The sequence below is a fragment of the Cryobacterium arcticum genome, from assembly GCF_003185895.1.
Lineage (GTDB): Bacteria > Actinomycetota > Actinomycetes > Actinomycetales > Microbacteriaceae > Cryobacterium > Cryobacterium arcticum.
The window spans coordinates 1-57203 of the sequence record NZ_QHLY01000003.1 but is presented as its reverse complement, the minus strand read 5'-3'; the positions used below and the strand labels follow the sequence as shown (position 1 = coordinate 57203).

Annotated in this window: 50 protein-coding genes (1 of these 50 running past the window's edge); 27 read left to right on the top strand and 23 right to left on the bottom strand. The window is 67.9% G+C overall.

The window, feature by feature from the left end:
- The 4 genes from nusG to CTB96_RS00310 all read left to right on the top strand — a co-directional run.
- Positions 1-172 carry the 3' end of a transcription termination/antitermination protein NusG gene (gene nusG / locus CTB96_RS00325; RefSeq protein ID WP_110124921.1) on the top strand. It extends 836 nt beyond the left edge of the window, so 172 of the gene's 1008 nt are visible here — the last part of the coding sequence; the start codon falls outside the window, past its left edge; it ends in the stop codon at positions 170-172.
- Between the two features lie 107 nt (positions 173-279).
- Entirely contained in the window at positions 280-711 is a 432-nt protein-coding gene (rplK, locus tag CTB96_RS00320) for a 50S ribosomal protein L11 (RefSeq protein WP_066592266.1), read from the top strand.
- 136 nt (positions 712-847) lie between these two features.
- Positions 848-1537: a 50S ribosomal protein L1 gene (gene rplA / locus CTB96_RS00315; RefSeq protein ID WP_066592268.1), complete on the top strand. Its 690-nt coding sequence runs from the start codon at positions 848-850 to the stop codon at positions 1535-1537.
- 209 nt (positions 1538-1746) lie between these two features.
- Positions 1747-2385 (top strand): GntR family transcriptional regulator, encoded by a 639-nt coding sequence (locus tag CTB96_RS00310; RefSeq protein WP_110124920.1) that lies wholly within the window; start codon positions 1747-1749, stop codon positions 2383-2385.
- 11 nt (positions 2386-2396) lie between these two features.
- Here the strand turns inward: CTB96_RS00310 and CTB96_RS00305 are convergent, their stop codons facing one another.
- Entirely contained in the window at positions 2397-4061 is a 1665-nt protein-coding gene (locus tag CTB96_RS00305) for an ATP-binding cassette domain-containing protein (RefSeq protein ID WP_110124919.1), read from the bottom strand.
- A gap of 246 nt (positions 4062-4307) precedes the next feature.
- Here CTB96_RS00305 and CTB96_RS00300 point away from each other — a divergent pair, with 246 nt between their 5' ends.
- From CTB96_RS00300 to CTB96_RS00285, 4 genes are all read left to right on the top strand, one after another.
- Positions 4308-5987 (top strand): circularly permuted type 2 ATP-grasp protein, encoded by a 1680-nt coding sequence (locus CTB96_RS00300; RefSeq protein ID WP_110124918.1) that lies wholly within the window; start codon positions 4308-4310, stop codon positions 5985-5987.
- Positions 5981-6910 carry an alpha-E domain-containing protein gene (locus CTB96_RS00295; protein WP_110124917.1) on the top strand — a complete coding sequence of 310 codons (930 nt, stop codon included), beginning with the start codon at positions 5981-5983 and terminating at the stop codon, positions 6908-6910. Before CTB96_RS00300 ends, CTB96_RS00295 begins: the two co-directional genes overlap by 7 nt.
- Complete coding sequence (locus CTB96_RS00290) at positions 6907-7749, top strand: transglutaminase family protein (RefSeq protein WP_110124916.1); 843 nt, start codon at positions 6907-6909, stop codon at positions 7747-7749. The genes CTB96_RS00295 and CTB96_RS00290 overlap by 4 nt, the downstream gene beginning before the upstream one ends.
- A gap of 88 nt (positions 7750-7837) precedes the next feature.
- A complete protein-coding gene (locus CTB96_RS00285) occupies positions 7838-8299 on the top strand; it encodes a MarR family winged helix-turn-helix transcriptional regulator (RefSeq protein WP_110124915.1) in 462 nt (153 codons plus the stop codon).
- Positions 8300-8312: 13 nt separating this feature from the next.
- Here the strand turns inward: CTB96_RS00285 and CTB96_RS00280 are convergent, their stop codons facing one another.
- The 8 genes from CTB96_RS00280 to CTB96_RS00245 all read right to left on the bottom strand — a co-directional run bounded on the left by CTB96_RS00280 (position 8313) and on the right by CTB96_RS00245 (position 16548).
- Positions 8313-9719, bottom strand: coding sequence for an MFS transporter (locus tag CTB96_RS00280; RefSeq protein ID WP_110124914.1), 1407 nt, complete (start codon positions 9717-9719; stop codon positions 8313-8315).
- Entirely contained in the window at positions 9706-10629 is a 924-nt protein-coding gene (locus CTB96_RS00275; protein WP_110124913.1) for an NAD(P)-dependent oxidoreductase, read from the bottom strand. Before CTB96_RS00275 ends, CTB96_RS00280 begins: the two co-directional genes overlap by 14 nt.
- Positions 10626-11771 (bottom strand): succinyldiaminopimelate transaminase, encoded by a 1146-nt coding sequence (dapC, locus tag CTB96_RS00270; RefSeq protein ID WP_110124912.1) that lies wholly within the window; start codon positions 11769-11771, stop codon positions 10626-10628. The genes CTB96_RS00275 and dapC overlap by 4 nt, the downstream gene beginning before the upstream one ends.
- Before the next feature lie 46 nt (positions 11772-11817).
- The gene (locus tag CTB96_RS00265) at positions 11818-12492 is read right to left on the bottom strand and encodes an SDR family NAD(P)-dependent oxidoreductase (protein WP_110124911.1); all 675 of its coding nucleotides are present in this window, start codon (positions 12490-12492) and stop codon (positions 11818-11820) included.
- Between the two features lie 81 nt (positions 12493-12573).
- Positions 12574-13584 (bottom strand): ABC transporter substrate-binding protein, encoded by a 1011-nt coding sequence (locus tag CTB96_RS00260; RefSeq protein ID WP_110124910.1) that lies wholly within the window; start codon positions 13582-13584, stop codon positions 12574-12576.
- An 18-nt stretch (positions 13585-13602) separates the two neighbouring features.
- Positions 13603-14340 carry an ABC transporter ATP-binding protein gene (locus CTB96_RS00255; protein WP_110124909.1) on the bottom strand — a complete coding sequence of 246 codons (738 nt, stop codon included), beginning with the start codon at positions 14338-14340 and terminating at the stop codon, positions 13603-13605.
- A 1-nt stretch (position 14341) separates the two neighbouring features.
- Entirely contained in the window at positions 14342-15208 is an 867-nt protein-coding gene (locus CTB96_RS00250) for an ABC transporter permease (protein ID WP_110124908.1), read from the bottom strand.
- Positions 15208-16548 carry an NtaA/DmoA family FMN-dependent monooxygenase gene (locus CTB96_RS00245; protein ID WP_110124907.1) on the bottom strand — a complete coding sequence of 447 codons (1341 nt, stop codon included), beginning with the start codon at positions 16546-16548 and terminating at the stop codon, positions 15208-15210. Before CTB96_RS00245 ends, CTB96_RS00250 begins: the two co-directional genes overlap by 1 nt.
- A gap of 203 nt (positions 16549-16751) precedes the next feature.
- Here CTB96_RS00245 and CTB96_RS00240 point away from each other — a divergent pair, with 203 nt between their 5' ends.
- From CTB96_RS00240 to CTB96_RS00230, 3 genes are all read left to right on the top strand, one after another.
- Positions 16752-17645, top strand: a complete 894-nt coding sequence (locus tag CTB96_RS00240; protein WP_110124906.1) for a LysR family transcriptional regulator — start codon at positions 16752-16754, stop codon at positions 17643-17645.
- 71 nt (positions 17646-17716) lie between these two features.
- Positions 17717-20044, top strand: coding sequence for a molybdopterin-dependent oxidoreductase (locus CTB96_RS00235; RefSeq protein ID WP_110124905.1), 2328 nt, complete (start codon positions 17717-17719; stop codon positions 20042-20044).
- Positions 20045-20109: 65 nt separating this feature from the next.
- Positions 20110-20706, top strand: coding sequence for a gamma carbonic anhydrase family protein (locus CTB96_RS00230; protein ID WP_110124904.1), 597 nt, complete (start codon positions 20110-20112; stop codon positions 20704-20706).
- Between the two features lie 22 nt (positions 20707-20728).
- Here the strand turns inward: CTB96_RS00230 and CTB96_RS00225 are convergent, their stop codons facing one another.
- On the bottom strand, positions 20729-22231 hold the full coding sequence (locus CTB96_RS00225; protein ID WP_110124903.1) for a helix-turn-helix transcriptional regulator: 1503 nt from the start codon (positions 22229-22231) through the stop codon (positions 20729-20731).
- Between the two features lie 188 nt (positions 22232-22419).
- Here CTB96_RS00225 and aceA point away from each other — a divergent pair, with 188 nt between their 5' ends.
- The 3 genes from aceA to CTB96_RS00210 all read left to right on the top strand — a co-directional run bounded on the left by aceA (position 22420) and on the right by CTB96_RS00210 (position 26238).
- Positions 22420-23778, top strand: coding sequence for an isocitrate lyase (aceA, locus tag CTB96_RS00220; protein WP_110124999.1), 1359 nt, complete (start codon positions 22420-22422; stop codon positions 23776-23778).
- A 47-nt stretch (positions 23779-23825) separates the two neighbouring features.
- The gene (gene aceB, locus CTB96_RS00215; protein ID WP_110124902.1) at positions 23826-25598 is read left to right on the top strand and encodes a malate synthase A; all 1773 of its coding nucleotides are present in this window, start codon (positions 23826-23828) and stop codon (positions 25596-25598) included.
- A gap of 79 nt (positions 25599-25677) precedes the next feature.
- Positions 25678-26238, top strand: a complete 561-nt coding sequence (locus CTB96_RS00210; RefSeq protein ID WP_110124901.1) for a GNAT family N-acetyltransferase — start codon at positions 25678-25680, stop codon at positions 26236-26238.
- 51 nt (positions 26239-26289) lie between these two features.
- On the opposite strand, the gene CTB96_RS00205 is transcribed toward CTB96_RS00210, so the two are convergent.
- From CTB96_RS00205 to CTB96_RS00190, 4 genes are all read right to left on the bottom strand, one after another.
- On the bottom strand, positions 26290-27726 hold the full coding sequence (locus CTB96_RS00205; protein WP_110124900.1) for a cryptochrome/photolyase family protein: 1437 nt from the start codon (positions 27724-27726) through the stop codon (positions 26290-26292).
- A complete protein-coding gene (locus CTB96_RS00200) occupies positions 27723-28772 on the bottom strand; it encodes an NADP-dependent oxidoreductase (protein ID WP_427846457.1) in 1050 nt (349 codons plus the stop codon). The genes CTB96_RS00205 and CTB96_RS00200 overlap by 4 nt, the downstream gene beginning before the upstream one ends.
- Before the next feature lie 85 nt (positions 28773-28857).
- Entirely contained in the window at positions 28858-29904 is a 1047-nt protein-coding gene (locus CTB96_RS00195) for an ABC transporter permease (protein ID WP_110124899.1), read from the bottom strand.
- Positions 29901-31421: a sugar ABC transporter ATP-binding protein gene (locus CTB96_RS00190; protein WP_110124898.1), complete on the bottom strand. Its 1521-nt coding sequence runs from the start codon at positions 31419-31421 to the stop codon at positions 29901-29903. Before CTB96_RS00190 ends, CTB96_RS00195 begins: the two co-directional genes overlap by 4 nt.
- A 176-nt stretch (positions 31422-31597) precedes the next feature.
- On the opposite strand from CTB96_RS00190, the gene CTB96_RS00185 reads away from it, so the two are divergent.
- The 3 genes from CTB96_RS00185 (at position 31598) to CTB96_RS00175 (ending at position 35007) form a co-directional block, all read left to right on the top strand.
- Positions 31598-32647 carry a substrate-binding domain-containing protein gene (locus tag CTB96_RS00185; protein WP_110124897.1) on the top strand — a complete coding sequence of 350 codons (1050 nt, stop codon included), beginning with the start codon at positions 31598-31600 and terminating at the stop codon, positions 32645-32647.
- 130 nt (positions 32648-32777) lie between these two features.
- Positions 32778-33944: a Gfo/Idh/MocA family protein gene (locus CTB96_RS00180; protein WP_110124997.1), complete on the top strand. Its 1167-nt coding sequence runs from the start codon at positions 32778-32780 to the stop codon at positions 33942-33944.
- A gap of 61 nt (positions 33945-34005) precedes the next feature.
- Positions 34006-35007: a sugar phosphate isomerase/epimerase family protein gene (locus tag CTB96_RS00175; RefSeq protein ID WP_110124896.1), complete on the top strand. Its 1002-nt coding sequence runs from the start codon at positions 34006-34008 to the stop codon at positions 35005-35007.
- A 15-nt stretch (positions 35008-35022) separates the two neighbouring features.
- Here the strand turns inward: CTB96_RS00175 and CTB96_RS00170 are convergent, their stop codons facing one another.
- The 4 genes from CTB96_RS00170 to CTB96_RS00155 form a co-directional block, all read right to left on the bottom strand.
- On the bottom strand, positions 35023-36237 hold the full coding sequence (locus tag CTB96_RS00170) for an ROK family transcriptional regulator (RefSeq protein ID WP_110124895.1): 1215 nt from the start codon (positions 36235-36237) through the stop codon (positions 35023-35025).
- Positions 36238-36301: 64 nt separating this feature from the next.
- Positions 36302-36955, bottom strand: a complete 654-nt coding sequence (locus CTB96_RS00165; protein ID WP_248283143.1) for a YqaJ viral recombinase family protein — start codon at positions 36953-36955, stop codon at positions 36302-36304.
- A 145-nt stretch (positions 36956-37100) separates the two neighbouring features.
- Positions 37101-37772: an ABC transporter ATP-binding protein gene (locus CTB96_RS00160; RefSeq protein WP_110124893.1), complete on the bottom strand. Its 672-nt coding sequence runs from the start codon at positions 37770-37772 to the stop codon at positions 37101-37103.
- A gap of 36 nt (positions 37773-37808) precedes the next feature.
- A complete protein-coding gene (locus CTB96_RS00155) occupies positions 37809-39290 on the bottom strand; it encodes an ABC transporter permease (protein ID WP_110124892.1) in 1482 nt (493 codons plus the stop codon).
- 183 nt (positions 39291-39473) lie between these two features.
- Here CTB96_RS00155 and CTB96_RS00150 point away from each other — a divergent pair, with 183 nt between their 5' ends.
- Complete coding sequence (locus CTB96_RS00150) at positions 39474-40220, top strand: response regulator transcription factor (RefSeq protein WP_110124891.1); 747 nt, start codon at positions 39474-39476, stop codon at positions 40218-40220.
- Positions 40220-41770, top strand: a complete 1551-nt coding sequence (locus tag CTB96_RS00145; RefSeq protein WP_110124890.1) for a sensor histidine kinase — start codon at positions 40220-40222, stop codon at positions 41768-41770. The genes CTB96_RS00150 and CTB96_RS00145 overlap by 1 nt, the downstream gene beginning before the upstream one ends.
- On the opposite strand, the gene CTB96_RS00140 is transcribed toward CTB96_RS00145, so the two are convergent.
- Genes CTB96_RS00140 through CTB96_RS00130 form a run of 3 tightly spaced genes read right to left on the bottom strand, consistent with a single transcriptional unit; the run spans position 41748 to position 45931 of the window.
- Complete coding sequence (locus CTB96_RS00140; RefSeq protein WP_110124889.1) at positions 41748-43592, bottom strand: glycoside hydrolase family 2 protein; 1845 nt, start codon at positions 43590-43592, stop codon at positions 41748-41750. The two genes, CTB96_RS00145 and CTB96_RS00140, sit on opposite strands and share 23 nt — an antisense overlap.
- Before the next feature lie 46 nt (positions 43593-43638).
- Complete coding sequence (locus CTB96_RS00135) at positions 43639-44148, bottom strand: MarR family winged helix-turn-helix transcriptional regulator (protein WP_181397078.1); 510 nt, start codon at positions 44146-44148, stop codon at positions 43639-43641.
- Positions 44149-44158: 10 nt separating this feature from the next.
- Positions 44159-45931 carry an MFS transporter gene (locus CTB96_RS00130; protein ID WP_427846456.1) on the bottom strand — a complete coding sequence of 591 codons (1773 nt, stop codon included), beginning with the start codon at positions 45929-45931 and terminating at the stop codon, positions 44159-44161.
- Positions 45932-46248: 317 nt separating this feature from the next.
- On the opposite strand from CTB96_RS00130, the gene rplJ reads away from it, so the two are divergent.
- The 4 genes from rplJ (at position 46249) to CTB96_RS00110 (ending at position 49188) form a co-directional block, all read left to right on the top strand.
- On the top strand, positions 46249-46764 hold the full coding sequence (rplJ, locus tag CTB96_RS00125) for a 50S ribosomal protein L10 (protein WP_110124887.1): 516 nt from the start codon (positions 46249-46251) through the stop codon (positions 46762-46764).
- 51 nt (positions 46765-46815) lie between these two features.
- Positions 46816-47199, top strand: a complete 384-nt coding sequence (gene rplL, locus CTB96_RS00120; RefSeq protein ID WP_066592329.1) for a 50S ribosomal protein L7/L12 — start codon at positions 46816-46818, stop codon at positions 47197-47199.
- 211 nt (positions 47200-47410) lie between these two features.
- Entirely contained in the window at positions 47411-47905 is a 495-nt protein-coding gene (locus CTB96_RS00115) for a MarR family winged helix-turn-helix transcriptional regulator (RefSeq protein ID WP_110124886.1), read from the top strand.
- Positions 47902-49188 (top strand): MFS transporter, encoded by a 1287-nt coding sequence (locus tag CTB96_RS00110; protein WP_110124885.1) that lies wholly within the window; start codon positions 47902-47904, stop codon positions 49186-49188. The genes CTB96_RS00115 and CTB96_RS00110 overlap by 4 nt, the downstream gene beginning before the upstream one ends.
- Positions 49189-49324: 136 nt before the next feature.
- Here the strand turns inward: CTB96_RS00110 and CTB96_RS00105 are convergent, their stop codons facing one another.
- Together CTB96_RS00105 and CTB96_RS00100 are read right to left on the bottom strand one after the other, a co-directional pair.
- Entirely contained in the window at positions 49325-50242 is a 918-nt protein-coding gene (locus CTB96_RS00105) for a DNA-3-methyladenine glycosylase family protein (protein ID WP_110124884.1), read from the bottom strand.
- A 124-nt stretch (positions 50243-50366) separates the two neighbouring features.
- Complete coding sequence (locus CTB96_RS00100) at positions 50367-51377, bottom strand: LacI family DNA-binding transcriptional regulator (RefSeq protein WP_110124883.1); 1011 nt, start codon at positions 51375-51377, stop codon at positions 50367-50369.
- A gap of 307 nt (positions 51378-51684) precedes the next feature.
- Between CTB96_RS00100 and CTB96_RS00095 the strand changes: the two genes are divergently transcribed.
- The 4 genes from CTB96_RS00095 to CTB96_RS00080 all read left to right on the top strand — a co-directional run bounded on the left by CTB96_RS00095 (position 51685) and on the right by CTB96_RS00080 (position 57083).
- The gene (locus tag CTB96_RS00095; RefSeq protein ID WP_110124882.1) at positions 51685-53046 is read left to right on the top strand and encodes an ABC transporter substrate-binding protein; all 1362 of its coding nucleotides are present in this window, start codon (positions 51685-51687) and stop codon (positions 53044-53046) included.
- Positions 53047-53146: 100 nt separating this feature from the next.
- Positions 53147-54118 carry a carbohydrate ABC transporter permease gene (locus CTB96_RS00090; RefSeq protein WP_110124881.1) on the top strand — a complete coding sequence of 324 codons (972 nt, stop codon included), beginning with the start codon at positions 53147-53149 and terminating at the stop codon, positions 54116-54118.
- Entirely contained in the window at positions 54115-55098 is a 984-nt protein-coding gene (locus CTB96_RS00085; RefSeq protein ID WP_248283133.1) for a carbohydrate ABC transporter permease, read from the top strand. The genes CTB96_RS00090 and CTB96_RS00085 overlap by 4 nt, the downstream gene beginning before the upstream one ends.
- Positions 55099-55190: 92 nt before the next feature.
- On the top strand, positions 55191-57083 hold the full coding sequence (locus CTB96_RS00080) for an ABC transporter ATP-binding protein (RefSeq protein ID WP_427846455.1): 1893 nt from the start codon (positions 55191-55193) through the stop codon (positions 57081-57083).
- Positions 57084-57203: the final 120 nt, after the last annotated feature.

Here is a 57203-nt window from a genome sequence, read left to right as displayed (position 1 = left end):
GATCGACTACGAAATCGGCGAGACCATCACGATCAAGGAAGGCTCGTTCGCGGGCCTGCCCGGTTCGATCAGCGAGATCAAGCCCGAGAGCGGCAAGCTCATCGTGCTCGTGTCGCTCTTCGAGCGCGAGACCCCGGTCGAGCTCAGCTTCGACCAGGTCACCAAGCTTTAGGTTCTGCCCGGCTTCGGCCAGCAGGACTTTGAACCACCGGGGCCCATCCGGGCCACCGGGAGAGCGACCTTCGCGGCCGCTCGAACATCAATAACGAAGGAAGAACAATGGCACCGAAGAAGAAGGTTACTGGTCTGATCAAGCTTCAGATCAAGGCCGGCGCCGCCAACCCCGCACCCCCCATCGGGCCGGCGCTGGGTCAGCACGGCGTGAACATCATGGAATTCTGCAAGGCCTACAACGCCCAGACCGAATCCCAGCGCGGCAACGTCATCCCGGTTGAGATCACCGTGTACGACGACCGTTCGTTCACGTTCATCCTGAAGACCCCGCCCGCAGCGGAGCTCATCAAGAAGGCCGCTGGAGTCGCCAAGGGCAGCGGAACCCCGCACACCGTCAAGGTTGCCAAGCTCACCAAGGCGCAGGTTCGCGAAATCGCCGAGGCCAAGATGGTTGACCTCAACGCCAATGACCTCGACGCCGCGTCGAAGATCATCGCCGGAACCGCTCGCTCCATGGGCATCACGGTCGAGGGCTAATACCCTCTCGTTCGATTCGTCGAACACTTAGCCGACAGGCATGGTCTTTCTGACCTGCCGACAGGCACCAAGTGGAAGAGCCAGCCAGGCTCACGAAAACCACGCTCTCAGCACATGCATCTACAGGAGATTCAAAATGGCACCCAAGTCAAAGGCCTACCGCGCTGCGGTCGAGAAGATCGAAGCCGATAAGTTCTACACCCCCACCGAAGCCGTCACCCTCGCTCGCGAGACCGGTTCCGTCAAGTTCAACTCCACCGTCGAGGTCGCGCTCAAGCTCGGCGTCGACCCGCGCAAGGCAGACCAGATGGTCCGCGGCACCGTGATTCTTCCTCACGGTACCGGCAAGACCGCCCGCGTCATCGTCTTCGCAACGGGCCCCGCGGCTGAGGCAGCAATCGCTGCCGGCGCCGACGAGGTCGGTGGCGACGAGCTCATCGAGAAGGTAGCCGCTGGCTACACCTCGTTCGACTCCGCCGTCTCGACCCCCGAGCTCATGGGCAAGGTCGGTCGTCTCGGTAAGGTCCTCGGCCCGCGCGGTCTCATGCCCAACCCGAAGACCGGAACCGTGACGCCTGACGTCGCCAAGGCCGTGTCCGACATCAAGGGCGGAAAGATCGAATTCCGCGTCGACAAGCACTCCAACGTGCACTTCGTCGTTGGCAAGGCTTCGTTCTCGGCCGACCAGCTCAACGAGAACATCGGTGCAGCACTCGAGGAGATCGTTCGCCTCAAGCCGAGCTCCTCCAAGGGCCGCTACATCACCAAGGGCGCCGTCTCGACCACGTTCGGTCCTGGCATCCCGCTGGACGTCAACAGCATCTAAGTAGACCGCTGTTCGCAGCACGAAACAGTCAAGGGGCCCGTCACACGACGGGCCCCTTTTCGTGTGCCCACCGTGACGAGCAGCCCCAGGACGCGACCCCCAGTCCACGGGGCCGCGGCGCCCGATTGGGCCCGAGTGGGCCCGTTCGGCTCGGTAGTGTGTAAAGCTCGAGCAACGGGTGGGGTGCCCGTGGGGGAGGGAGAGGCACTGTGGCGTCTACCGGTGGTGAAACCGTCTACCTGACCCTGCGCGCGCGCATCCTCTCTGGAGAGCTGGGCGCCAACGCGGTTCTCCGCGAACAGGCCCTAGCCGAAGAGCTCGGCGTGAGCCGCACGCCGGTGCGGGAAGCTCTGCGACGCCTCGATGAGGCCGGGCTGGTGTCGTTCGTGCCCAACCGCGGAGCGACCGTCGTGGAGTGGTCGCTCGAGCAGGTGCGGGAAACCTATATTGTGCGGGCCGCCCTGGAAAGCCGGGCCGCGGGCCTGGCCGCGACCCGTATCACCGTCGCCGAACTCGACCAGCTCAGCGACCTCATCGACGCCATGGAGCCGGTGGTGGCGGCGACCGACCCTGACGGCGTCACTGAGCTGGGCCGGCTCAACGCCGAGTTCCACCGGATCGTGGTGTCGGCGTCCCGGAGCGCGCAGCTGATCACGTTGACCTCTTCCGTGGCCCGGGTGCCGTTGATGGCTGAGGCCTTCCGCCGGGACGGCGTGCAGTTCCGGGCTCGGAGCAACCACCAACACCGTGACATCCTCACGGCACTTCGCTCCGGCGACAGCCTCTGGGCCGAGGTGGCGATGCGCTCGCATGTCCTCGCCGCCCGCAACGCGGTCGCCGAGGGCTGACCCCGTCGCGCTCAGTCGTCGAACGAGACCGGAAGGGTCATCGGGCCCGTCAGCAGATACTGCGAGTGCGGATGCTGCGGATTGGTGAGCAGGTCGGTGGCCGAGGCGTGTTCAACGATGGTGCCGGCGCGCATCACCGCCACCCGCTCGCACCGCGCGACCACCTCCATCCGGGTCGAGATCACGATGAGGGTGAAGCCGCGCTCATGGTGCAGATCGTGCAGCAGGTCGAGCACCTGGGTCTCGGCCGCAGCGTCGAACCCCAGGGTGGGCTCGAACGCGATGAGCAGCTCCGGTTCCGCGCCGATCGCGCCGGCCAGCAACACCCGCCCAGCAGTCTCGGCCGACAGCTGATGCGGATACGCGGTGAAGACATCCTCGACGGTGTCGATGCCGACCCGCCTGAGCAACTGGAGCGCCGCCTCACGGGCACCGGATCTGCTCGCGCCTGACCGCGCGGCCAGGATGCCGGTGAGCGTCTTGCCCACGCGCACCCGCGGGTCGAGGCGATGGCTGGACGGTGAGTCGAGAATGCCGATCTTCGCCCCGCGCAGGCGCCGGAACTCGCGTTCGGGCAGCCCGACGAGCTCGCGACCGTCGAAGAGGATCGACCCGCTCCGCACCGGGGTGCGGGCGGGGAGGAGGCCCACGATGGCCCGGCAGAGCTGGCCGGCTCCGGAGGAGTGGTCGCCGATGATGGCCACGGCCTCACCCCGGGCGACCGTGAGGTTGATGGCATCGCCGGGCCCGGCCGGGTGCGGTTCCTCTGCCCAGGGCTGCTCCGGCGCCTGGTGGATGCGCAGGTCACGAATGTCGAGCAGATCCGCCGACCGGAAGCCGGTGGACGGCAGGCTCATCGCCGGCACCGGGTGCTCACCGCGGCCACCCGGACCGGTCCGCCAGCCATCGACCGGCGCGAGGCCCCGCCCCGTCGCGGTAGCGAGTGCGACCACGAGGATCCCGATCGCGGCGGCAACCGCGCAACCGAGCACGACGGGCAGGCTCCCGGCGGGAAGCAACGGCAGGTCGTCCGGGAGGGATGCCCGGGTGTACACCGCCTGCACGATCAGGGCCTCGCAGTAGATCACGATGAGCTCCGCCGCGAGCACGGTGAGTATGGCAGGCAGGGTGCGACGCAGCACGCGGCGCATGACCATTCCGGTGGTCGGCAGTCCGCGGAGTCTGGCGGTGCGTACGAACCCCTCGAGCGACACGGCACGGGCGGCGCTCCGCACGTGCACGGAGATGGCCAGCGCCGCCCCGAGGAGCACGGCGGTCACGGGCAGCAGAAGCGTGCTGAGTAGAGCGATGCGGGCCACGGCGGTGCGTTCGTCAGCGAGCATCGACATCAGCTCGGAGTGCAGGGCGACCCAGAACCCGCCCAGCAGAACCGCCCAGCCCAGGCACAGGCCGAGGCCGGTGATCACCAGGGCGCGCATGGTCTGGTCGACCCATCCGCCGCGGTGGGCCGTCACCAGCCCGAGGCCGACGCCGAGTACGGCGGACAGTACCGGGGTGGCCGCAGCGGCGGTGGCCGTGATCGGAAGCTGGGTGAGGAGCAGGTGGAGCAGCGCGTCGTCTGGGTCGGAAAGCCTGCTGATGAGGATCACGCCGCTACCTGCCAGCGACAGGAGGATCACCACTCCGAGCCAGCGGGTTCCTGCAACAGCGCGCATGCATGCTCGGATCTGATCGTGACGAATGTGTTCGATTGAAAACTGGGAGTCAGCCAGCGGTGATACGCCGACTGTATGCAAGATCAGCAGATCTAGTCGGTGTTGTCAGGATATCGCCCGGATCGTGCGTGGTAAATCCCCGATTTTGTATGCATAAACCTCAGCGCGTGCGAACGAGAGGCGCGATGCCGCGGCACGCCGGGGGCCGGAAACAAACCGGCAACACCGGGCGACTAGCATCCAGACATGGTTGACCTCTTCAGCGGCTATGGCGCTACCTCCGCACCGCCCTGCGAGCGGGGGCAGGCTTCGGCCTGGGACGAGATGTTCCCGGATCCGTCGTCGTTGTCTCCGTCCGAGGCGCGCGCAGCGTACAAGGACGTCTATAGCGCTCTTGCCAAGATGACCCAGGAAGAACTCCGCGGCCGCACCGACGCCCTGGCCAGCTCGTACTTGGCGCAGGGGGTGACGTTCGACTTTGCCGGCGAGGAACGGCCGTTCCCGCTCGACGCCGTGCCCCGCGTGATCGAGCAACCCGAGTGGGTCAGCGTGGAGGCCGGGATCAAGCAGCGCGTGCTCGCGCTGGAGGCGTTCCTGGCCGACATCTACGGCCCACAGGCCGCCGTGCGCGACGGCGTCATTCCGGCCGGCCTGATCACCTCCTCCAAGCACTTCCACCGCCAGGCGGCCGGCATCGTTTCAGCCAACAATGTGCGCATCCAGGTGTCCGGCATCGACCTGATCCGCGACGAGGTGGGCGCCTGGCGGGTGCTCGAAGACAATGTGCGGGTGCCCAGCGGGGTCAGCTACGTCATCTCCAACCGCCGAGTGATGGCCCAGACGTTGCCGGAACTGTTCGTCTCCATGCGGGTACGGCCGGTCGGCGACTACCCGAACAAGCTGCTGCAGGCCCTGCGAGCCTCCGCCCCGGCCGGTGTCGACGACCCGAACATCGTCGTGCTCACCCCCGGGGTGTTCAACTCGGCCTACTTCGAACACACCCTCCTTGCCCGCCTGATGGGCGTCGAGCTGGTCGAAGGCCGTGACCTGTTCTGCTCCGGCGGGCGGGTCTGGATGCGCACCACGGCCGGTCCCACCCGGGTCGACGTGATCTACCGCCGGGTCGACGACGAGTTCCTCGACCCACTGCAGTTCCGCGCCGATTCGCAGCTCGGCTCGCCGGGCATCCTGATGGCCGCGCGCCTGGGCAACGTGACCATCGCCAACGCGGTGGGCAACGGCGTCGCCGACGACAAGCTCGTCTACACCTACCTGCCCGAACTGATCAAGTACTACCTGGGCGAGGATCCGATCATCCCCAACGTCGACACTTGGCGGCTCGAAGACCCGCTCGCTCTGGAGGAGGTGCTCGACCGGCTTGACGAGCTCGTCGTCAAACCCGTCGACGGCTCCGGCGGCAAGGGCCTCGTGGTGGGGCCCGCGGCGTCGAAGGACGAGCTGGAAACCTTGCGTCAGCAGCTGCTCAAGGACCCGCGCGGCTGGATCGCGCAACCCGTGGTGCAACTGTCGACCATCCCGACCCTGGTCGAAGACGGCATGCGCCCGCGGCACGCTGACCTCCGCCCGTTTGCCGTGAACGACGGCTCGGATGTCTGGGTGCTGCCCGGCGGCCTCACCCGGGTGGCGCTGCCCGAGGGCGAGCTGGTGGTCAACTCCAGCCAGGGCGGCGGCTCCAAGGACACCTGGGTGATCGGGCTCGAACCCGACTTCCACTCCCGCTCCTCGTCGCACAACATCCAGGGGCTGGTGGCCGACCAGGCCGCGAATACCCAGTCGATCTCGATCATCACGGCCCGCAGCGTGGACCATTCCCCGCAGGACATCCCGCCGGGCGGCGATCAGGATCAGGAACAGCAGCAGCAACAGCAGAACGCCACACCGACCGAAGGGGCCCTCGCATGCTGAGCCGCATCGCCGAGAGCCTGTTCTGGATCGGCCGTTACATCGAACGCAGCGACGGCACCGCGCGCATCCTGGATGTGCACCTGCAGCTGCTGCTCGAAGACCCGTGGATCGAGGAGAACCTCGCCTGCCGGTCGCTGCTGCACCTGATGGGCAGCCCGGTGCCGCCGAACCGCGACCTCACCCGCAAGGACGTGCTCGCGACCCTCGCCGCCGACCGCACCCACCCGGCCTCGATCGCGTACTCGCTCGGCGCCGCCCGGGAGAACGCCCGCCGGGCCCGGGAGATCGTCTCCACCGAGCTGTGGGAGTGCCTGAACACGACCTACACGAAAATGCCGAAGAACATCGCCAGCGCCAAGACCCACGATTTCTTCGGCTGGGTGCGGGAACGTGCCGCGCTCGCCGTCGGCATCGTGGAGTCCAGTGCCAGCCGTGACGACGCCTGGCACTTCTTCACCCTCGGTCGCAGCCTCGAACAGGCGGACATGACCGCCCGGCTGCTCGCCACCCGGTCGCTGACCGAGAACAGCGGGCCGTCGTGGACAACGATCCTGCGCTCCTGCGGGGCCTACGAGTCGTACCTGCGCACCTACCGGGGTGTGCCGTCGGCCCGGAACGCCGCCGAATTCCTGTTGCTCGACCGCCTGTTCCCCCGCTCGATCGTCTTCTCGATCTCCCGCGCCGAGCAGTGCCTGCAAGAACTCGAGCCGCGCACCGACCGGGTCGGAGTGTCCGATTCGTCGCAGCGGATCCTCGGCCAGATTCGCAGCCAACTCGAGTACCGGCCGATCATGGAAATCCTGAACGACCTGCCGAAACACATGGACATGGTGCAGGACGCCACCAGCACCGCCTCTGAATCGATCGGGCAACGGTACTTCCCGACCAGCGCGGTCCCGACCTGGACGGGGGAGGCCTCGTGAAGCGCCTGCGGATTCGACACACCACCGGCTACCGCTACAACGGCGAGGTGGCCACGTCCTACAACGAGGCCCGGATGCTGCCGGTCACCTCGCCCGACCAGTTCGTGTTGTATTCCAACCTCGACATCAGCCCGGTGTCGAGCAACCACAACTACCTGGACTACTGGGGCACCCGGGTGTCGTCGTTCGAGGTGCTCACCCCGCACGCCGAGCTCACCCTCACCGCCAACAGCCTCGTGGAGGTGTCGCCGCGCGACCACCCGCTGCATCCGATGCCGTGGGAAGACCTCGCCGCGACGGTGGCCCGGTCGACGTCTTCGGTGGAGCAGTCCTGGCAGACGCCCCTCACCGAACCCCCGGCGGATGTGGTCGCCAGCGCCGCTGAGATCGCGGCCAGACTCGACCCGTGTGAAGCGGCCCTGGCGATCTGCCGGTTCGTCGGCGAGAACATGGCCTACGTGCAGGGCGTCACCGGGGTGAAGACCAACGCGATGGAGGCCTGGGCCGACAAGCGCGGGGTCTGCCAGGACATCACCCACGTTGCCCTGGGTGCGCTGCGCTCGGTGGGCATCCCGGCCCGCTACGTGTCCGGCTACCTGCACCCCAAGCCCCAAGCGGCGATCGGTGAGACCGTCACCGGCGAATCGCACGCCTGGGTGGAGTGGTTCTGCGGTGAGTGGCGCGGCTACGACCCCACCAACCTGATCGACATCGGCGACCGGCACGTCGGCGTGGGGCGCGGCCGGGACTACAACGACATCGCACCCCTGCGCGGGGTCTACGCCGGCTCCGGCGGATCGCAACTGTTCGTGAAGGTGGAGATTACCCGGGAGTCCTGAGCCGCCCTGTACTTGCAGGTGCGCCCTGTCTACGCTGGTAGTTGCAAGCGCGGTATACTTGCACCATCTTTCGAGGGAGCGACACGGGATGAGCATCGAGGACGACGCTGTTGAGGTTCGGGCACAGGGCTGGCGCACGCTGGCCGCCCTGCACGGACGGATCGAAACCGTGCTCGAACGCGCCCTGCAGTCCGGTGTCGACCTCTCGGTGGTGGAGTTCACCGTACTCGACGCGTTGAGCCGCCAACACGGCTGGCACATGCGGATGCAGCAGCTCGCGCGGGCCGCCGCCCTGTCGAGCAGCGCAACGACCCGCCTGGTGAACCGGCTGGAAGACCGGGCGCTGCTCACCCGCATCCTCTGTGCCGACGACCGCCGCGGCATCTACACCGAGCTCACCGAAGCCGGCAAGGCCCTGCTCGCGCATGCCCGTCCGATCTACGACAAGGCCCTCGCCGGCGCCCTGGCATCGGCAGAGGAAGAGCCAGAACTCGGCCCCCTCGTCGACGCCCTGCACCGCCTACCCGACCTGGCGCACGCCGCCGTCTGACCCGCGCCCTGCGTCAGCGCGAGCCCGTCGTGCGGCGCCGGTGCCAGCCGCCGGCGACGGGCACGAGGCAGAGCAACAGAACGACGACGCCGACGACGAACAGGTACGCCGGCACATAGGCGGCCGATCCGTGTGCGCTGGCGCTGCCGCCGGCGCCATCGAAGACCAGCGACGTGAGCGCGACGCCCAGGCTCTGGGCGACTTGGCGTGCCACAGACAGGAAGGCCGCCGCCCGGCCCATGATGTCGGGTGCAACACCCTCCAAGCCGAATATTGAGGTCGAGGTGTTGGCCATCGAGAAGGCGGCTCCGGCCCCGAACAAGCCAACGGTGACGAATACCAGGGCGAGGATGACCTCCCCAGAGCCGCTGGCGATGAGCATCATTCCGATTCCGACCGTCGCCAGGATTCCGGTGAGCGCATAGAAGAAGCCGGCAGGCCTGCGGCTGGCCAGTTGTCCGATGAACCGCGAGGAGAGGATCGACCCCAGCGACCACGCGGTCATCGCGAGTCCGGCGACGAGCGCGGAGACACCGAGAGTGGTTTGCAGGAAGAACGAGGAGAGGAAGAACACGCCGCCGAGCAGGAAGAAGCCCGACATGATCGCGACGAGCGCACCGGTGAACGGGCCACGCCGGAAGAGCCGGGCATCGAGCAGTGGCGTGCGGTTCCTCCGCTCGGTGAACACCAGCGCGGCGACGGCTCCGACGAGTACCGCGATGGCGAGGACCGTGACCCCGTCGAAGCCCGAGGAGCCCGCGTGGACCGTGACCACCAGCAGACTGCACAGCGCCGTGGCGAGCAGCGCCTGGGTACCCAGATTGAGTGCGGGGCGGGTGCTGCCGGTGACGTTGCGGATCGCCAGGAGCCCGAGCACGAGAGCGAGCACCGCGAACGGCGTTGTCGCCCAGTAGATCGAGCGCCAGCCGAACGCGGTGACGAGCAGTCCGCCGGCGACCGGACCGAATCCGGCACCGAGCCCGCCGGCGATGGCCCACGTCCCGATCGCGCGAGCACGTTCGGCCCGATCGGTGAATTCGTCATTCAGGATCGCGATCGCCATCGGCGCGAGCATGGCCGCGCCGACGGCCTGAATGACCCGGAATGCCACCAGGATCGGAAAGCTCCAGGCCGCGGCGCATAATACAGACCCGATGGCGAACAGCCCGAGGCCGCTCAGCAGCACGGTGCGCCGACCAAATCGGTCACCGACGGTTCCGCTGAGCAGATAGAAGCTGGCCAGGGCCATGGTGTACGCGCTGACGAGGAACTGCAGGCTGGTCAGCGGCACCGCGAAGTCCGCCTGCAGTGCGGGCAGGGCGACGTTGACGGTGTTCGTGTCCGTCGAGACGATGAAGACGCTGAGCGAGCAGGCGGCGACGACGAGCCGGCGCCGCCGTGCGTCATCAGCGGGAGACATCGGCCGGCATCAAGACGACATTGGTCAAGTCACCCCCGGTCAGCCAGGCGCGAAGATTGTCGATCACGAGCGCGATGCGGTTGGGCACGACCTGGGGTCCTGACCAGGCGACGTGCGGCGAGAGGCGGGCGTCGCCGACGTCGCGCAACGGATGCTCGAGGGGCAGCGGCTCAGGGGCGGTGACGTCGAGGGTGAGCGAGATGCGCCCCTCGCGAGCCGCACCGAGCAGTGCGTCCTGGTCCACCAGGCCGGCGCGGCCGACGTTGACGACATGGGCGCCAGGTGCCAGGCGCCCGATCCGGGCGTGATCGAGCACGACCCGGGTGTCATCGGTGAGCTCGAGGGCCAGGATGACGTGTGCGGCACCCGCCAGGACGTCTCCGACGACGTCCGAGAACACGACGCCGTCCACCGGGGCGTCGTCGGGCCGACGGCGGAAAACAGCGATCTGGTCGGTGAACGGGCGCAGCATCTCCACGATCCGGCGTCCGACGGTGCCGTACCCGAGCACCGCGACCTTGGCGCCCTGCAGGGTGCCGAGGGGCTGCGTGAACACGCGATAGTCCGGCTCCCACACCTGGGGGATGTTCTTGACCCGGGCGAGTACGCAGGCGACCGCGAACTCGGCGACCGGCACTGAGTTCGTGCCCTTCGCCGTCGTGAGCGTGCGGCCCTCGAGCCACTCCGGCAGCAGTTCGTCGTAGCCGGTGGAGGTGAAGTGCACGTACTCCGCGAACTTCGCGAGCTGCATCCAGGATGCGTCCTGCGGCATCGGCCGGCCGATGATCAGGCCCACCCTCTCGTCTTCGACGGGCTCGGTCAGCGCATCGAGACGAATGAAGTCGACATCGGGGAACTCCCCCGACAGCGCCTCGAGGTAGGCCGTGTCCTGAACGATGACGCTGGTCACAGCTGCACCCCGGCGGGCTCGCGCTGGGCCTGGGCCTCGTGACTGGCGGGAACCAGGCGCGCGATCGCCTCGTCCACGCGTGTGCTGGTTAGCGCGATCCGCACGTACTTCTCGCCGGCAGGGCCGAAGCTCGCACCCTCGGTCACCGCGATGCCGCGTTGCGCGAACCACCGTGCCGAATCGTAGGAACTCTTGCCCTCCGTCGCCCAGAGGAACAGGCCGGCCCGGGCCAGATCGACCTGGAATCCCGCGTACTCGAGCGCCGCGGTCATGCGAGCGGCACGGTCGGCGTAGATCAGACGCTGGGCTTCGACGTGATCGTCGTCGCGGAGGGCGGCGGCGGCGGCGCCGAGGATCGGCGTCGGAACCATGAGCCCCAGGTAGTCCCGGAGGCGCTTGAGGTTCGGCAGCGTACTCGGGTCGCCGGTCATGAACCCGACCCGGTAACCGGCGAGATTCGACCGCTTCGACATGCTGTAGATCGCGAGAATGTTGTCGAGCGATCCGCCGTTGACGGCTTCGGAGAGCACTGAGACGCACTTGTCGGATTCGTCCCAGTGGAACTCGATGTAGCACTCGTCGGCGGCGATGAGTGCGTCGTTGGCGCGCGCCCACGTGATGAGAGCGGTGAGATAGTCGGCGCCGACGATCTCGCCCGTGGGGTTCGAGGGGGAGTTCACCCAGATGAGCTTCGTGCCGGGCTGCGGCAGCTCGCCGGCCGGCAGGTAATACGGTGTGGCGCCGGAGAGGATCGCCCCGACCGGGAAGGACGGATACGACGGGTCGGGTACCGCGATGGTGTCACCCTCGCCGATGCCGAGCAGCGTCGGAAGCAGGGTGAGGAGCTCCTTTGTTCCCACCAGCGGGATGACATCGTCGGCCGAGATGAGCTCGGCCGGGGCGCCGAGCCGGCGGATCATCCAGTCCCTGGCAGCGGTACGGAAACCGACGGTTCCCGAGGCCGGCGTGTAGCCGTGCGCATCGGAGAGCTCCGTGAGAGCTTCGCGGATGAAGGCGGGAACCGGGTCCTCCGGGCTGCCGCCGGCCATGCTGATGGCTCCGCCCGGGTAGGTGCGGGCGAGCGCCATGTTCTCGGTGACCTGACCGATGTAGAGACCGGGCAGTTCGGCGTGGATCTTCATATGCAGTTTCTCTTTTTCTTCTCGTTGGACAAGCGTGAAGCGCGGCTCACCAGGGTTCGCGCAGAGGTCGCGCGACCACCTCGGTGAGCTGCACGGAAGTTCGGAACTCGACGATCCGGGCGATGAGTTGGGCCAGGTCGTGCGGCTGGATGTACGTATCGGGTTGCCACTCACGCCCCATCGATCGGACGTTGCGTTCGAGCATGGACGTGGCCACCTGGCCCGGGTACACCGTGGTGACGGAGACGCCACGAGCATTCATCTCTGGGCGAATCGAGTCGGCCAGGCTCTTGAGCGCCGCCTTGGAACTCGAGTACGGAACGCTCGAGGGCGATGCGTTCAAGCCGAGTCCCGAGTTCACGAAGATGACGCACGCCCTGGCTGCGAACTGCACGGCCAGGTGCTTGGTGAGTGCGGCGGCGCCGAAGACATTGACGGTGAAGAACCTCTCCCAGTCGGCCTCACCCGCCGCGTCGAACGACATGTTGTCGCCGGCTGCGGCGCAGTGGATGAGGGCATCCACCGGGCCATCGAGCGTCAGCGATCTGATTGCCGCCGGGTCGGTGAGATCCACCTCGTGGAGCACGAGACCGTCCGGTGCCGCGCCGCTCGGTTGGACTGATCGCACCAGACCGTGTACCTCCGCCCCAGGCTGAGCGAGGAAGGACTGGGCGACCTCCCGGCCGAGGCCTCCAGCTGCTCCTGAAATCACCACACGCATGGCTCTGTGCCTTTCCTCAGAGCACGCCGAGGTGGACCGTCAGCCGACGGACCACCCGGGCGTGGTGTACCTGATGGTTGGTTAGCCGAGTGCTTCTTCGTAGAGCGTCGGGTCGAGCAGCGCCTCGAGGTCGGGAGAATCCGTGATGGTTCCCACCGCTACGGCACGGTCGCCGAAGTCAAGCATCCAGTCGAGCGTCTCGCCCTCGACCGGTGAGATCTCGTAGTTACGGTGATCCAGCGACCGCTGGGCGACCTCCACGGTCATTCCCGTGGCATCCGCCATGATCTCGGCGACCGGGCCGTCGTCCTTGTTCTCGACGATCCAGTCTGTGGCGCTGTCGAATGCGCGCACCAGGGCCACGACGGAATCCCGGTTCGACTCCGCATAGGCCTTGGTCGTGTAAAGCACGATCGGGTTGAGGTGACCGAAGTCGTCTCCCGTCGACACGGCCCGGGCAATCCCCGCCAGTTCAGCGGTCGCGGCAGCGGGGTCGAATGTCATCCAGCCGTCGATGGCTCCGCTGGCGAGCGTGGAGGCCGCGACATCGTTCTCGACGGGGATGTACTCGATGTCGTCGGTGGTGAGCCCGGCTTCGGTGAGTGCACCGACGAGGATCGCGTTCGGGGTCGAGTTGTACGAACCGATGATCTTGCCCTCGAGGTCGGCCATCGTCTCGATGTCGGAATCGTCAGCCACAAGGATCCGGGTGGTCTCGGGACTCGCTTCGACGACCGAGACCATCAGGATGTCGTCGATGCCGACCAGGCCGGCCGGGTCGTATCCGGTGACGACCATGTCGACGCTGCCGGTGCGGAGCGCCGAAATGCCGTCGTTCGCACTGACAACGGGCGACACCTCGATCGATGCGCCATCCTGGTTGAACTCCTCATCGAGGTAGCCCTCTGAGGTGGCGACCGGAATCTGGGGGTAGCCGTTGATGGTGCCGACGCGGGGCAGCTCGACGGTGGCGTCGCTCGCGTCGGTGCCGGTGTCGGCAGCGGGGGCTTCTGACGAGGAACAGCCCGCCATGACAAGCGCGGAGATGGCAAGGGCCGCAAGGGTCAGCGGCCGTCGGGTGGTGGTGTCCATTAGGGCTACTTTCGTGTTCTAGGAGTGGTGGCTGTCGAGAAACTGCTCGAGCAGGAGCGTGCGCAGTTCGCTGAAACGCTCAGACGTGCGGTTGCGGGGGTATTCCATGTCGATGTCGATGACGGTCTTGATGGTGCCGGGGTGAGCGGACATGACGACGACACGATTCGCGAGGACGATCGCCTCATCGATGTCGTGCGTCACGAGGACGGCGGTCGTGCGTTGCTTCTGCCAGACGTCGATCAGCGCATCCTGCATCTCGATGCGGGTGAATGCATCGAGAGCGCCGAAGGGCTCGTCCATCAGGAGCACATCGGGCAGCGGAGCCAAGGCGCGAGCAATTGCCGTGCGCTGAGCCATTCCGCCCGAAAGCTGGTGGGGGTATGAGTCCACGAACTTCTCGAGATGCATCAGCGAGAGCATCTCCGTCAGTCGTGCCTTGCGTTCGGCCTGGCTGCCGTCGAAGCCGAACATCATGTTCTTCGCGACGTTGTACCAGGGCAGCAGGCGGTGTTCTTGGAAGACGACGCCGCGCTCGCGGGAGGGGCCGGTGATCGCCTGGCCGCCTGCCGTGATGCGGCCGTCGAACTCGGTGTCGAGCCCGGCCAAGCCGCGGAGGATGGTGGATTTTCCGCAGCCGGACGGACCGATCAGCACGACGAATTCACCGGGCTGGATGTCGAGGCTGACGTCCTGGACCGCGATGGTCGTGCCGAAGGTGCGTCCGACGTCGTAAAGCGAGAGTCCGATGGTCATGTCACATCTCCTTTGCGAGGTTGTCGCGCCAGCCGAGCAGGCGCTGTTCGAGCATTCGCACGAACATGTCGACGAGCTTTCCGACCACCGCGAATACCAGGAGGGCCGCGATCACGATGTCGACGCGAACGAATTCCCGGCCCTGTTGCATCCAGTAACCGATGCCGCTGTTGGCGCCGTTGAGTTCGGCGATGACCAGGGCGAGCCAGGCGACGCCGAGCGCCAGCCGAATTCCCTGCAGAATGCTGGGCAGGGCGCCCGGCATCACGATGTCCTTCACCGTGCGGAAGGTGCTGAGTTCGTAGACCCGCCCGACTTCGATGAGCTTGCGGTCGATGTCGCGGATGCCGGCGTACGTCGCCAGGTAGACCGGGAAGAACGCGGCGAAGGAGATGAGGATGATCTTGGGCATTTCGCCGAGCCCGAACCAGATCACGAAGAGCGGTACGAGTCCCATGAACGGGACGGTGCGCAGCATCTGGAACGTCGTGTCGAGCAGTCGTTCCGAGAGGCGGGACAGGCCGGTGATCGACCCGAGAACGAGGCCGAGGGAGGCTCCGATCAGGAAGCCGACGATCCACCGCGTGGCGCTGGCGAGGAAGTTCTCCCAGAAGGCGCCGGTGAGCATGGATTCGATCAGCGCTTCGATCACCTGGACGGGTGAGGAGAACAGCGTCGGGTTGATTACGCCCGTCTCATAGAGGATGTACCAGATGACGATGATCGCCACGGGCAGGATCCAGCCGAGCGGGGCGTTTCGTCTGAACGACCGGCGGGAGCGGTCGGGTGTCGTCGGGGCGGAGGTGGACGCGCCATCGGCCCGGCGTTCGGCCCTGCGTCGGGCAGCGGTCAGCGTGCTGGTCATCATCAGAACTCCTGCAGGTGGCCTTTGAGGGTGCTGCTGGTGTACTCGCGACGGGCGAGCCCGCGGCGTTGCAGCTCGGGAACCAGACCCTCGGCGACCTCGACCATGTAACGCGTCGTGTGGTTGCCGTTGCCCTGGCTGAAGAGGAATCCGTCGCCGCCGACTTCGGCCATGATCTCTTCCATGCGGTCGGCGACAGTCTCGACGGTGCCGTACAGGTCGATTTCCGACCAGTTCATGCGGATGTAGGACTCGACGGCCATCTCGCGGAGGGTGCGGCCACCCGCCGACTTGACGAACTTCGCGAGGTACGAGATGTGACCGGTGGTGTGGAGCCCGGCCAGGAGCTCCTCGGTGAGGGGCGTATCCATGGGCAACACGCTCAGATCGATGTCCATGCGCTTTCCGATGTCGGCGAGTTCGATCTCGACCCGCTCCTCCGCCTGACGGTGCACGTTGGCGCGCTTGAGTTCCGCCTCTTCCTGCGTGTCGGCGAGCATCGGGGTGATCAGGAACAACACCTTGCAGTCGTCGGGGTCGCGGCCGAGCTCGATCATGGTGTTGCGCACGTCTTCGCGATACTGCTTCATCCCAGCCACCGACTGCGCCACACCGACGATCACGTCGCTGTGCGCGGCGGCCAGGCGGCGACCGGGTGCGGAGGCGCCGGCCTGGGCGATCGCCGGGATTCCCTGCGGTGACCGGCCGGACACGAGTGGTGAGCCGTCGAATGAGTAGTGCTTTCCCTCGAACTTCAGCTTGTGCACCTTGGCCGGGTCGGCGAACCGTCCGGTGGATTCGTCCGCGATGATCGCATCTTCTTCCCAGGTGTTCCAGATCGCCTTCATGAGGTCGACGTATTCGCCGGCCTTCTCGTACCGGTCCTCGGTCTCGCCCAGACCCTCATGGCCGAAGTTGCGGAGCGCCTGGTTAGTGGTTCCGGTGACGACGTTCCATCCGGCGCGTCCACCCGAGAGCGAATCGATCGAGCTGAAGAGGCGCGCGAGTGCATAGGGGTGGTAGGCGAAGTTGGGGACCGTCGCGATCAGGCCGATTTTGCTGGTCTGCGCGGCAACAAAAGTCGTCATCGTCAGCGTGTCGAGACGTGGTGTGGAGATGGCGTTCTCGACGTAGATGTCGGTCTTGCCCTGCCAGTGATGGGGAATGTAGTAAAGGTCTTCCCACAGGATGAAGTCGAGTTTGGCGCGTTCGAGCAGCTGAGCCGCCCGCACATGAAACGCGCCGCTTCCCCAGGTGCTCGCGATGTCGCCCGACCACGGGCTCGCCCAGCCCTGGGCCGTGCTGCCACTCATGAACCAACCGAGATGAAACGGGTTAACCATGATCCTCCTTCGTCGACGTGCGCTGGGTTGTGGAAGCGACGCTACGTGCCGCAGATTTCAACAGTGTTACTTACGATGAGCAGTTGGATTTCTATCGTATTAACTCAGCTACTCGACCGGCGCATACCCGCTGATTCAGCGAAAATGCGAGCAAAAAGGGTCATCATTGCGATTAATGCGCCCGATTCGCTTACTATTCACCTATGGATCCGTATCGCATTCTCCTGTTACGTGAGTTGGAAGAGCACGGCAGTGTCGCCGCAGTCGCACGAACCCTCGGCTTGTCGCCGTCGGCGGTCTCCCAACAACTCGCCAGCCTGCAGGCATCCGTGGACGTGCCTCTCACCCGGCGTGATGGCCGTCGACTCGTGCTCACCCAAGCCGGACGCACCCTGGCCCAGGCCGGCCGGGAGATCGCGGCTGCCCTGGCGAACGCCAAAGACTCGCTGCGACGATACGAGCAGGACTCACACGGCATTGTGCGAGTCTCGGCGTTCCACAGCGCGGCCCTGTCGTTCTTCCGCCCGCTCATCTCGCGCCTCGACGGCGACGGACCGAAGCTCTACCTCGTCGACGCGGACGTCGCCGAAGCCGAGTTCCCCCGGATGACCGGTGACCACGACATCGTCATCGCGCACCGGCTTCCGACGGGCGACCCGTGGCCGGAGGAGATGACGGTTGTGCCGCTGCTGCGCGAAGAGGTGGATGTGGCGGTGGCCGCCAATCACCCCCTCGCGCAGGAAGACGCCATCGATCCGGCCGCGCTTCGGGACACCCCCTGGCTGACCTTCCGCACCGGCTACCCGATGACACCGCTCACGGCCGTGGTGGCACACGCCGTCGGATCCTCGCTGCCGCAGGCCCACCACATCAACGACTTGACGGTTGCCGCCACCATCGTGGCCAGCGGCACCGCGGTCGCCCTCATGCCCCGCCGCACGATGGGAGCCGCAGCACTCGACGGCGTTGTGCTGCGCCCGCTCAAGGGCATCGTCCTAGAGCGACAGATTGACGCCCTGATGCGGCCGGAGGCCATCCGGCGCACGGCCGTGCAGCGCGTACTCGCCGAATTGCAGGCCATTGCGGCGGGCCTGTGACCCGGCATCCGTCACCGACGCGCTGCCACTGAACCCGCTGACGAACCCAGTTCCCCACTGAAAGGCGATCCATGAGCGAGACCGACACGCACTTCGTACCTCATTCCTCCCACTGGGGGTCATTCCGGGTGCGGGCCGTGGACGAAGACACCATCGAGGTGCGCCCGCATGAGCTGGATACGGAACCATCGCCGATCATCCAGAACGCGGTGGACTCCGTCCGGCATCGTGCCCGCATCGACCGGCCCTACGTGCGCCGCGGGTGGCTCGAGGGCACGCCGCGGGAGGGCGATGCCCGACGGGGCGTCGACGAGTACGTTCCCCTCGAGTGGACCGAGGCTGAGCGGTTGCTGTCGGCCGAGGTGCGTCGCGTGTACGACGAGCACGGCCCGACCGGTGTCTTCGGTGGCTCGTACGGCTGGTCGAGCGCCGGGCGTTTCCACCACGCACAATCACAGGTGCACCGCTTCCTCAACTCGGTCGGCGGGTATGTGCGAAGCGTCACCACCTACAGCCTCGGCGCGGGCATGGTCATCGTTCCCCGGGTGGCCGGTGACAAGTACAACGTGATCTATGGCGGATCCACCTGGACCGACCTCATCACCTCGGGTGAACTCATGCTGTGCTTCGGCGGTATCTCCACCAAGAACGCGGCGGTCAACCCGGGCGGTCCGACAAGCCACATCGCCCGGCAGAGCGTACGCGACCTCGGTGCGGCGGGGGTGGACCTGGTCAATGTGAGCCCGATTCGGAGTGACCTGGACGACGCCCCGTCGCAGTGGGTACCCGTGCGGCCCGGCACCGATGTGGCACTGATGCTCGGCCTCGCTTTCGAGCTGATCCGGGTGGGCCGCGTCGACCGCGAATTCCTCGCGTCGCACACGACCGGATACGAGAAATTCGAACCCTATGTGCTGGGCACGACGGACGGCGTCGCTAAGACCGCGGAGTGGGCGGCCGAGATCTGCGATATCCCCGCCGAAACGATCGTCGCGCTCGCCGGGGAGATCGCGCAGAAGAAGACCTTCATCTGCGTGGCTCCCTCGCTGCAACGTGCCGAGCATGGCGAACAGCCCATCTGGATGGGCATCACGCTCGCCGCGATGCTGGGTGGGATCGGCCTCCCCGGTGAAGGATTCGGGATCGGCCTCGGCTCGATGGGATACTTCGGCAACCAGCCGAACCTGTACAAGTCGCCGTCGCTGCCCCAGGGCGTGAACGCGTGTGACGATTTCATCCCCGTTGCTCGCATCGCGGACATGTTGTTGAATCCCGGCACTGAGTATGACTTCAACGGCGAGCGGAAGACGTATCCGGACATCAAGCTCGTGTACTGGGCGGGCGGCAACCCGTTCCACCACCACCAGGATCTGTTCCGCCTGCACGACGCGTTCCAGCGACCAGACACGGTCGTGGTGCACGATGCGTTCTGGACCTCGACGGCGAAGCACGCTGATTTCGTGTTCCCTGCGACGATGACTCTCGAACGCGTCGACATCGCGTCTGCGGCGAACGAACCGAACATGATCGCGATGAAGCCCGCTCTCGCCCCGTTCGCAGAGGCGAAGGACGACTACGACATCTTCGCCGCGTTGGCCGGGCATCTCGGGGTGGAGGACGTCTTCACCGAAGGCCGGACCTCAGCGGAATGGGTCGAGCACCTGTACGGCCTCTGGCGGGAGCGCCTGCACGCCGCCGGCCAGGACTGCCCATCGTTCGACGAGTTCTGGGAGCACGGCTCGGCGGAGGTGCCGCTGGAGCGGGAACCCCTGTCCTGGCTGCACGAGTTCCGCGCCGATCCGGTGGCGAACCCGCTGGACACCCCCAGCGGCCGCCTCGAGATCTTCTCCGACACGATCGCGTCGTTCGGCTACGACGACTGTGCCGGTCACTCCACCTGGATGGAACCCGAGGAATGGCTCGGCGGCGAGTTGGCGGATTCATACCCGCTCGCGCTCATATCCAACCAGCCGGCCGGCCGGCTGCACAGCCAGCTCGACATGGGCTCCGCCAGTCAGGTCACGAAGTCGAAGGGCCGCGAGCTGCTCACCATCCACCCGGATGACGCGGCCCGGCGGATCCTCGTGGACGGCGACACCGTGCGGGTGAGCTCCCCGCGCGAGTCGTCCTTCCTGGCCACCGTGCGGGTGTCGGATGTCGTGCGCGACGGGGTCGTGCAGGTCGCCACCGGCGCCTGGTTCGATCCCGACTTCGCTGAGCGCACCTGTCGGCACGGCAACCCGAACGCGGTGACTATGGACCGGGGAACATCCAAGCTCGGCCAGGGCTGCATCGGCCAGCTCTGTCTGGTGGAGGTCGAGCGCATCGATGGGCCGGTACCCGATTCGCATCCGCACGTTCCGCCGCGCGGAGCAAGCAGAGAGGCTGCACGGAAATAGGAACCAGGTGGGCGGGCCTCCGGGGTGACGGCGCTGCATCTGGCGAGCCTGGTTAGGCTGTCTGGATGTTGATCGAACACCGGGGCCGCCGGCCCGCCATCGCCACCTCCGCGTACATCGCCTCCACCGCCGTGATCAGCGGTGACGTGAGCATTGGTGAGGGCGCGCGCATCCTGCACGGAGCGGTTCTCAGCGCCGAAGACGGTGCGATTGAGATCGGTGCGAACACCATCGTGATGGAGCACGCGGTTGTGCGGGGTCGTGCGGGCCGGAACGTGCTGGTCGGCGCCGCCGTCATGGTGGGGCCGCACACTCATATCAACGGTGCGACTGTCGCAGACGGCGCCTTCATCGCGACCGGGGCCGCGCTGTTTCCCGGTTCGGTGGTGGGGGCGGGTGCCGAGGTGCGGATCAACGCCGTCGTCCAGGTGAATTCCGTGGTCGCCGCCGCCGAGGTCGTTCCGATCGGCTGGGTGGCGGTGGGTAACCCGGCGCAGCTGTTCTCGCCGGATCGGCATGAGGAGATCTGGGCGATCCAGCGCACCCTCGACTTCGTGGGGACCGTCTACGGGGTTGACGGATCCACGTCGATGACCGAGTTGATGAGTGGACAGTCCGATTTTTATGGCGCCCACCACGACGATCGGGAGCTGCCGCACTGACCCAGTCCGAGGCCGGACGTGGTCAGGCCGGGGCGTGCGCCTCGAGGAATTGGTAGACCTCGGTGGGGTCGACGCCGGGGAAGGTGCCGGTGGGCAGTGCCGCGATCAGGCTGGTGGGGGTGCGGGCGACCGGCCACGCCTGGCCGGCCCAACGGCCCGAGAGGTCATCGGGTGCGCGTCGGCAGCAGGATTCGTCGGGGCAGTGCGACACGGCCCGGTTGGGGGTCTCCCGGCCGCGGAACCAATTGACGTGTGCGAACGGCACGCCGACGCTCACCGAGTAGTCGCCTTCCTTGGCCTTCTCGATGCGGGAGGTGCACCAGAATGTGCCGGCTGGCGTATCCGTGTATTGATACCAGGGGCTGAACCGGTCCGGCACGTCGAACACGGTGCGCGCCGTCCAGCTGCGGCACACCGTTGAACCCTCCACCGCGCCGAGCGCGTCGCTGGGAAACTGCACATCGTCGTTCTCGTAGGCCTTGATGATGGTGCCGGACTCGTGCACCTTCATGAAGTGCACCGGGATGCCCAGCCTCGCGGTGGCGAGGTTGGTGAACCGGTGCGCCGCCGTCTCGTAGGAGACCGAGAACGCGTCCCGCAGGTCTTCGAGGGAGATGCGGCGGGCGGCCTTGGCATCGTTCAGCAGCCGCAGGGTGTCGGTCTCCGGCAACAGGATGGCCGCGGTCAGATAATTCGTCTCCACCCGCTGGCGCAGAAAATCGGCGTAATTTCCCGGTTCGGCGTGCCCGCAGAGGTGGCTGGCGAAGGCCTGGAGGATCGGCGAGCGGCTGTCCCGGGACGCCGCCTGCTCGGTGGGCAGATAAATTCTGCCATTGCGCTTGTCGGTGACCGACCGGGTGGAGTGTGGCAGGTCACCCACATAGTGCAGGGTGAAGCCGAGGTGTGCGGCCATGTCGGCGACCACCTGGTGCGAGACCGGGCCGCCGGCGTGGCCCACTGCGGTGAGCAGTTCGAGCGCCTGCGCCTCGAGTTCGGGAAAGTAGTTGTCGCGCGCCCGCATCTCGGCGCGGAGCTGGGCGTTGGCGCGCCTGGCCTCCTCCGGGGTGGCCGCGCGTTCCCGGTGCAGCCGCTCGATCTCGTTGTGCAGGGTGAGGATCGTCTGCAGGGTCTCATCGGGCTGGCCGGGGCCGACCCGGATCCGCGCCAGGCCGAGTGCCGGGAACACCGGGCCACGCTGGGCCCGTTCCACCGCGATCTCCAACGCCGCCCGCGCACTCGGCGCGTCTGTGCGCAGGAGCTCCTCCACTGTGGTGTCCAGCGCGGCGGCGATCAGCCGCAACATCGACAGCCGGGGCTCGCGCTTTCCGTTCTCGATCATCGAGATCTGCGACGGTGCCCGGTCGACGGCCGTGGCGAGGGTGTCAAGGGTCAGGCCGAGCCGGCGCCGATGAGCCCGGATGCGCCGGCCCAGGGTGATCGCGTCCAGCGCCTCCCCGGGTTCTGCGGCACCGTCGGGCGCGGCGGCTGGAGGGGCGGAGGTGGCGGGACGATCGACGGTGACCATGCCCTGATGCTTGCACGCGGCCATTGTTGACACAACCGGAAGAACTCGATTTCTTCTTCGGAACGGGGCCGGGGTCGACGCCGAACCGGGTCGCAGAGTGGGTGCAGGCAGCAACGGGGAAGGCAGTTCGCCCCCACAACCGCCGCCACCGATCCAGATCCGCAATGCCGCAGACCGAGGAGAACACCATGACGAACCCCACCACATCCGGCCCCGCATCCGGCCGATCCGCCGCCCGCCCCGGCGACCAGACCCAGACGGCGGCCGAGCTCGCCCTGGAGTGGGCCGCCGACCCTCGCTGGGAGGGTGTGCGCCGCGACTACACCGCCGACGACGTGATCGCCCTGCGCGGTGCCGTGCGGGAGGAACGCACCCTGGCCCGTCGCGGCGCCGAGAAGCTCTGGCAACTCATCCACGAGAACGGCACCCCGGAGAACCCGGAATGGGTCGCCGCGCTCGGTGCCCTCACCGGCAACCAGGCCGTGCAGCAGGTGCGCGCCGGGCTCAAGGCCATCTACCTCTCCGGGTGGCAGGTCGCCGCCGACGCGAACCTGTCGGGCCAGACCTACCCCGACCAGTCGCTCTACCCGGCGAACTCGGTGCCGGCCGTCGTGCGGCGCATCAACAACGCGCTGCTGCGGGCCGGTCAGATCGAGGGCGCGGAGGCGGCCGCATCCGGCGCAGAGCCGGGCATCGACTGGCTCGCGCCGATCGTCGCCGACGCCGAGGCCGGTTTCGGCGGCCCGCTGAACGCCTATGAGCTGATGGCCTCGATGATCGAGGCCGGCGCGGCCGGCGTGCACTGGGAAGACCAGCTCGCCAGCGAGAAGAAGTGCGGCCACATGGGCGGCAAGGTGCTCGTGCCCACCGGGCAGCACATCCGCACCCTGAACGCGGCCCGGCTGGCGGCGGATGTCGCCGGCGTGTCCACGATCATCATCGCCCGCACCGACTCGCTCGCCGCGACCCTCATCACCAGCGACATCGACGAACGCGACGGCGAGTTCCTCACCGGCGGGCGCACCGCCGAAGGGTTCTACGACACCCAGAACGGACCCGACGTGGTGATCATGCGCGGCCTGGCCTACGCGCCGTACGCCGACCTGCTCTGGGTGGAGAGCAGCGAGCCAGACCTCGACCTCGCCCAGCGCTTCGCCCGGGAGATCCACGCCCAGTTCCCCGGCAAGAAACTCGCCTACAACTGCTCACCGTCGTTCAACTGGAAATCCCACCTCAACGACGAGCAGATCGCGGCGTTCCAACGGGAACTCGCGGCCTGCGGTTACGCCTTCCAGTTCATCACCCTGGCCGGCTTCCACGCGCTCAACCACTCCATGTTCACGCTGGCCAAGGACTACTCCGAGCGTCAGATGAGCGCCTACGTCGACCTGCAGGAGGCCGAATTCGCCTCAGAGGCCGACGGATACACCGCCACCCGCCACCAGCGGGAGGTGGGCACCGGCTACTTCGACCGGATCGCCACCGCGCTCAACCCGACCAGCGCCACCCTCGCCCTGGCCGGATCCACCGAAGCCGAGCAGTTCTAGCCGGCCTCGCCCCGACATTCGCATTTGCTGACAAGGAGAAACCGATCATGAACACACCACCACTGTCCACCGCTCCCGGCACTGCTCACCGGGTCTCGACAAGCTCGACCGCCGTGCCTGGCTCGACCGCCGTGCCTGGCTCGACCGCCGGGCGGGCGTTCGGGGAGACGAGCACCGGCAGCTTCGCCACCATCCGCCCCCACTTCGAGATCACCGGGGCGCTCGGCGACCGCTACGACGAGATCCTCACCCCGGCGGCGCTCGAGTTCCTCGCCGAACTGCACGACCGGTTCGCCGGCACGCGGCACGACCTGCTGGCCGCCCGGCTGCAGACCCGGGTGGACGCGGCGAACGGCCGCGACCCCCGGTTCCTGCCCGAAACCGCGCACATCCGCGACGACCCGTCCTGGCGGGTGACCGGCCCGGGCCCCGGGCTCACCGACCGGCGGGTGGAGATCACCGGGCCGACCGACCGCAAGATGGCCATCAACGCGCTCAACTCCGGCGCGGCAGTGTGGCTGGCCGATCAGGAAGACGCCACCAGCCCCACCTGGGCGAACGTGATCGAGGGCCAGCTCACCCTGCACGATGCCGTGCGCGGCACCCTGTCGTACGACGGGCCGGACGGCAAGGCCTACCGGGTCACCGGGGCGCCCTCCGACCGGTTGGGCGGTGCGGCGCCGGGTTCCACCCCGACCATCGTCATGCGCCCGCGCGGCTGGCACCTGGTGGAGAAGAACCTCACCTTCGTCGACCGGGCCAACCGGCGGATGCCCGCCTCGGGCAGCCTGGTCGACTTCGGCCTCTACGCCTTCCACAACGCCCACATGCTGGTGCAGAACGGCAGCGGCCCGTACTTCTACCTGCCCAAGCTCGAGACCCACCTCGAGGCCCGGCTGTGGAACGACATCTTCAGCCACACCGAGGACCACCTCGACCTCGGGCACGGCACCATCCGCGCCACCGTGCTGATCGAAACCATCCAGGCCGCGTTCGAAATGGAGGAGATCCTCTATGAGCTGCGCGACCACTGCGCCGGCCTGAACGCCGGCCGGTGGGACTACATCTTCAGCATCATTAAGACCTTCCGGGCCCGGGGCGCCCGGTTCGTGTTGCCGGACCGCCGGGAGATCACCATGACCGTGCCGTTCATGCGCTCATACACCGAGCTGCTCGTGGCCACCTGCCACCGTCGCGGCGCATATGCCATCGGCGGCATGAGCGCCTTCATCCCCAACCGGCGCGACCCGGGGGTCACCGGACGAGCCCTCGAGCAGGTCGCCGCCGACAAGCGCCGCGAGGCCGGCGATGGCTTCGACGGCACCTGGGTGGCGCATCCGGACCTCATCCCCACGGCGCGGGCCGAGTTCGACGCCGTGCTCGGCCACCGGCCCAACCAGCTGGAGCGCACCCGCGACGACGTCAGCGTCGCCGCCGCCGACCTGCTCGACGTGGCCTCGGCCGGCGGCCAGGTCACCGAGGCCGGTGTGCGCGACAACGTGCGCATCGCCCTGCGGTACATCGAGTCCTGGCTGCGCGGGGTGGGAGCGGCCGCGATCGACAACCTGATGGAGGACGCCGCCACCGCGGAGATCTCCCGCTCGCAGGTGTGGCAGTGGATCCACCAGGGCACCGTCACCGCCGAGGGCCGCACGATCGACGCCGACTGGGTGGCCGGTGTGGTCGCCGAGGAGCTGGCCGCGCTGCCGCGCACTCCCGGCGACAGGTTCGCCGACGCGCGGGAGGTGTTCCAGGCCGCGGCGCTCGAACCCGAGTTCCCCACCTTCCTCACCGTCGCCGCCTACGCCCGCTACCTATAGCCGCCTGCACCCCAGATCGGCCCCGTCGATTCCCGACGGGGCCGATTGCGTGCCCGCCGCCGAAATGTGAAGCTGGAACGTGACCGAAACGCTCTCCGCCCAGCCCGCCACGGTGCGGGTACGCCCCGCCCGGACCGATGAGGCCGCGGCCCTGGCCGAGCTGGCCGCCGCGACCTTCGCGTTGGCCTGCCCGCCGCACACCACCGCTGACGCGATCGCCGCGTTCTTGCGCGACGTGCTGGCCGAGGCGAACTTCGAGGCCTTCCTCGCCGACCCGAACAAGCTCCTGCTCGTGGCCGAAGGCGACGCCGGCACGCTCACCGGCTACACCATGCTGGTGTTCGGCGAACCCCACGACGCGGATGCCGCCGCCGCGATCCGCATCCGCCCCACCGCGGAACTGAGCAAGTGCTACGTGCGCGCCGAAGCGCACGGCACCGGCACCGCCGCGGCGCTCATGGCCGCCACGCTCCACGCCGCCAGGTCGCGGGGCGCGGCCGGCTCCTGGCTCGGCGTCAACGAAGAGAACGAACGCGCCCTGCGGTTCTACGGCAAGGCGGGCTTCACCCGGGTCGGGGTGAAGCACTTCCAGGTGGGCGACCGCCTCGAAGACGACTACGTGCTCGAGCGCCCCCTCTAGCCCGCGAGCTGAGAGAAAAGCCCCAGAAATCTCGAGTTTTGGGGGCTTAGGTCACGGTTCGCGGGGTGGGCGGGCGGCCTTGACCTGGTCGAAGGCGGCCAGGGCGGCACGGCGGGTTTCGCCGAGGTCGACGAGCGGCGCCGGGTAATCCGCGGTGCCCCACTCCGGCACGTTCTGCCGCACGTACTCGTCGTGCGGGTCGAACTTGGCCGCCTGCAGATCGGGGTTGAACACCCGGAAATACGGTGCGGCATCCGCGCCGGAACCGGCCACCCACTGCCAGCCGAACGGGTTGCTGGCCGGGTCGGCGTCGACGAGGGTGTCCCAGAACCATTGCTCGCCCTGGCGCCAGTCGATGAGCAGGTTCTTGATCAGGAACGACGCCGTGACCATGCGCACCCGGTTGTGCATGCTGCCGGTGCGCCACAGTTCTCGCATGCCGGCGTCCACCAGCCGGAAGCCGGTGCGGCCCTGCTGCCAGGCCTGGAGCGCCCGGGTGTCCAGCGGCGGCCAGGGGAAGGCGTCGAAATCGCGGCGCAGGTTCGCCGTGGCCAGATCCGGTGCGTGGAAGAGCACGTGATAGGCGAACTCCCGCCAGCCCACCTCGGTGAGGAACCGGGTGGCGCTGGTGGCCGCCGCGCCGGTGAGACCTCGGCGGGCGACGTCGGTGGCGTGCCACACCTGGTGCGGGCTGATCTCGCCCCAGCGCAGGTGCGGAGACAACCGGGAGGTGACCTGCTGGGCGGGTTGGTCGCGCTCGGTGCCGTAGACCGGCAGCGACTCGTCGAGGAAGGCGGCAAGGCTCTGCTGCGCGGCCGCCTCGCCGACGGTCCAGGCCGCCCGCAGGCCGTCGGCCCAATCCGGATGCCGGGGCTCCAGCTGCCAGGACTCCAACTCGTCGCTCGGCAGGTCGTCGCCGGCACCGTCGAGGGCGTCCGGGGCCGAGTACGGTGCCCGAGGCGGCGGACCGCTGGTGCAGGCCCGCCAGAACGGGGTGAACACGGTGTATGGGGTGCCGCCGCCGGTCTTGATTGTCCACGGTTCGAACAGGAGCGATCCCGCGAAGCTGTGCGCGACGATGCCGGCATCGGTGAGCCGGGTCTTCACCGCGGTGTCGACTTCGCGCTCGGCGACGCCGTAGCGCCGGTTCCAGAACACTGCGTCGGCGCCGAGTTCGTCGACCAGGCCGGGGATCACGTCGCCGGCCGCGCCGCGCCGCAGCAGTAGCCGGCCGCCGAGGCCGGCGGTGTCGGTCGCGAGCGAGGCCAGGCTCTGGTGCAGCCACCAGCGGGCGGCGCCACCGAGTGGACGGATGCCGGGGGAGACCTCGTCGAGCAGGTAGACCAGGAGCACCGGGCGGCCGCGTTCGACCGCGGCGGTGAGTGCCGGATTGTCGCCCAGCCGCAGGTCGTCGCGCAGCCAGACCAGCGACGGGCCGTCCGGGCGGGCCGGGGCGGCCGGGGTGGATGGATCGGGGCTGGTGCTCACGCGGCGCTCTCGGCCTGGCCGGCGGCGGCGGCCTCCGGGTCGCTCGTGCCGGCGGCATCCTGCTCGGCGTCGGAGACGCGCAGCACGATCTTGCCCCTGGTGTGGCCGCCCTCGAGGGCTCGGTGCGCGGCGGCGCCGTCGGCGAGGTCGAAGACCTGGTCGATGTTCACCCGCACAGTGCCGTTGTCGATCAGGGCGGTAATCGCGTCGAGCACCCGCGCGTCGGCGGGCACCTTGTAGCCGGTGGCGCGCACACCGGCGGCGGCGGCCTCCTGCTGCATGCTGGGCCAGCTGCCGGTGGGGGCGTTCACGAGCAGGCCGCCGGGACGCAGCACGGTGAGCGACCGGGTGCCGGTCTGATCGTGCACATTGCCGATCAGGTCGATGACGCTGTCGATGTCTCGCAGTTCTGCGTCGAACCGGGTGGTGCTGTAGTCGATCACCTCGTGTGCGCCGAGCCGGTGCAGGAACTCGACGGATGCGGTGGACCCGGTGGCGATCACGTGCGCGCCGAAGTGCCGGGCGAACTGCACCGCGAAGTGGCCGACGCCGCCGCTGCCGGCGTGCACGAGCATCCGCTGCCCGGGCGCGGCCTGCGCCAGCGTCACCATGCCCCACGCTGTCATCGCGGCCAGCGGGATGCCGGCGGCTTCGGTGTGGCTCACCGCGGCGGGCTTCTTGGCCACCGACAGGCTCGACACCGTGACGTACTCGGCGTACGTGCCCGCGATGCGCGGCGTCCGGGCCATGCCGTAGACGGCGTCGCCGGGCTGCAGCGGGAAGGTGTCGTAGGGGGCGCGCACCACGATGCCGCTGAAGTCGTTGCCGAGCACCACCGGGTAGCCGCCGATCGCGGCGGCGGCGCCGGAGCCGGCCCTGGTCTTGGCGTCGATGGGGTTGATGCCGGCGGCGACGACCCGCACCAGCAGTTCGTCGCTGACGGCGACGGGCAGCGGCAGGTCGGTGAGGTGCAGTTCCTCCGGGCCGCCGGTGCGGTCGATCACGAGGGCGCGCATGCTGGGAGGCAGAACCGGAGAAAGTGGCATGTGCTTATTCTGCGGCACGATGCCGACAGTCGCCCGAAACGGTGGCGCCTGTCGACGGACTCCGCTCGCCGGCCCGCCGCACCGGTCAGTTCCCCGAGGAACCGCGGGTGGCGAAGCGCTGCTGCAGCAGCACCGCGATCACGATGATCAGGCCCTTGGTGATGGCCTGCACCGAGGTGTCCAGATTGTTCTGGGTGAACACGTTGGTGAGAGTGCTGAAGATCAGCACGCCCAGCACGGTGCCCACGATGGTGCCGCGCCCGCCGATCAGCAGGGTGCCGCCCACCACGACGGCGGCGATGGCGTCGAGCTCGTAGAGGGTGCCGTGGGTAGAGGTTCCCGCGGTGGTGCGGCCGAGCATCATGATGCCCGCGATGCCGGCGGTCAACCCGCTGAGCACGTAGACGTAGACCAGGTGGCGTTTCACCCGGATGCCGGCCAGCCGGGAGGCTTCCCGGTTGCCGCCGATGGCGACGGTGCGCCGGCCGAAGGTGGTGCGGTTGAGCAGGAACCAGGCCACGATCGCCACGACCAGGAAGATCCAGATCAGCAGGGGAACCCCGATGATGCTCGAGCGGGTGAACTGCAGGAACCCGGTCTCGATCACGATCTGGGTGCGGCGGCCGGAGATGAGCTCGGCCAGCCCGCGCGCGGCCACGAGCATGGCCAGGGTGGCCATGAAGGCCACGACGTTGCCGTACGCGATCACGATCCCGTTGATCAACCCGGCCGCGACGCCCACCCCGATCGGGATCAACACCATCAGCAGCCAGGAGCTCTGGGTCGCGGCGGCCTGCACGGCGGCGAGGCTGGCGACCACTGTCGCCAACCCCATCACCGACCCGACCGAGAGGTCGATACCGCCGGCGGTGATCACGAAGGTGAGGCCGATACTGATCACGCCGATGATCGAGGCGAGGCGGAGGATGGTGAGGAAGTTGTCGTAGCTGGCGAAACGGTCGCCGGCGGTGATCGTGCCCACGATCACCAGCAGCACCAGCGCGATCACCAGGCCGAGGTTGCGGCCGGCCGATCCGCTGAGGATTCTGCGGACCACGCCGGGGCGTTCCTCCGCTGCGGCCGGGGGGTTGGTGCTGGCCGGTCCGGCCGGCACTGTCTGCTGTTCGCTCACGCTGCAGCTCCTTTCATGACCAGGTCGAGCACGCCGCGCTCGTCGATGTCGTGCGCGTAGGTGGTGCTGAGGACTTCGCCGTCGCCGATGACCAGCACCCGGTCGGCCAGGCCGATGACTTCCTCGATCTCGCTGGAGACCAGGATGATGGCGGTGCCGGCGGCAGCGAGTTGGCGGATGAGGGCGTAGATCTCAGCCCGTGCGCCCACGTCGACACCCCGGGTCGGTTCGTCCAGCAGCAGTACCTTGGTGCCGTGCACGAGCCAGCGGGCCAGGAGTACCTTCTGCTGGTTGCCGCCGGACAGGGTGCGGGTTGTCCGCTCCGGCACGGCCGGCCGTAATTCCAGGGCCTGCATCTGCTCCAGCGAGACCTGCCGTTCGCGGCGCTCGTCGAGGAACCCGCCGCGGGCGAACCGGGCGAAGGTGGACAGGGTGACGTTGCGGTAGACCGGCTCGTCGAGGATGAGCCCCTGGCTCTTGCGTTCCTCCGGCGCCAGCCCAATACCGGCGTGCACGGCCGATCGCACGGAGCCGGGCTTCAGCCGGGTGCCACCGACGCTCACCTGCCCGCCGGACGCCTTGCGGGCGCCGTAGATGGTCTCGAGAATCTCGGAGCGGCCAGACCCCACCAGTCCGGCCAGGCCGACGATCTCACCGGCGCGCACGCTCAGGCTCACGTTGGTGAACTGGCCGCGCAGGGTGAGGTCGCTCACGTCGATCAGCACCGGCGCATCCGCGGGCACCGGTACCCGGGCGGGAAAGACGTTCGCGACCGCCCGACCGGTCATCAGGGTGATGAGGTCGGGTGTCGGCGTCTCCCTGGCACTCAGGCCGACGGCCATGCTGCGGCCGTCTTTGATCACCGTGATCCGGTCGCCGATCTGCCGGATCTCCTCGAGCCGGTGCGAGATGTAGACCACGGCCACCCCCTGCGAGGTGAGTTCGCGGATGACCCGGAACAGGTTGCGCACCTCCTCGGAATCGAGCACGGCGCTGGGTTCGTCCATGATGATCAGCTTGGTGTCGTGCGAGAGCGCCCGTGCCATGCTCACGATCTGCTTGTTCGCCGCGGAGAGCCGGCCCACCTCGGTGCTGGGCGACAGATTGCCGTGGCCGAGCCGCAACAGCAGTTCGCGGGTGGCCCGGTTGGCTTCCGCCACCTTGAGCATCCCGCCGGCGGAGCGTTCGTGGCCGAGGAAGATGTTCTCGGCGATGGTCAGGCCGTCGACCACGTCGAGCTCCTGGTACATCGTGGCGATGCCGAGGCCGAGAGCAGCCACCGGATGCGCGATGCTGATCTGTTCGCCCTGCCACTCGATGACCCCGCCATCGGGTTGGTGTACCCCAGAGAGCACCTTGATCAGGGTGGACTTGCCGGCGCCGTTCTGGCCGAGCACACAATGCACCTCGGCCGCGCGCACCTCCAGGTCGACTCCCTTGAGTGCCTGCACCCCGGCGAAACTCTTGGTGATTCCGTGCACCCTGAGCAGGGGAGCCGAATGGTCGTCATCGATCATGCAGGCAACATAACACATACATACGTCGACGCACGAGAATAAGTCGCCGATCTTGACGATACTTCTGCTAGTGTGTGGTCCGTCAGCGTTGACAGGCAACCGGGATGCACCCTCGCCCGGAATTGTGCACACCTCTTCGTTGGCGAACCCTGCGATTTCCCAATTAGGAGGACCACATGCATGCACTACGCACCAGGCGCCACAAGATGCTCCTGGCCGCCGGCACGTCACTCGCCATGGTCGGTCTGTTGGCTGCCTGCACCCCCGGCACCACCACCGAAACCAGCGACGCGCCCAGCGCCGCTTCACTTGAAGGCAACGCCGAGTCCGGGGACACCGTTGTCATCGGCTTCTCCGGCCCTGCCGCCGACCACGGCTGGTTGGGCGCGATCAACTCGGCAGCGATCGCCGAAGCCGAGAAGTACCCCGACATCGACCTGCGGGTGGCCGAAGGCACCAACGACGCCAACCTGCAGATCAGCCAGGTGGAGGGCTTCATCAACGACGGCGTCGACGCCATCGTGCTGCTGCCCACCGACGGCGCGGCCCTGACCGAGGTGGCTATCCAGGCGATGGAGGCCGGCATCCCGGTGATCAACGTCGACCGCGAGTTCTCCAGCACCTTCGCGGCCCGCACCACCGTTCTCGGCGACAACTACGGCATGGGAGTGAGCGCCGGAACCTACATCTGTGAAGAGGTCGGTGACAACCCCGACGCCGTCGTCGCCGAGATCGCCGGCATCGACTCGCTGCCGCTGACCCAGGACCGCAGCCGTGGTTTCGCTGACGCCCTGGATGACTGCGGTCTGTCGGTCTCGAACCGGGTCGCGGCCGACTTCACCGTGCAGGGCGGCGAGGCTGCGGCCTCCCAGCTCCTGTCGGCGGCACCGCAGATCGACGCCCTGTGGAACCACGACGACGACCAGGGAATCGGGGTGCTCGCGGCCATCGACGCCGCCGGGCGCGACGAGTTCATCATGGTCGGCGGCGCCGGCTCGGCGAACGCCATGCGGGAGATCCAGTCCGGCGACAGCGTGCTGAAGGCAACGGTCATCTACCCGTCCACCCAGGCCGCAGACGGCGTCCGGCTCGCCCGGCTGCTGGTGCAGGAGAAGGCGATGAGCGACCTCGTCGAGGTGGAGGTGCCCAGCCGGGTCGTGCTGAACGCCCCCGTCGTCACGAGCGAGAACGTCGACAAGTACCTGCCGAGCGCGTTCGAGTCCTGACCCAACGGATGCCCGCGGTTTCGGCCGCGGGCATCCGTCACCACCCCTTCGCGTAATACCCGTGTGCATTTTCTGACTCGTTTGTCCAAAGGAAAGAGGACCCGTGGACACTCCCAGCCTTCGCATCGCCATGATCGGCCACGGCTTCATGGGAGCGGCCCACTCCCAGGGCTGGCGGGTCGCGCCGCGGTTCTTCGACCTCCCGGCCCGACCGGAGATGACCCTTCTGGTGGGCCGGAACGCGGAGACCACACGAGCGGCCGCCGACAAGTGGGGCTGGGCCGAGACCAGCATCGACTGGCGTGACGCCGTCGCCCGGGACGACATCGACATCATCGACATCGTCACCCCGGGGCACAGCCACGTGGAGATCGCCCTGGCAGCGCTCGCCGCCGGCAAGCACGTTCTCTGCGAGAAGCCGCTGGCCAACACGGCCGACGAAGCCGCGGCGATGGCGGAGGCCGCCGCGCGCGCCGCCCAGAACGGTGTGTTCGCGATGGTGGGCTTCACCTACCGCCGGGTGCCGGCGGCCACCCTGGCCCGCGACATGGTTGCAGCGGGTGCCGTCGGTGAGATCCGCCAGGTGCGCGCCGCCTACCTGCAGGACTGGCTGGTCGATCCGGAGGTGCCGCTGGCCTGGCGGCTGCAGAAAGACCTGGCCGGCTCCGGCGCGCTCGGTGACATCGGCGCCCACGCGATCGACCTGGCCCAGTTCATCACCGGGCAGCGGCTCACCAGCGTGAGCGGCGTGCTGGAGACCTTCGTGCGGGAGCGGCCGATCCTGGCCAGCGCGGCCGGTCTCGGCGGAATCGCCGGCACCGAGCGCGGCACCGTGACCGTGGATGACGTCGCCCTGTTCACCGGCCGGTTCGAGGGCGGCGCGCTCGGCTCGTTCGAGGCCACCCGTATGTCGACCGGTCGCAAGAACGCCCTGCGGATCGAGGTCGCCGGGTCCCGGGGCGCGGTGTCGTTCGACCTGGAAGATCTCAACGCCCTCGACGTCTACGACGCCACGGCGCCGGCGGGAACACAGGGCTTCACCCGCATCCTGGTCACCGAGCCTGAACATCCCTACCTCGCCGCCTGGTGGCCGGCCGGCCACATGCTCGGTTACGAGCACGGCTTCTCCCACCAGGCGAAGGACTTTGTGGAGGGCGTCGTGGCCGGCACCCAGCCGGAACCGTCCTTCGCGGCCGGCCTGCAGGTGCAGCGGGTGCTCGCCGCGGTTGAACAGAGCGCCGCTACCGGCAGCGCCTGGACCCCGACCACCGACCCCGCCCTTGCCGGGCGGCAGTAACCCCTGCACACTGACCTCGACTCGCCCCGTTCACGTTTCACCGAGCCCCAGGAGATTCACGATGCCCCGTCCCGTCACCCTGTTCACCGGCCAGTGGGCCGACCTCCCCTTCGAAGAAGTGGCCAGGCTGGCGTCGGGGTGGGGATACGACGGCCTGGAGATCGCCTGCTGGGGTGACCACCTGGATCCCTGGCGCTGGGACGACGAGGCCTATGTCGCCGACCGCCTGGCGATCCTGGCGAAGTACGACCTCAAGGTCTACGCAATCTCCAACCACCTCAAGGGCCAGGCGGTGTGCGACGACCCGATCGACCAGCGGCACCGCGACATACTGCCCGACGTGGTCTGGGGTGACGGCGACCCGGAAGGGGTGCGGCAGCGGGCCGCGGAGGAGATGAAGCACACCGCCCGGCTGGCCGCGAAGCTCGGGGTGAAGACCGTGATCGGTTTCACCGGCTCCTCGATCTGGAAGTATGTGGCCATGTTCCCGCCGGTGTCGCAGGAGGCGATCGACGCCGGCTACCAGGACTTCGCCGACCGGTGGAACCCGATCCTCGACGTCTTCGACGAGGTCGGCGTGCGTTTCGCGCACGAGGTGCACCCCAGCGAGATCGCCTACGACTATTGGACCACCGTGCGCACCCTGGAGGCGATCGGTCACCGGGAGGCGTTCGGTCTCAACTGGGATCCGAGCCACTTCGTTTGGCAGGACCTCGACCCGGTCGGGTTCCTCTGGGATTTCAAGGACCGGATCTACCACGTGGACTGCAAGGACACCAAGAAGCGCATGGTGAACGGGCGGAACGGCCGTTTGGGTTCGCACCTGGCCTGGGCGGACCCGCGCCGGGGGTGGGACTTCATCTCCACCGGCCACGGCGATGTGCCGTGGGAAGACAGCTTCCGGATGCTCAACACCATCGGCTACGACGGCCCGCTGTCGGTGGAGTGGGAGGACGCCGGTATGGACCGGCTGATCGGGGCGCCGGAGGCTCTGCAGTTCGTTCGGTCGCTGGCGTTCGAATCGCCGAGTGCGTCGTTCGATGCGGCGTTCAGCAGCCGCTGAGCGGCGCGGACCGGGCTATTTCGCCAGGGCCGCGGTCTCCATCAGGTCGAGCACCATGGCGTCGATTCGGGCCGGGGAGAGGGCGTGGTGGATGGCCAGCATGCTCGCTCCGATCACGGCGGCGTCGAGGCCGGCTCCGGACTGGGTGATCTGCAGGTGTTGGGTGGCCAGGGGCATGGAGCGGGTGTAGACCACTTCGCGCACCCCGGCGATCAGGTGCTCCCCGGCCTGCGCCATCGAGCCGCCGATCACGATCACCGATGGGTTGACCAGGCTGACGCAGGCCGTGAGCACCTCGCCCAGATCCCGGCCGGCCTGCCGCACGGCCTGGATCGCTTCGAGGTTGCCGCGCTTGACGAGGTCGACCACATCCTGGTTGGTCGTGACCATCAGGCCGCGGTCCCGCAGCTGGGCCGCCAGGGCCGGCCCGGACGCCAACGCCTCCAGGCAGCCGCGATTGCCGCAGTGGCAGGGCACGTCGGCGCCGCGCGGCACCTGCACGTGCCCGATGTCGCCGGCGATGCCCTGGGCGCCGCGCTGCAGGATGCCGCCGGAGATCACACCGGAACCGATGCCGGTGGCGACCTTGACGAAGATGAGATGGTCCACCTCCGGCCAGGCGGTCTCACGTTCGCCCAGCGCCATGATGTTCACGTCGTTGTCGACGAGCACCGGAACGTGGAAATGCGCCTCGAGGGTGCCGCGCACGTCGAAGCGGTCCCAGCCGGGCATGATCGGTGGGTTGATCGGGCGGCCGCTGCTGTACTCGACCGGGCCGGGCAGGCCGACGCCGATCGCGAGCAGGTCGCCGGCCGGTCGGCCGGAATCGCGCAGCAGCGCATCGCCGGCCCCGATCACCCAGGCCAGAACGGCGTCCGGCCCGTCGGCGACGGCGATCGCGGCGCTGGTCTCGTGCAACGGCCGCCCGGTGAGGTCGCTGACCGCGATGCGCACGTGGGAGGCGCCGATGTCCACGCCGAGCACGATCTTCATGCCGGTGGCCAGGGCGACCTGGGACGACGGCCGGCCACCGGTGGAGGGGGCATCAGCGGTCGGGCCGACGAGGCCGAGCTTGACCAGCGAGTCGATGCGCAGGGCGATGGTGGACCGGGCGAGGCCGGTGAGGGTGGCCAACTCGGTGCGCGTGCGTGAGCGACCGTCGCGAAGGATCTGGAACAGGTCACTCGTGCCGGAGGAGCCGAGGCCATCTCCACGACTTATGTCGATCATTGGACAATCTAATCACACCGGTCGACTTATTTCGGTCGAACGGAATCAGATGGGGTGCGAGGCGTCAGCGACCGTAGTCGTAGGGCGGCGGCGCGTCGGCGCGTTCACGCTCGCGCTGGTGGTTGAGCAGGTCGATCAGCTGGTCGGCGAAGCCCACCAGGATGCTGATCTGGTCGTCGTCCCGGTCGATCCACCGGCACTCCGGCACGGCCGAGCGGGGCACGAAGTTGTCGTGTTCCTCCCACACCAGCAGGGTGCGGTCGGCGCCGAGTACGTACTGCTGCCACCAGATCTGCCTCAGGTACGAGCGGGGGATGCTGCGCCACGGTTTGCTCGTGGTCTTGATTTCGGCGAGTTCGAAGACGCCGTTCGTGGCGAGGCCGAGCCCATCGGGCGTGGCCAGGTGCCGGCGTTGGTCGGCGGCGTGGAAGAGGTTGGTGCTCGGTTCGATGCCGTAGTTCGCCAGCACCCAGGCCGCGATCTCCGGTTCCCTGGCCCGGCCGTGGTCGGTGTACGGGTTGCCGCCGAAGCCGCTGCCGTTGATCTTCTCCCTGGCCGCGGCATGCACCGATTTCTCGGTGGCGAGCTTGGCGACATCCGTGGCGGTGATGCCCTGGCTGCGGGCGCGCAGCCAGGCGACCCGGTCAGTGGAGTCGGCCACGATGCGACCGAGGTGCGCCGATTGTGCGGTCACCGGGGCCGGAGCGGGCGGCGACACCGGGGCGAGGGGAGTCTGCTCCTCCAGATCGAAGAGGGAGAGCAGAGAATGGGGCACGTCCTCCATTCTGCTCCGTGTCGACGGTGCCGGCGGACACCCCGCCGGGCAGCCGCCGACACCGTCGGGGAATCCGCGTGCGGCGGAGCTAGCTGATCTCCTTGACCACACCCTGCTTGATCAGCAGGCGTCGCTGCGCCCGCTTCGCCACGGCGCTGTCATGGGTGACCACGATCAGGGTGAGGCCGCGGTCACGCCAGAGCCCCTCGAGCAATTCCATGATCTCGTCCCTGGTCTGTTCGTCCAGGTTGCCGGTGGGTTCGTCGGCCAGGAGCACGGCCGGTTCCTTCACCAGGGCTCGGGCGATCGCCACCCGCTGCTGCTGCCCGCCGGAGAGCTCGGCCGGCAGGTGGCTGCCGCGCTCGCCGAGGCCGACCGAAGCCAGGGCCGCCGTGGCCCTGGCGGTGCGTTCGGCAGCCGGGATGCCCAGCGGCGCGAGCGCGGTCTCCACGTTCTCCTGCGCGGTAAGGGTGGGAATGAGGTTGAAGCCCTGGAACACGAACCCGATCTCCTGCGCCCGGATCTTGCCGAGCGGTCCGTCGCCGAGCTTGGAGAGGTTGGACGTGCCGAGTTCGACGGTGCCCTCCGTGGGCCGGTCCAGCGCGCCCAGCATCTGCAGGAGGGTGGACTTGCCGCCCCCGGTCGGTCCCTGGATGGCGACCATCTGGCCATCGGGAATCGACAGGGTGACCTTGTTCAGGGCCGTCACCGAGCGCTTGCCCTGGTCGTATTTCTTCGTGACATTCGTCAGCTGATACATAGTGGTTCTTTCTTGACGTAGGGAGAAACGACTGGGTCAGGCGATGCTGCGGAGCGCTTCGGCGGGGCGGAGGCGCGAGGCACGCCAGCCGCCGATGGCGCCGGCCAGCAGGCCGCCGACCACGGCCAGGCCGACCGCGATGAGGATGACCGACAGGGTCACCGGAACCTGCAAGACGATGTCGGAAGTAGTGGCCTCGACCGCCGCCTGGCCGAAACCGCCGCCGGGCCCGCCCATGGCTCCCGCAGCCTCGGTGGTGGCCGATCCGGCCGTGAGGGTCGGCGCCACCAGGTTGATCACGAGGATGCCGATGAGGCCGACGGCAATGCCGACGACACCGCCGATCAGGCCCTGCACGAGGGACTCGCCGGCGACCTGGCGCACGATCTTGCCGTTCGACCAGCCGATCGCCTTGAGGGTGCCGAATTCGCGGGTGCGACGGGTGACGCCGGAGATGGTGAACAGGATGGCGATCAGGAACGCGGCGGCGAGCACGATCAACGAGAGCCAGAGGCCGAGGTTCTTGACCAGGTCGGAGGCGCTGGAGAGCGACCCGGAGACGCTGGAGGCGAGGTCGGCCTGGGTCTTGACGGTGCTGTCGGGCAATGCGGCTTCGATGTCGGTCTGGATCTGGTCGATGTCGGTCGACGAGGCGGCCTGCACGTAGATGTCGGTGACCTGGGCGTCAAGGCCGGAGAGAGTCTGGGCGACATCCAGCGGGATGTACACGTTCGACGCGGTGGCGGCATCCGCGCTGGAGGCGGTGACCAGGCCGACGACGGTGAAGTCGGTGCCGGCGATGGCGACGGTGTCGCCCACGACGAGCTCGGCGGTGGTGGCGTAGCTGGCGTCGAGCACGGCCACGTTGGTGCCCGCATCGGATCTCTCCAGGCTGCGGCCGTCGGTGAGGGTCACCGCGGAGAGAGGTCCGACCGCTTCATCGGCCGGGTCCAGGCCGAGCACGGTGAAGGAATCGACGCTGAACGAGCTGCCGCCGGCGCCGTCCGGGCCGCCGCTGGGCGGGGTGCCGCCGGCTGCGGCGTCGTCACCGGTCGGCATGGTGCCGGTGTCTGTGGTTGAGCGCTCCGGCAGGGCGCCGTCGAAGGTGGTGTTGCTCAGCGAGAGGGTGGCGGCGGCGGCCGTGACGTTGTCGATGCCGCTGACGGTGTCGAGGGCGGCAGAGTCGAAGGAGGTGGTGGCGCGGTCCACCGAGAGGCGAGCCTGGCTGACGGTGGTGGTGCCGTCGGTGGTGGCGCCGTCCTCGGCGCCGAAGTCGAAGTTCTGCGGCCCATTGGCACCCGCTTCGCCCTCTGTCGGGGCGGCCGGGGTCTCGCTGACGGTGATGTCGGTGCCGACGCCGTAGACGGAGGCGAGCACCGTCGATTGCGCGAGCTGCACGCCGCTCGAGACGGCGTTCACGATAATGACCAGGGCGATGGCAAGCGCCATGCCGATGGCGACAATGGCGGTCTGCTTGCGGCGACCTGCCAGTTCTCGTCGCAGATAGGTGACAAACATCGATACTCCAGTCCGGTGGCAGGGAGGATCCCGCCTCTACGAGTTCGACGGTAGGGAGCCGGATTATGGCCGCACTATGCAGAACCTATGAATCTGCCCAGCGATCCGGCCGCCGGGGTTCTCACAGGCTCGCCGTGGGCGACACATAGCCGCTTCATAGGAAAGGCGCGGATACTTTTCTTCATGAGCACACGAGTAAACGAGCAGTCGGCACACGGACCACGCCTTCACAAGGCCGACGGTTCCCCGATCAGGGTGCTGGTCGTCGACGACGAACCCACCCTCACAGACCTGCTCTCGATGGCCCTCCGCTACGAGGGTTGGGAAGTACGCACCGCCGGCGAGGGCCGCGCTGCGATCACCCTTGCCCGCGAGTTCCGGCCCGACGCCATCGTGCTCGACATCATGCTGCCCGACATCGACGGCCTGCAGGTGCTGCAGCGGGTGCGGGCGGATGGCTACGAGACGCCGGTGCTCTTCCTCACCGCCAAAGACTCCCTCGACGACCGCATCGCCGGTCTCACCGCCGGCGGCGACGACTACGTCACCAAGCCGTTCAGCCTGGAGGAAGTGGTGGCGCGCTTGCGCGGGCTCATCCGCCGCTCCACCCTGGCGGTGTCGGATTCCACCGACCCGCGAATTACCGTGGGCGACCTCACCCTGGATGAGGACAGCTACGAAGTGTTCCGGGCCGGCGAGCAGATCGAACTGACCGCCACGGAGTTCGAACTGCTGCGCTTCCTGATGCGTAACCCGCGCCGGGTACTCAGCAAGGCGCAGATCCTCGACCGGGTGTGGAGCTACGACTTCGGCGGCAAGTCGTCGGTCGTGGAGATCTACATCTCTTATCTGCGCAAGAAGGTGGACGCCGGCCGCGACCCCATGATCCACACGGTGCGCGGTGCCGGTTACATGCTGAAGATCGCCTGATGGCCCGCCGCTCACCCGCCGACGCTCCGATCATCGCGACGCGCAACGGACGTGCGCCGTGGACCCTGCGCCGCCGCCTGGTCGTGGCGATGGTCGCGACGCTCGCCGCGGTGAGCCTGGTGATCGGGGCGGTGAGCGTCGCCATCCTGAGCGCCAACCTGATGGAGGGCCTCGACACTCAGCTGGAGAATGCCGCGCAACGCTCCAGCAGCGCACTCGGTAACCGGCCCGGCGGCAACGACTTCTCGACCGTGCCCCCCACCGCCGAACTCGTGCTCAACGGGCCGGGCCAGTCGCCCGGCACCCTGGCGCTGGTCTACGACGGCAGCACCGTCTCCGCCGGCTACACCGACGAGACCGGCACCGTCGTGGCTCTCACCAACGACCAGGTCACCCAGCTCGTCACCGAACTGGATTCCGCCCTGCAGCAAGAGGAACGCTCGGCCCCGTTCAGCGTCAACCTCGGCGGCGACGTGGGTGAATACCGAGTGCTCGCCGCGACCCTCCGCACCGGCGAGCTGTATCTCACCGGGCTGCCCGTCTCCAGCGTCACCAGCACTGCCACGCAGCTGGCACTCATCATCGCGCTCGTGTCCCTGGCCGGAATCGTTCTGGTGGCGTTCATCGCCACCGCGATCGTACGGCTGGCGCTCCGCCCGCTGCAGCGGGTCACCGACACCGCCGCGCGGGTGTCAGAGCTGCCGCTCGACCGTGGCGAGGTTCTACTCGTCGACCGGGTGCCGGCGGCCGACACCGATCCCCGCACCGAGGTGGGCCGGGTGGGTTCAGCCCTCAACCGCATGCTCGACCACGTGGACGTGGCCCTGGAGACCCGGCAGGCCAGCGAGAACAAGGTGCGCCAGTTCGTCGCGGATGCCAGCCACGAGCTGCGCACCCCGCTCGCGTCCATCCGCGGCTACTCCGAGCTCACCCGGCGCAGTGGCCAGGAACTGCCGCCGGACGCCATGCACGCGATCGGCCGGATCGAATCCGAGTCGGTGCGCATGACCGTGCTGGTCGAAGACCTGCTGCTGCTCGCCCGGCTCGATGAGGGTCGTGAGCTGGAGCGGCAACCCGTCGACCTCACCAGTCTGCTCGTCGACGTCGTCAGCGATGCCCACGCGGCCGGCCGGGATCACTCCTGGGACCTCGACCTGCCGGAGGAGCCCGTGCTCGCGGCCGGCGACGGCCCGCGCCTGCACCAGGTGTTCGCGAACCTGCTCGCCAACGCCAGGGTGCACACCGATGCCGGCACCCGGGTGGAGGTCGCGCTGGCGACCTCGGGCGACAACGCCGTGGTGACGATCACCGACAACGGTCCCGGCATTCCGGAGAACCTGCGCGCCACCCTGTTCGAGCGGTTCGCCCGCGGGGACAGTTCGAGGTTCCGCGGCACCGGCGGCAGCACGGGCCTCGGGCTGGCGATCGTGCAGGCCGTCGTGACGGCCCATCACGGCGAGGTCACCGTCGACAGCCGGCCGGGGCGCACCAGTTTCCGCGTCGTGCTGCCCCTGGCCGATACCGGGCTCAGCCCGGACGCGTCCCGCTGATGATCGCGCGCAGGCGTTCGATCGGCGCCTTGGCCGCACGATCCGCATCCAGCAGTCCGTTGGTCTCCTGCAGCGTGTCGGTGAGCTGGGTATAACAGAACCCCGCCAGCACGGTGCTCTTGTCGACGGCATCCACCAGGTCGGCCAACCGGTCGAGGAAGTCATCCGCTGAACTCGCGGTGGAATACCCCCAGGCATCGGGCTCGGTGTGCTCCGTCGCGAACGAGATGCCACCGAACTCGGTGAGCATCACCGGTGCGGCCGGGTCCTGGCCGGGAAGCAGGAGGCGCCGGCCGGCCGGACCGGCGCTGGCGAGCAGCCGGTCGATCGCCGTTTCGTCGCGGTAGCGCGCGCCGAGAGTCCGCCCGTCCGCGTCATAGTCGTGCACCGTCACGATGTCGGAGTCGACGTGTTCCCAGCCGTCGTTGGAGATGACGGGGCGGGAGGGGTCGAGCGCCCGGGTGAGCTGGGCCAGGGACCGGGAGAAGGCAGCTTGGGCTGGGTCGTGCGCGATCTGCGGCACTCCCCAGCTCTCGTTGATCGGCACCCAGGTGACGATGGACGGATGCGAGTGGTCGCGCTCGAGCACGGCCATCCATTCGATGGTTGTGCGCGCGACGGCTGCGGCGCTGAACGCGAAGGCGCCGGGTGCCTCTCCCCAGACCAGCAGGCCCAGCCGGTCCGCCCAATAGAGGAACCGTGGATCCTCGATCTTCTGATGCACCCGGGTGGCGTTGAATCCGAGCTCCTTGATCAGCTCGACATCGCGCCGGAGCGCGGCCGGGGAGGGGGCGGCCAGATGTGATGCGGGCCAGTAGCCCTGCTGCAGCACGGAGCGCAGGTAGTACGGCCGGTCATTGAGCAGGAACCGGCCTCCGGCGACCGCGCTGGAGCGCAGTCCGAGGTAGGACTGCACCACATCCGGGGCGGCGCCCGGGGCTGACAGCGTCACCGTGGCGTCCAGCAGTCGCGGGTTCTCCGGGGTCCACAGCAGTTCTTCCCAGGCCTGCCCGTTGGTGTGCGCGGGCAGGGTGATGGTGGTCGTCGAGGTGGCCTCGGAAACCGTGTGGCTGGCATCCGCCACCAGCCGGCCCTCGAAGCTGAGGGCATAGCCGAGGGTGCTGCCGGCCGGCGGACGGCGGCTGAGGTCGACCCGCACGCGCACAGTTCCGGTCGTGATATCGGGTGTCCAGTGCAACAGCGCGACGGCGGTGTCGGGTGTGGCTTCCAACCAGACCGGCTGCCAGATGCCACTGGTGCGGTGGTACCAGATCGAGTGCGGTTCGAGTCGCCAGTCCTGTTTTCCCCGCGGCTGTGCGGCGTCGAGTGGATCGTCCTCCGCACGCACCACCACCGTGTGGTCCGCCAGGGCGGGGTCGAGAACGTCGGTGATGTCGAAGGAGAACGGTGTCTGCCCGCCCTCGTGCTCGCCGACGAAGGTGCCGTCGACCCATACCCTGGCCCGGTAGTCGACGGCCCCGAACCTCAGCTGCAGGCGCTGAGCCGGTGTGCCGGCGATCAAGCCGGCCGCGGTCAGGTCGTCTGCGCCGAAGCGGCGGGAGTACCAGATCGTGGGGTGGAAGCCGGGGTCGTGAATGCCAGAGGCTTCGGACTCGAACGGGAACGGCACCTGGATGGTGCGGTCGAACCGGGGCTGCGCGTACCAGCGGGCAGCCTCACCGAGGTTGGCGTCGTCGAACGCGAACCCCCACTCGCCGGCCAGCTCGCGCCAGTGCCGGCGCACGAGCTGCGGACGCGGATAGGTGCCATCCTGTCTGCTGGCGGAATACCCATTCGGAACGGCCTCGGCGCTGATGCTCATGCATCCATCATGCCCGCGGGGCCGGTGGCCCGGGGGAGAGGCCGGGCTAGGCGACGGGAGTGGGTCCACCGTCTGGCGCGTTCAGCCGGGACAGGAACCCGGCGAACTGGGTGAGGTCGGCCTCCGGCCAGCCGGCCAGGCGGGCGCTGATGAAGGTTTTGTCGCTGCCAGGCACCGCCGACAGCTTCTCGATCGCCAACGGGGTCGCCGCCAGGAACCGGGCCCGGCCATCAGCGGGATCCGCCGCGAGTTCCAACAGGCCGAGCTCCTCGAGCAGGCGAGCCTGACGGCTGATCACGCTGCGGTCCACCTCCAACGATTCGGCCAGGGCACTGGCGTGGGTCGGCCCGCACCGGCGCAGCGTGCGCAGGATCTTGAAGCCGAATGGCTGCAGCGCCGGATCGACCCGGGTGGCCGCGTCGCGGAGGGCGGCTCGAACGTGGGCGCCCAGCTCCATCATCTGTTCTTCGACCTCGGCCAGCGCCGCGGCGACGTCACCGGTGGGGGTGACGTCGCCGGCGGCGGTGACGGGGGGAAGCTCGCCGTGGTCGGTCATGACCATCACACTAGCGACCCGTGCTCGGGTTTCCCGACGCATTTTCGGCGTCACGCAGCACGCGGATCGAACCGGTCGGTGTGGCCATTCCCACCGGTGTGAGTCCGGCGGATGCCGCACCCACCTCGATCAGGATGTCCTCGGCGTCCTCGAGCTCGCGCTGGCTCTCTACCTTCGCGTTGGCGGTGCCGTCGAGCTTCGCCTTGGCCTTGGCCAGGGCGATCGCGGTCTGGGTGCCGAGTGAGGCATTGGGCATCAGGGCGACCATCACGAGGGTGATCACGGCCAGCGGCACACCGAGCAGGAAGACGGTGCCCACTCCACTGCCGTAGGCGGACTCGACGAGCACCCGGATCGCACCCGGCAGGCTGCTGACGTGGGGGATCACGCCGGAGCCCAGCGTCTCGACAGCGGCGGCCTGGTTGGCCGGGCTGAGCGCGGGGATGCCGTCCTTGATGTGCTGGGCGACGACGGTGCCGAGCACCGACCCGAGCACCGAGACGCCGATGGTGCCGCCGAGGCTGCGGAAGAAGGTGACGGCGCTGGTGGCGACACCGAGGTTGGTGACCTCGATGGAGTTCTGCACGACCAGCACCAGGTTCTGCATCAGCATGCCGAGGCCGGCGCCGAGCACTGCCATGAAGATACCGACCAGGATCAGGTTGGTGTCGTACTGCAGGGTGCCCAGCAGCAACAGACCGGCGATGACGAGAACCGCACCGGAGACCATGATCGACTTCCACTTGCCGGTACGGCTGATCACCGTTCCGAACAGGGTGGAGGAGATCAGCAGGCCACCCATCATCGGGATGGTGAGCAGACCGGACTGGGTGGGCGTCGCGCCACGGGCCAACTGCATGTACTGGCTGAGGAAGACGGAGGTGCCGAACATCGACACACCCACCGAGATGCTGGCGATGGTGGCCAGGGTGAAGGTGCGGTTCTTGAACAGGGAGAGCGGGATGATCGGCTCGTCGACCTTGAACTCCACGATCACGGCGGCCACGAGTAGGAGGGCTGCGACGGCGACCATGATGAACGAGGTGACGGATGCCCACTCGAAGTCGTTGCCGGCCAGGGTCACCCAGATCAGCAGCAGCGAGACGCCGCCGGCAATGAGCGCGGCGCCGAGGTAGTCGATCTTCACCGCACGCTTCACGCGGGCGGGCAGGTGCAGGGTGCGCTGCAGGAGCACGATGGCGATGATGGCGATGGGCAGGGCGATGAAGAAGTTCCAGCGCCAGCCGAACGCATCCGTCACCACGCCGCCGAGCAGCGGGCCGCCGACGGTGCCGACGGCCATGACGGCGCCGAACAGGCCGGCGTAGCGGCCGCGGTCACGGGGGCTGATGATGTCGGCCATGATGATCTGGCTGAGCGCGGCGAGGCCACCGGCGCCGAGGCCTTGCAGAACACGGAAGCCGATGAGGGTGCCGGTGTCCTGCGAGAAGCCGGCGAGGGCGGAGCCGATCACGAAGACGGCCAGGGCGAGCTGGATGAGCAGCTTGCGGTTGAAGAGATCGGCGAACTTGCCCCAGATGGGCGTGGACACCGTGGTGGCCAGCAGCGTGGCGGTGATGACCCAGGTGTACGCGGACTGGTCACCCTGCAGGTCGGAGATGATGATCGGCAGCGAGGTGCTCACCACGGTGCCGGCGAGGATCGAGACGAACATGCCCAGGAGCAGGCCGGACAGAGCTTCGAGCACTTGGCGCTTGGTCATGGAACCGTCGGCCGAGATGGCCCGGTTCGGGGTGGGGGTGGTGCGTGAGCGGCGAGGCATGAATCTCCAGAGATGTGATTGACAGATGTCAACTATAAATACATAGTGGACTTCTGTCAACTAGTTTTTGGATCCGCCGTACGCCCGGTTCGATTTGCACGCGCGGCCCGCCATCCCGTAAGGTGGGGAACAGCCAAAGACCGCCGGTTGTCGCTGCCCAGAATAAGGAAAAGCGATCGAAGGTTCATTCACGTGAACGGCCCGCGCAGGTGTTCGAAGTTTCCCGGTCATCGACCGCTCAGCTCCGGCGCTTGCGCTGGGGCTTTTTTCATGTCTGCGCCCCGGGCTACCGGCACATGAATACTAAGAGGAGCGCCATGGCGAACAAGGAAGCAACGGTCGCCGAGCTTACGGAGAAATTCCAGAGCTCGACCGCCGTTCTGCTCACCGAGTACCGCGGACTCACTGTTGCGAAGCTCAAGGAGCTGCGCACATCCATCAGTGACGACGCCACGTACGCCGTGGTAAAGAACACGCTGACCAAGATCGCGGCCAACAACGCCGGCATCACGTCTTTTGACGAGGAGCTCGTTGGCCCGTCCGCAATCGCATTCGTGCACGGAGACCCTGTCACCGTCGCGAAGACCCTGCGTGCCTTTACCAAGGCAAACCCTCTCCTGGTTGTCAAGGGTGGTTACTTCGACGGTAACCCCCTGACCGCCGCAGAGGTAGGCAAGCTCGCCGACCTCGAGTCCCGTGAAGTTCTGCTCGGCAAGCTTGCCGGCGCCTTCAAGGCCTCGCTGTTCGGAGCCGCATATCTGTTCAACGCCCCGCTTTCGAAGGCTGTTCGCACCATCGAAGCGCTGCGTGAAAAGCAGGAGTCCGCGAACTAGGCATCTGCCTGTACCGCGGTGAGTAACTAAGAAACTAATAGGAGAAAAATCATGGCAAAGCTTTCCACTGAAGAGCTGCTCGAGCAGTTCAAGGGCCTCACCCTCATCGAGCTCTCCGAGTTCGTCAAGGCATTCGAGGAGACCTTCGAGGTCACCGCGGCCGCCCCCGTCGCCGTCGCCGGAGCCGCTGGCCCCGCCGCCGCTGCCGAAGAGGTCGAAGAGCAGAGCGCGTTCGACGTCATCCTCGACGCCGTTGGCGACAAGAAGATCCAGGTCATCAAGGTTGTGCGCGAGCTCACCAGCCTGGGCCTCGGCGAGGCCAAGGCCGTTGTCGATGGCGCGCCGAAGGCCGTCCTCGAGGGCGTTGCGAAGGAAGCTGCCGAGAAGGCAAAGGCTTCCCTCGAGGCCGCTGGCGCAACCGTCACCCTCAAGTAGTCGGTCCCCGCAAGGGGCAGTTCTACAACAGGTGTAACGGCTTAGCCGACTCACTCGCGACGAGCGTCGTATCCTCACGGATGCGGCGCTCGTCGCAGTTAACCCTCGCGACCCGTGAGCAAAGCACCCAAAATCCCGAGTTTTCGGGGCTTACGTCACAGCTCGCGGAGGTGGGCTAGATATATAGCTTGGCTATGTATATAATTGGGTAATGCCCGCAGAACTTACCGACATCCTCGGGGACCTGGTCTCCGTCAACCACCGTCTCACCCGCGTGGCCGCCCGCGCCGCGCGAGGCACCGAGTCGCCCGCCGTCTGGCGCACCCTCAGCGTGCTGCTGTCCACCGGCCCGATCCGCCTCGGCGACCTCGCCGACCTCAGCCGCGTCTCGCAGCCCACCATGACCAAATTGGTGGGCAACCTGGCCGACCGCGGCTGGATCAAGCGGCAGAGCGACCCGGCCGACGCCCGCGTCAGCCGCACGGTGATCACCCCGGCCGGCGAAGCCGCCCTCGTGGCCTGGCGCACCGAACTGGCCGCGGCCCTGCTGCCCTACTTCGCCGACCTGCCCGCCAGCGACGTCGACACGCTCGAGCGCGCCGTCGCCATCCTTCGTGACCGGGTGGCTGCCACCGAGCAACTGGATGCACCGCAGCACCTCGGTGCCCCCAAGCGCACGGTCGCCACCGGGCAGGTCGCCCGATGAGCCGCCCGACCGCACCCGCCGCACCCACCGGCACCGGAGCACGCTCCGGCCACGGCGCCCCGGCCGGCACCAGCATCCTGCACCAGCCCACCGCCGTCTGGGCCGTCGCCTTCGCCTGCGTGATCGCGTTCATGGGCATCGGCCTGGTCGACCCGATCCTGCCGGCCATCGCCGCGGACCTGGCCGCCACCCCCACCGAGACCGAGATGCTCTTCACGAGCTATCTGCTCGTGACCGGCATTGCGATGTTCTTCACCAGCTGGCTCTCCAGCCGCATCGGCGCCAAGCGCACCCTATTGATCGGCTTGGCGCTGATCGTGGTCTTCGCCCTCGCCGCCGGGCTCTCCCAGGACGTCGAGTCGATCATCGGCTTCCGCGCCGGCTGGGGCCTGGGCAACGCCCTGTTCATCTCCACCGCGCTGGCCACCATCGTGGGCGCCGCTGCCGGCGGCACCTCGTCGGCGATCATTCTCTACGAGGCCGCCCTCGGCCTGGGCATCGCGATCGGGCCCCTGCTGGGCGGGCTGCTGGGCAGCATCAGCTGGCGCGGGCCGTTCTTCGGCAGCGCCACCCTCATGGCCGTGGGTTTCATCGCCATCGTCGTGTTGCTCAAGACCGAGGGGCCGAAGCCCACCCCCACCCGACTGTCCGCCCCGTTCCGGGCGCTGGCCCGGCCGGGCCTGGGCATCCTCGCCGCCGCCGCCCTGTTCTACAACATCGGCTTCTTCGTGCTGCTGGCCTACACGCCGTTCGCGCTTGTGCCGCTGGGCCTGGGCAGCGCCGTCAACCTCGGCCTGGTCTTCTTCGGCTGGGGCATCTCCCTCGCCGTCACCTCGGTCTGGGTGGCGCCGCTGCTCACCCGGCGGATGCGTCGCAGCCGGGTGCTCTGGCTGGTGCTGCCGCTACTCGCGCTCGACCTGGCCGTGGCCGGGGTGCTCGTGGCCAACGCCGTCGGCCTCGTGCTGTGCGTGATCGTGGGCGGTCTGCTGCTCGGCGTGCTCAACACCGTGCTGACCGAGAGCGTGATGGAGGCCACCGACCTGCCTCGGAGCGTCGCCTCGTCGTCGTACTCCGGCGTGCGCTTCCTCGGCGGCGCCATCGCCCCGCCGGCAGCCACCCTGCTCGCCGACCAATTCACGTCGGCGACACCGTTCTACGCCGCCGCGGCATCCGTGCTGGTGGCCCTGCTGCTGATCGTGCTGGGCCGTCGGCACCTCGCCCAGGCCGACGGTGCGGTCGATGAACTCGAAGAAGCACAGGCCATCGGCGCCGGCGACAGCTGACCCCGTTCTGACTGCGGGTTCTCGACTGCCCGCCCGGGCCCACGCTCCCGCGGCACGCATTACGCCCGGCGGCACGTGTTCCAGCGCGTGCCGCCGGGCCGAACGCGTGCCGCGAGGCCCACGCATGCCGCCGGGCTCAGTGGAAGCGGTGATCCTGGATGGTCATCTTCGGCCCGTGCCGCGGGGCGCGGTAGCCGCTGCCCAGGATGAGCCGCACCACCCGGTGCCGGTGCCCGAGAAAAGGCTCGAGCAGTTCGAGCATGCCGTCGTCGTCGACGGGTGAGCCGGTGAGGGCCCAGCCCACCTGGGCGGCAAGGTGATAGTCGCCCACGCTCACCGAATCCGGGTCGCCGTGCGAGCGCTGGGTCACCTCGGCCGCGGTCCAGCGGCCCACTCCCGGCAGGGACTGCAGCCGCCGGGCCGCGGTGACCACGTCGACGGGCCGGTCGAGAGAACCGGCGACGGCCGCCACCGTCACCGCGGTGCGGGACCGGCGCGGGTCGACCCCGGCCCGGTGCCACTCCCACGACGGCACCAGCCGCCACCGCTCCGGGCCAGGGGAGACCATCATGCCGAGCGGCGCCGGCCCTGGCGCCACTTCGCCGTGCACGCGGATCAGCCGGTACCAGGCGCGGTGGGCTTCGAGGATGGTGACCTTCTGCTCCAGGATCGCCGGCAGCAACGCCTCGAACACCAGACCCGACCGGCCGAGCCACACCCCGGGTGCGCGGCGGCGCACCTCGGCGAGAGCCGGGTGGGCGCCGAGGTCGAGCCCGGTCCAGTCGTCGTGATGGCCGAGCAACGCCGGCACCTGCTCGATGCACCAGTGGGCACCCTCGCCCCACGCGCGCGCATCCACCACCCCGTCGGTGCCCTGCCGCAGCAACATGGTGGCGGGGCCCAGCGGGGTGCGCTGGGTGCGCCAGATGCCGGCGGCATCCGCCCGGAACGTCGGGTCGCCGCTGCCGCGCCGGTGCGGAGCCATGGTGGCGACCAGGTCGAACGGGCGCCTGGGCGTGTAGCGGGTGACCGCCCCGGCTGGATCTGAATTCATCCCCTCGAGGCTAACCCGAGCGGGCGACACTCACCGGTGAGCGCCGCAACTGTTTCCGCACCGGACACTTGCGCCCGGTGCGCCGGGCGCAGTTGTCCGCACGGGCAACAGTTGCGCAGTCGAGTCAGCGCGGCGCGCTGGTGCTGGAGCGCATGACCAGGTTCGTCGGTGCCCGGGTGAGCCCGGCAGCCACCGGTTCCGCCGCGGGCTCGAGGGCGGCGAGCAGCGATTCCACGGCCATCCGCGCCTGGTTTCGGGGGTGCTGCTCGATGGTGGTGAGCCGGAACATCTCCGCGCACGGATGCCCGTCGATGCCGATCACCGAGAGCTCGCTGGGCACCTGGATGCCGAGCTCGCGCGCGGCGATGATGAGCCCGATGGCGATCTCGTCGCTCGCCGCGAACACGGCGGTCGGCCGTTGGTGCGGGTCGCCGAACAGGGCGAGCCCCACGTCGTAGCCGCCAGGCACGGTGAAGGCGCAGGGCGAGAAACAGCCGTCGGTGGGCAGCCCGGCCGCGTGCATCGCGTGGGTGAAGCCGGTGAGCCGCTTGGTGTGCACGGCGAAGTCCATCTGGTCGATCTGGTCGCCGCCGATGTGCCGGATGTCGGTATGGCCGAGGCTGAGCAGGTGCTCTGTGGCCAGCCGCGCCGCGGCGATGTCGTCGATGGCGATGGTGTGCACGCCGGGAATCTCGCCGCCGATGCCCACCAGCGGGCGGCCGAGGCGGTGCAGCAGTTGCACCTCGGAGTCGGCGAGTTCGACCCCCACCGAGATCACGCCGTCGAAGCGCTTGCGGGCGAGGAAGAAATCGAAGACCCGCTCCCGCTCCTCTGACGGCGCGGGCAGGTTGTACAGGGTCATGTCGTAGCCGCGGGCGAGCAGGGCCTGCTCGATGCTCTCGAGAATTTCGGCGAAGAACCAACGGCTGATGAACGGGATGATCACCCCGACACTCTGGGTGCGGCCGGTGACGAGGCTGGCCGCATTGGGTGACGCGACGTAGCCGATCATGGTGGCGGCGGCGACGACTTTGAGGCGAGTTTCCTCCGAAACATACCCGCGGCCGCTGAGTGCACGGGAAGCGGTGGCCTTGGCGACGCCGGCGAGGCGTGCGACATCGGCAATTGCGCTCACTGCCAGCCTCCGTCCTTGGAACCGCTGTGCACACCATAGCTGTTGCCCGGGCAGTTCTGGAACCGGTTCCTCATTTTTGGGACCGAAGCGTGATCAGATCGAAGGCCCTTTGTCGTGAGAGCGCGATCTTTGTCAATCTGTGATCAATTTGGGCTTGTGGCGCGTGGTTCCGTGCCGTACTTTGTGGTGTGGAACCGGTTCCTTATGCAATCGTTTCCAGATTTGTCACCACGAGCACCTGCACCACATTTCGGCCGGCCCGGATTCGCGGATCGGCCACTGGCAACACTCAACGAGGAGGATTTGCATGAGCGTGAAACAGCGCCGCCGGCTCATTGTCCCGGTCGCTGCAGCCGCAGTGATGGGACTCGCCCTGACCGGCTGTACCGGCGATATCGCCGCCCAGACCGCGGAAGACACCGATTGCTCGGCGTACACCGATTACGGAACTTTCGAAGGCAACCCCGAGGTCACCATCGGTGGCACCATCCAGGATGACGAAGCCGACCGGCTTGTCTCCTCCTGGGCCGACTTCCAGGCCTGCACGGGTATCGCCGTGAACTACACCGGCACCAAGGAGTTCGAGGCTCAGATCGCCGTTCTCGCCGAGGGCGGCAGCGCTCCCGACATCGGCATCATCCCGCAGCCCGGTCTGTTCAACAAGCTGGCCGATGCCGGCTTCCTGAAGCCCGCACCCGAGGCCGTCGAAGCCAACGTCGACAAGTGGTGGTCCACCGACTGGAAGGGCTACGGCACCGCGTCCGACGGCACCTTCTACGCCGCACCGCTGATGGCCAGCATCAAGGGCTACGTCTGGTACTCACCCGCGATGTTCGAGGAAAAGGGCTACGAGATCCCCACCTCGCTCGACGAGATGATGGACCTCACCGCCCAGATCGCCGCTGACGGCACTGTGCCGTGGTGCGCGGGTGTCGGATCCGGAGACGCCACCGGCTGGCCGGGAACGGACTGGATTGAGGACTACGTCCTGCGCCAGGCCGGCGCCGAGACCTACGACAAGTGGGTCACGCACGAGATCCCGTTCAACGACCCGGCCATCGTCACCGCGTTCAACTCGGTCGGCGACATCCTGAAGAACCCGGACTACGTCAACGGTGGACTCGGCGACGTCTCGTCGATTATCTCCACGGAGTTCGGCGACGCCGGCCTCCCGGTCCTCGACGGCTCCTGCGCCCTGCACCACCAGGCCTCGTTCTACGAGGGCTTCTGGAAGAACGCCGATGAGTCGGCCGTCACCGTTGCTCCTGACGGCGACGTGTACGCCTTCCTGCTGCCGCCGGCAGAGTCCGGTGGAGAGCAGGCCGTCACCGGTGGTGGCGAGCTGGTCGGTGCCTTCGCCGAGAGCGACGAGATCACCGCAGTGCTGAGCTACCTCTCCAGCGACACCTGGGCGAACAACCGCGTTGAGCTGGGCGGCGTCATCAGCGCCAACACCGGTCTGGACGCCTCGCTCGCATCCAGCGACATCCTCAAGCAGAGCGTCGAGATCCTGCAGGACCCGAACACGGTCTTCCGTTTCGACGGTTCTGACCTGATGCCGGGCGCCGTCGGCACCGACTCCTTCTGGAAGGGCATCGTGTCTTGGCTGAGCGGTGACGACACCCAGAAGGTCGTCGACACCATCGAGTCGAGCTGGCCGAAGAGCTAGTTCCGCTTTCCGGGGTGGGTCCGCCGCGAGGCGGGCCCACCCCCGCATTACCCCCAAACTTTCCACCACCCCTCCTCGAGACCATAGAAGGGTCCGGCCAATGACGACCGCAGATCTACTCGGCAAGATAATTCAGGTGGTTGCGGCTCTCGCCGCCTTCTCGCTCGTTATCGGGCTCGTGCTGTTCCTGATCGACAAGGCGCCCAAACGCGGGCGCGACTACTGGCAACTTGCCTTCTTCCTCCTCCCCGCCCTGATCCTGCTGGCAGTCGGACTCATCTACCCGGCCTTCCGCACCTCGCTGCTGGCCTTCAGCAACAGCTCTGGCGAGTGGGTGGGCGGCGAGAACTTCGTCTGGATGTTCACCCAGCCGGCCGCACTGGTCACCCTGGGCAACACGATCATCTGGGTCGTCGTCGTTCCGATTCTCTCCACCGCCATCGGCCTGGCCTACGCGATGTTCATCGACAAGTCCCGCGGTGAGAAGTACTTCAAGGCCCTGGTCTTCATGCCCATGGCCATCTCCTTCGTCGGCGCCGGCATCATCTGGCGTTTCGTCTACGACTACAAGTCCGGGGACAACGCTCAGATCGGCCTGCTCAACCAGATCCTGGTCTGGTTCGGGGCCGAACCGGTGCAGTGGTTGCAGACCTCGCCGATCAACACCTTCCTGCTGATCGTGGTGATGATCTGGATCCAGACCGGGTTCGCCATGGTGATCTGCTCCGCCGCGATCAAGGGTGTGCCCACCGAGCAGATCGAGGCCGCACAGTTGGACGGCACCAACCCGTGGCAGCGGTTCACCAACGTGACCCTGCCGGGCATCCGCGGTTCGCTGGTCGTGGTGATCACCACCATCTCGATCGCCACCCTCAAGGTGTTCGACATCGTGCGCACCATGACCGCCGGTAACTTCAACACCAGCGTCATCGCCAACGAGATGTACACCCAGGCGTTCCGCGCCGGCGAGCAGGGCCGAGGCGCCGCACTGGCGATCGTGCTGTTCCTGCTGGTGCTGCCGATCGTCATCTACAACGTACGAGTCCTGCGTCAGCAGAGGGAGATCCGATGAGCGACAACGTAGTCGACCTGCCCATCCCGGGTGCCACGAAGACCAGGGTCGACACGACCGCTGAGGTCGTGGGCAAGTCAGCCCGGGTCAAGAAGCGCCTCACCTCACGCACCGCGACGGTGGTGGCCCTCGTGATCGCGGTGCTGTGGACCCTGCCGACCTTCGGCCTGTTCATCTCGTCGTTCCGGCCGGCCGGTTTGATCAGCACCACCGGCTGGTGGACGATCTTCCAGAACCCGGGATTCACGCTGGACAACTACCAGGAGGTGCTGTTCAGCACCTCGCAGTCGTCGCCGCAGCTGGGCGCCTATTTCGTGAACTCGCTGGCGATCGCCATTCCGGCCACCCTGTTCCCGTTGGTGATCGCCGCGATGGCCGCGTACGCCTTCGCCTGGATCAAGTTCAAGTGGAGCGGCGCCCTGTTCGTGCTGATCTTCGCCCTGCAGATCGTTCCGCTGCAGCTCGCCCTGATCCCGCTGCTGCAGATGTTCACCCAGTTCCTGCGGCCCGGCCAGGAGTGGATCCACTCGATCATCCCGATGATTCCCGAGCAGGGCTACCTGCCGGTCTGGATCGCGCACACGATCTTCGCGCTTCCGCTGGCGATCTTCCTGCTGCACAACTTCATCTCCGAGATTCCGGGTGAGGTCATCGAAGCGGCGAGAGTGGATGGCGCCAGCCACGGTCAGGTCTTCTTCCGCATCGTGCTGCCGCTGGCCGTTCCGGCTCTGGCGTCGTTCGCGATCTTCCAGTTCCTCTGGGTCTGGAACGACCTGCTGGTGGCGTTGATCTTCTCCGGCGGCACCCAGGATGTGGCGCCGCTCACCCAACGGTTGGCGGAGCTCACCGGCACCAGGGGCCAGGACTGGCAACGGTTGACAGCGGCAGCATTCGTGTCGCTGGTCGTGCCGCTGATCGTGTTTTTCAGCCTGCAGCGCTACTTCGTGCGCGGACTGCTGGCCGGCTCGACCAAGGGGTAACACCCGCAAAGCATGGCCCGGGGGACACTCGCCGGGTTGTGACGGGCCGGCCCTGCACCTGCAGGGTCGGCCCGCTGACTTAGAGTGAAGCAATGAGCGGAATGCACGGCGGGGGAGCACGCCCCGCAGACCAGTTCCGGGGGCGCCGCACGCGGGTCGGCGGCGATGACGTCGAGGCCCAGCGGGCGCTGAACGCGGAGGCCCCGCAGATTCCCCACCTGCTCGCGCGCATCCGGGCGCTGTTCGCCGGCCACAGCCGCAAGCTCACCGTCACGGTGATTCTGGTACTCGTCTCGGCCGCCCTGTCGGTGTTGCCGCCACTCCTGATCGAGCGGGCGTTCGACGTGGGCCTGTTCCCGCCGTCGGGCGGGCCCAATCTGCAGGCCCTGTCGGTGCTGGTGGCGTTGATGATCGCCGCCTACGTCACCACAGCGCTGCTCGGGGTGTGGCAGACCTGGCTCACCGCCACCGTGGGCAACTCGGTGATGGGCGAGCTGCGGGTGCGGCTGTTCAGCCACCTGCAGGCCATGGAACTCAGCTTCTTCACCCGCACGAAAACCGGTGTGATCCAGTCCCGGCTGCAGAACGACGTCGGCGGTGTAGCCGGGGTGCTCACGAACACCGTCTCGAGCGTGCTAGGCAACTCCGTCACGGTGATCGCGGCGTTCGTCGCGATGCTGCTGCTCAACTGGCAACTCACCGTGGTGGCGCTGATCCTGATGCCGATCCTGGTGGTGGCGCAACGCCGGGTCGGCCAGGTGCGGGCGCGGATCGCGGCGAAGACCCAGGAGTCGCTCTCCGATATGACGGCCATCACCCAGGAGACCCTGAGCGTGTCGGGCATCCTGCTGTCGAAGAGTTTCACCCGGCAGAAGACGGAGATCGCCCGCTACGCCGACGAGAACGACAACCAGGTGCACCTGCAGGTCAGCCAGCAGATGAGCGGTCAGTGGTTCTTCGCCATGGTCAGCATCTTCCTGTCGAGCATCCCTGCCATCGTCTACCTGGTCGCCGGCCTGCTGCTCACGGGCGGCGCCACCGACATCACCGCCGGCACCATCGTGGCATTCACCACCGTGCAGGCCCGGCTACTCTTCCCGCTGCTCGGCCTGATGCGGGTGGCCCTCGACCTGCAAACCTCCAGCGCCCTGTTCGCTCGCATCTTCCAGTACCTCGACCTCACCCCGGCCATCAGCGACGCCCCCGACGCCCGCCCGGTGCCCGAAGTGACCGGGCGGGTGCAGTTCGACGCCGTCACCTTCGCCTACCCGGACGCGGCCGAGGCATCCCGGCCCACCCTCGACGCGGTCTCGTTCACGATCGAACCCGGTGAGTTCGCCGCCTTCGTCGGGCCGTCCGGCGCGGGCAAGACCACGGTGTCGTACCTGATTCCCCGCTTCTACGAGGCCTCGGCCGGCCGGGTGCTGTTCTCCGGCGTGGACGTGCGCGACCTCGCCCAGGAGTCGCTGGTCTCCCACATCGGCATCGTCAGCCAGGAGACCTACCTGTTCCACGCCACCATCGCCGAGAACCTGCGCTACGCCAAACCCGACGCGACGGATGCCGAGCTCGAGACCGCGGCGCGGGCCGCCAACATCCACAACACCATCGAGTCGTTCCCCGACGGGTACGACACCGTGGTGGGCGAACGCGGTTACCGGCTCTCCGGTGGTGAGAAGCAGCGAGTGGCGATCGCCCGGGTGCTGCTGAAAGACCCGGAGGTGCTGATTCTCGACGAGGCCACCAGCGCACTGGACGCGATCTCCGAGCGGGTCGTGCAGGCTGCCCTCGACACCGCCTCGCGGGGCCGCACGACCATCGCGATCGCGCACCGGCTGTCCACCATCGTCACCGCCGACGTGATCTTCGTGATCGACGGCGGCCGGGTGGTGGAGAGCGGCACCCACCGCGAGCTGCTCGCGCTACGCGGCACCTACGCCACCCTCTACGCCGACCAGGCCCCCGAACGCCTCCCCGAACCGTGAGCTAAGCCCCCAAGAACGCGATGTGATGTCTCAGGACATCGTGGATAGTTGATGTCTCAATACATCGTGGAGTTTTGATGTCTCAGGACTTCGTGGATGTTTGGTTGGCCATGAATCCGC

Excerpts from the sequence above, each read along its gene's own strand:
- CTB96_RS00090 (WP_110124881.1), top strand. The coding sequence starts at position 53,147 with ATGACGACCGCAGATCTACTCGGCAAGATAATTCAGGTGGTTGCGGCT.
- CTB96_RS00305 (WP_110124919.1), bottom strand. The coding sequence starts at position 4,061 with ATGCGCGCTGTTGCAGGAACCCGCTGGCTCGGAGTGGTGATCCTCCTG.
- CTB96_RS00175 (WP_110124896.1), top strand. The coding sequence starts at position 34,006 with ATGCCCCGTCCCGTCACCCTGTTCACCGGCCAGTGGGCCGACCTCCCC.
- CTB96_RS00255 (WP_110124909.1), bottom strand. The coding sequence starts at position 14,340 with ATGACCATCGGACTCTCGCTTTACGACGTCGGACGCACCTTCGGCACG.
- rplA (WP_066592268.1), top strand. The coding sequence starts at position 848 with ATGGCACCCAAGTCAAAGGCCTACCGCGCTGCGGTCGAGAAGATCGAA.
- rplJ (WP_110124887.1), top strand. The coding sequence starts at position 46,249 with ATGGCGAACAAGGAAGCAACGGTCGCCGAGCTTACGGAGAAATTCCAG.
- CTB96_RS00180 (WP_110124997.1), top strand. The coding sequence starts at position 32,778 with ATGATCGGCCACGGCTTCATGGGAGCGGCCCACTCCCAGGGCTGGCGG.
- aceA (WP_110124999.1), top strand. The coding sequence starts at position 22,420 with ATGACGAACCCCACCACATCCGGCCCCGCATCCGGCCGATCCGCCGCC.
- dapC (WP_110124912.1), bottom strand. The coding sequence starts at position 11,771 with ATGAAGATCCACGCCGAACTGCCCGGTCTCTACATCGGTCAGGTCACC.
- CTB96_RS00105 (WP_110124884.1), bottom strand. The coding sequence starts at position 50,242 with ATGAATTCAGATCCAGCCGGGGCGGTCACCCGCTACACGCCCAGGCGC.
- CTB96_RS00260 (WP_110124910.1), bottom strand. The coding sequence starts at position 13,584 with ATGGACACCACCACCCGACGGCCGCTGACCCTTGCGGCCCTTGCCATC.
- CTB96_RS00135 (WP_181397078.1), bottom strand. The coding sequence starts at position 44,148 with ATGACCGACCACGGCGAGCTTCCCCCCGTCACCGCCGCCGGCGACGTC.
- CTB96_RS00150 (WP_110124891.1), top strand. The coding sequence starts at position 39,474 with ATGAGCACACGAGTAAACGAGCAGTCGGCACACGGACCACGCCTTCAC.
- CTB96_RS00225 (WP_110124903.1), bottom strand. The coding sequence starts at position 22,231 with ATGGTCACCGTCGATCGTCCCGCCACCTCCGCCCCTCCAGCCGCCGCG.
- CTB96_RS00110 (WP_110124885.1), top strand. The coding sequence starts at position 47,902 with ATGAGCCGCCCGACCGCACCCGCCGCACCCACCGGCACCGGAGCACGC.
- CTB96_RS00230 (WP_110124904.1), top strand. The coding sequence starts at position 20,110 with ATGTTGATCGAACACCGGGGCCGCCGGCCCGCCATCGCCACCTCCGCG.
- CTB96_RS00190 (WP_110124898.1), bottom strand. The coding sequence starts at position 31,421 with ATGATCGATGACGACCATTCGGCTCCCCTGCTCAGGGTGCACGGAATC.
- CTB96_RS00245 (WP_110124907.1), bottom strand. The coding sequence starts at position 16,548 with ATGGTTAACCCGTTTCATCTCGGTTGGTTCATGAGTGGCAGCACGGCC.
- CTB96_RS00300 (WP_110124918.1), top strand. The coding sequence starts at position 4,308 with ATGGTTGACCTCTTCAGCGGCTATGGCGCTACCTCCGCACCGCCCTGC.
- CTB96_RS00080 (WP_427846455.1), top strand. The coding sequence starts at position 55,191 with ATGAGCGGAATGCACGGCGGGGGAGCACGCCCCGCAGACCAGTTCCGG.
- CTB96_RS00280 (WP_110124914.1), bottom strand. The coding sequence starts at position 9,719 with ATGTCTCCCGCTGATGACGCACGGCGGCGCCGGCTCGTCGTCGCCGCC.
- CTB96_RS00250 (WP_110124908.1), bottom strand. The coding sequence starts at position 15,208 with ATGATGACCAGCACGCTGACCGCTGCCCGACGCAGGGCCGAACGCCGG.
- CTB96_RS00095 (WP_110124882.1), top strand. The coding sequence starts at position 51,685 with ATGAGCGTGAAACAGCGCCGCCGGCTCATTGTCCCGGTCGCTGCAGCC.
- CTB96_RS00295 (WP_110124917.1), top strand. The coding sequence starts at position 5,981 with ATGCTGAGCCGCATCGCCGAGAGCCTGTTCTGGATCGGCCGTTACATC.
- CTB96_RS00130 (WP_427846456.1), bottom strand. The coding sequence starts at position 45,931 with ATGCCTCGCCGCTCACGCACCACCCCCACCCCGAACCGGGCCATCTCG.
- CTB96_RS00160 (WP_110124893.1), bottom strand. The coding sequence starts at position 37,772 with ATGTATCAGCTGACGAATGTCACGAAGAAATACGACCAGGGCAAGCGC.
- CTB96_RS00140 (WP_110124889.1), bottom strand. The coding sequence starts at position 43,592 with ATGAGCATCAGCGCCGAGGCCGTTCCGAATGGGTATTCCGCCAGCAGA.
- CTB96_RS00145 (WP_110124890.1), top strand. The coding sequence starts at position 40,220 with ATGGCCCGCCGCTCACCCGCCGACGCTCCGATCATCGCGACGCGCAAC.
- CTB96_RS00200 (WP_427846457.1), bottom strand. The coding sequence starts at position 28,772 with ATGCCACTTTCTCCGGTTCTGCCTCCCAGCATGCGCGCCCTCGTGATC.
- CTB96_RS00085 (WP_248283133.1), top strand. The coding sequence starts at position 54,115 with ATGAGCGACAACGTAGTCGACCTGCCCATCCCGGGTGCCACGAAGACC.
- CTB96_RS00170 (WP_110124895.1), bottom strand. The coding sequence starts at position 36,237 with ATGATCGACATAAGTCGTGGAGATGGCCTCGGCTCCTCCGGCACGAGT.
- CTB96_RS00265 (WP_110124911.1), bottom strand. The coding sequence starts at position 12,492 with ATGCGTGTGGTGATTTCAGGAGCAGCTGGAGGCCTCGGCCGGGAGGTC.
- CTB96_RS00235 (WP_110124905.1), top strand. The coding sequence starts at position 17,717 with ATGAGCGAGACCGACACGCACTTCGTACCTCATTCCTCCCACTGGGGG.
- rplK (WP_066592266.1), top strand. The coding sequence starts at position 280 with ATGGCACCGAAGAAGAAGGTTACTGGTCTGATCAAGCTTCAGATCAAG.
- CTB96_RS00155 (WP_110124892.1), bottom strand. The coding sequence starts at position 39,290 with ATGTTTGTCACCTATCTGCGACGAGAACTGGCAGGTCGCCGCAAGCAG.
- CTB96_RS00285 (WP_110124915.1), top strand. The coding sequence starts at position 7,838 with ATGAGCATCGAGGACGACGCTGTTGAGGTTCGGGCACAGGGCTGGCGC.
- CTB96_RS00240 (WP_110124906.1), top strand. The coding sequence starts at position 16,752 with ATGGATCCGTATCGCATTCTCCTGTTACGTGAGTTGGAAGAGCACGGC.
- aceB (WP_110124902.1), top strand. The coding sequence starts at position 23,826 with ATGAACACACCACCACTGTCCACCGCTCCCGGCACTGCTCACCGGGTC.
- CTB96_RS00185 (WP_110124897.1), top strand. The coding sequence starts at position 31,598 with ATGCATGCACTACGCACCAGGCGCCACAAGATGCTCCTGGCCGCCGGC.
- CTB96_RS00115 (WP_110124886.1), top strand. The coding sequence starts at position 47,411 with ATGCCCGCAGAACTTACCGACATCCTCGGGGACCTGGTCTCCGTCAAC.
- rplL (WP_066592329.1), top strand. The coding sequence starts at position 46,816 with ATGGCAAAGCTTTCCACTGAAGAGCTGCTCGAGCAGTTCAAGGGCCTC.